Source organism: Pseudomonas sp. URMO17WK12:I9 (assembly GCF_900230165.1).
Taxonomy (GTDB): domain Bacteria; phylum Pseudomonadota; class Gammaproteobacteria; order Pseudomonadales; family Pseudomonadaceae; genus Aquipseudomonas; species Aquipseudomonas fulva.
Genome location: NZ_OCMQ01000002.1, coordinates 284,840 through 341,851 on the forward strand (window position 1 = coordinate 284,840; position 57,012 = coordinate 341,851).

The 57,012-nt window shown below is 61.5% G+C and carries 53 protein-coding genes and 1 other RNA gene (1 of these 54 running past the window's edge); 16 read left to right on the top strand and 38 right to left on the bottom strand.

What is annotated here, in order from left to right; genetic code table 11:
• Positions 1-26: 26 nt before the first annotated feature.
• The 10 genes from CRP40_RS05950 to CRP40_RS05995 form a co-directional block, all read right to left on the bottom strand.
• Entirely contained in the window at positions 27-857 is an 831-nt protein-coding gene (locus CRP40_RS05950; RefSeq protein ID WP_027913449.1) for a sigma 54-interacting transcriptional regulator, read from the bottom strand.
• 61 nt (positions 858-918) lie between these two features.
• Positions 919-1,500, bottom strand: coding sequence for an alpha/beta hydrolase (locus CRP40_RS05955; RefSeq protein WP_027913448.1), 582 nt, complete (start codon positions 1,498-1,500; stop codon positions 919-921).
• A gap of 156 nt (positions 1,501-1,656) precedes the next feature.
• On the bottom strand, positions 1,657-2,646 hold the full coding sequence (locus CRP40_RS05960; protein ID WP_027913447.1) for a sulfate ABC transporter ATP-binding protein: 990 nt from the start codon (positions 2,644-2,646) through the stop codon (positions 1,657-1,659).
• 3 nt (positions 2,647-2,649) lie between these two features.
• Entirely contained in the window at positions 2,650-3,522 is an 873-nt protein-coding gene (gene cysW, locus CRP40_RS05965) for a sulfate ABC transporter permease subunit CysW (protein ID WP_023532630.1), read from the bottom strand.
• A gap of 11 nt (positions 3,523-3,533) precedes the next feature.
• A complete protein-coding gene (gene cysT / locus CRP40_RS05970) occupies positions 3,534-4,352 on the bottom strand; it encodes a sulfate ABC transporter permease subunit CysT (protein ID WP_023532644.1) in 819 nt (272 codons plus the stop codon).
• An 83-nt stretch (positions 4,353-4,435) separates the two neighbouring features.
• Positions 4,436-5,443 (bottom strand): sulfate ABC transporter substrate-binding protein, encoded by a 1,008-nt coding sequence (locus tag CRP40_RS05975; RefSeq protein WP_027913446.1) that lies wholly within the window; start codon positions 5,441-5,443, stop codon positions 4,436-4,438.
• 49 nt (positions 5,444-5,492) lie between these two features.
• Entirely contained in the window at positions 5,493-5,675 is a 183-nt protein-coding gene (gene oscA / locus CRP40_RS05980; protein WP_003248957.1) for a sulfur starvation response protein OscA, read from the bottom strand.
• A 380-nt stretch (positions 5,676-6,055) separates the two neighbouring features.
• Positions 6,056-9,109, bottom strand: coding sequence for an efflux RND transporter permease subunit (locus CRP40_RS05985; RefSeq protein ID WP_027913445.1), 3,054 nt, complete (start codon positions 9,107-9,109; stop codon positions 6,056-6,058).
• A complete protein-coding gene (locus CRP40_RS05990) occupies positions 9,106-10,173 on the bottom strand; it encodes an efflux RND transporter periplasmic adaptor subunit (protein WP_027913444.1) in 1,068 nt (355 codons plus the stop codon). The genes CRP40_RS05985 and CRP40_RS05990 overlap by 4 nt, the downstream gene beginning before the upstream one ends.
• Positions 10,170-11,258: an efflux RND transporter periplasmic adaptor subunit gene (locus CRP40_RS05995; RefSeq protein ID WP_027913443.1), complete on the bottom strand. Its 1,089-nt coding sequence runs from the start codon at positions 11,256-11,258 to the stop codon at positions 10,170-10,172. Before CRP40_RS05995 ends, CRP40_RS05990 begins: the two co-directional genes overlap by 4 nt.
• Positions 11,259-11,688: 430 nt before the next feature.
• Here CRP40_RS05995 and CRP40_RS06000 point away from each other — a divergent pair, with 430 nt between their 5' ends.
• Positions 11,689-12,522 (top strand): RHS repeat-associated core domain-containing protein, encoded by an 834-nt coding sequence (locus CRP40_RS06000; protein ID WP_176505835.1) that lies wholly within the window; start codon positions 11,689-11,691, stop codon positions 12,520-12,522.
• 127 nt (positions 12,523-12,649) lie between these two features.
• On the opposite strand, the gene CRP40_RS06005 is transcribed toward CRP40_RS06000, so the two are convergent.
• The 7 genes from CRP40_RS06005 to CRP40_RS06035 form a co-directional block, all read right to left on the bottom strand.
• On the bottom strand, positions 12,650-13,540 hold the full coding sequence (locus tag CRP40_RS06005; protein ID WP_023532426.1) for an ABC transporter permease subunit: 891 nt from the start codon (positions 13,538-13,540) through the stop codon (positions 12,650-12,652).
• Complete coding sequence (locus CRP40_RS06010; protein WP_027913442.1) at positions 13,537-14,457, bottom strand: ABC transporter permease subunit; 921 nt, start codon at positions 14,455-14,457, stop codon at positions 13,537-13,539. Before CRP40_RS06010 ends, CRP40_RS06005 begins: the two co-directional genes overlap by 4 nt.
• On the bottom strand, positions 14,454-15,596 hold the full coding sequence (potA, locus tag CRP40_RS06015; protein WP_027913441.1) for a polyamine ABC transporter ATP-binding protein: 1,143 nt from the start codon (positions 15,594-15,596) through the stop codon (positions 14,454-14,456). Before potA ends, CRP40_RS06010 begins: the two co-directional genes overlap by 4 nt.
• Before the next feature lie 68 nt (positions 15,597-15,664).
• Entirely contained in the window at positions 15,665-16,759 is a 1,095-nt protein-coding gene (locus CRP40_RS06020; RefSeq protein WP_027913440.1) for a polyamine ABC transporter substrate-binding protein, read from the bottom strand.
• A 158-nt stretch (positions 16,760-16,917) separates the two neighbouring features.
• Complete coding sequence (locus CRP40_RS06025) at positions 16,918-18,015, bottom strand: polyamine ABC transporter substrate-binding protein (protein WP_027913439.1); 1,098 nt, start codon at positions 18,013-18,015, stop codon at positions 16,918-16,920.
• A 160-nt stretch (positions 18,016-18,175) separates the two neighbouring features.
• Positions 18,176-19,537, bottom strand: coding sequence for an aspartate aminotransferase family protein (locus tag CRP40_RS06030; protein WP_027913438.1), 1,362 nt, complete (start codon positions 19,535-19,537; stop codon positions 18,176-18,178).
• 48 nt (positions 19,538-19,585) lie between these two features.
• Positions 19,586-20,944 carry a glutamine synthetase family protein gene (locus tag CRP40_RS06035; protein WP_023532328.1) on the bottom strand — a complete coding sequence of 453 codons (1,359 nt, stop codon included), beginning with the start codon at positions 20,942-20,944 and terminating at the stop codon, positions 19,586-19,588.
• A 573-nt stretch (positions 20,945-21,517) separates the two neighbouring features.
• Here CRP40_RS06035 and CRP40_RS06045 point away from each other — a divergent pair.
• Positions 21,518-22,894: a glutamine synthetase family protein gene (locus tag CRP40_RS06045; RefSeq protein ID WP_023532636.1), complete on the top strand. Its 1,377-nt coding sequence runs from the start codon at positions 21,518-21,520 to the stop codon at positions 22,892-22,894.
• A 59-nt stretch (positions 22,895-22,953) separates the two neighbouring features.
• On the opposite strand, the gene argA is transcribed toward CRP40_RS06045, so the two are convergent.
• Positions 22,954-24,255: an amino-acid N-acetyltransferase gene (gene argA / locus CRP40_RS06050; protein WP_027913437.1), complete on the bottom strand. Its 1,302-nt coding sequence runs from the start codon at positions 24,253-24,255 to the stop codon at positions 22,954-22,956.
• 123 nt (positions 24,256-24,378) lie between these two features.
• Positions 24,379-25,521 (bottom strand): acetylornithine deacetylase, encoded by a 1,143-nt coding sequence (argE, locus tag CRP40_RS06055; protein WP_027913436.1) that lies wholly within the window; start codon positions 25,519-25,521, stop codon positions 24,379-24,381.
• 114 nt (positions 25,522-25,635) lie between these two features.
• On the opposite strand from argE, the gene CRP40_RS06060 reads away from it, so the two are divergent.
• The gene (locus tag CRP40_RS06060; RefSeq protein ID WP_027913435.1) at positions 25,636-27,003 is read left to right on the top strand and encodes a CYTH domain-containing protein; all 1,368 of its coding nucleotides are present in this window, start codon (positions 25,636-25,638) and stop codon (positions 27,001-27,003) included.
• 5 nt (positions 27,004-27,008) lie between these two features.
• On the opposite strand, the gene CRP40_RS06065 is transcribed toward CRP40_RS06060, so the two are convergent.
• Positions 27,009-27,479 carry an Lrp/AsnC family transcriptional regulator gene (locus tag CRP40_RS06065; protein ID WP_027913434.1) on the bottom strand — a complete coding sequence of 157 codons (471 nt, stop codon included), beginning with the start codon at positions 27,477-27,479 and terminating at the stop codon, positions 27,009-27,011.
• Between the two features lie 125 nt (positions 27,480-27,604).
• Here CRP40_RS06065 and CRP40_RS06070 point away from each other — a divergent pair, with 125 nt between their 5' ends.
• From CRP40_RS06070 to CRP40_RS06080, 3 genes are all read left to right on the top strand, one after another.
• Positions 27,605-27,916 (top strand): hypothetical protein, encoded by a 312-nt coding sequence (locus tag CRP40_RS06070; protein WP_027913433.1) that lies wholly within the window; start codon positions 27,605-27,607, stop codon positions 27,914-27,916.
• Between the two features lie 132 nt (positions 27,917-28,048).
• Positions 28,049-29,722, top strand: a complete 1,674-nt coding sequence (locus tag CRP40_RS06075) for a GspE/PulE family protein (RefSeq protein WP_027913432.1) — start codon at positions 28,049-28,051, stop codon at positions 29,720-29,722.
• 84 nt (positions 29,723-29,806) lie between these two features.
• A complete protein-coding gene (locus CRP40_RS06080) occupies positions 29,807-30,121 on the top strand; it encodes a DUF2388 domain-containing protein (protein ID WP_027913431.1) in 315 nt (104 codons plus the stop codon).
• A gap of 93 nt (positions 30,122-30,214) precedes the next feature.
• Here CRP40_RS06080 and gcvH read toward each other — a convergent pair whose 3' ends face one another.
• The 9 genes from gcvH to CRP40_RS06125 all read right to left on the bottom strand — a co-directional run bounded on the left by gcvH (position 30,215) and on the right by CRP40_RS06125 (position 39,519).
• Complete coding sequence (gene gcvH / locus CRP40_RS06085) at positions 30,215-30,598, bottom strand: glycine cleavage system protein GcvH (RefSeq protein ID WP_027913430.1); 384 nt, start codon at positions 30,596-30,598, stop codon at positions 30,215-30,217.
• Between the two features lie 51 nt (positions 30,599-30,649).
• Positions 30,650-31,732 carry a glycine cleavage system aminomethyltransferase GcvT gene (gene gcvT, locus CRP40_RS06090; RefSeq protein WP_027913429.1) on the bottom strand — a complete coding sequence of 361 codons (1,083 nt, stop codon included), beginning with the start codon at positions 31,730-31,732 and terminating at the stop codon, positions 30,650-30,652.
• Between the two features lie 135 nt (positions 31,733-31,867).
• Positions 31,868-33,490, bottom strand: a complete 1,623-nt coding sequence (locus CRP40_RS06095) for an iron ABC transporter permease (protein WP_027913428.1) — start codon at positions 33,488-33,490, stop codon at positions 31,868-31,870.
• 74 nt (positions 33,491-33,564) lie between these two features.
• On the bottom strand, positions 33,565-34,566 hold the full coding sequence (locus CRP40_RS06100; RefSeq protein WP_027913427.1) for an extracellular solute-binding protein: 1,002 nt from the start codon (positions 34,564-34,566) through the stop codon (positions 33,565-33,567).
• A 142-nt stretch (positions 34,567-34,708) separates the two neighbouring features.
• The gene (locus CRP40_RS06105) at positions 34,709-35,932 is read right to left on the bottom strand and encodes a 2-octaprenyl-3-methyl-6-methoxy-1,4-benzoquinol hydroxylase (RefSeq protein ID WP_027913426.1); all 1,224 of its coding nucleotides are present in this window, start codon (positions 35,930-35,932) and stop codon (positions 34,709-34,711) included.
• Positions 35,933-35,935: 3 nt separating this feature from the next.
• The gene (locus CRP40_RS06110) at positions 35,936-36,418 is read right to left on the bottom strand and encodes a DUF4442 domain-containing protein (protein ID WP_027913425.1); all 483 of its coding nucleotides are present in this window, start codon (positions 36,416-36,418) and stop codon (positions 35,936-35,938) included.
• Positions 36,415-37,614: a 2-octaprenyl-6-methoxyphenyl hydroxylase gene (ubiH, locus tag CRP40_RS06115; RefSeq protein ID WP_027913424.1), complete on the bottom strand. Its 1,200-nt coding sequence runs from the start codon at positions 37,612-37,614 to the stop codon at positions 36,415-36,417. The genes CRP40_RS06110 and ubiH overlap by 4 nt, the downstream gene beginning before the upstream one ends.
• Entirely contained in the window at positions 37,611-38,945 is a 1,335-nt protein-coding gene (pepP, locus tag CRP40_RS06120) for a Xaa-Pro aminopeptidase (protein WP_027913423.1), read from the bottom strand. Before pepP ends, ubiH begins: the two co-directional genes overlap by 4 nt.
• A 19-nt stretch (positions 38,946-38,964) precedes the next feature.
• On the bottom strand, positions 38,965-39,519 hold the full coding sequence (locus CRP40_RS06125) for a YecA family protein (RefSeq protein ID WP_027913422.1): 555 nt from the start codon (positions 39,517-39,519) through the stop codon (positions 38,965-38,967).
• Positions 39,520-39,700: 181 nt separating this feature from the next.
• Between CRP40_RS06125 and CRP40_RS06130 the strand changes: the two genes are divergently transcribed.
• The 4 genes from CRP40_RS06130 (at position 39,701) to CRP40_RS06145 (ending at position 41,084) form a co-directional block, all read left to right on the top strand.
• Entirely contained in the window at positions 39,701-39,883 is a 183-nt protein-coding gene (locus tag CRP40_RS06130; RefSeq protein ID WP_033693939.1) for a TIGR02449 family protein, read from the top strand.
• On the top strand, positions 39,880-40,200 hold the full coding sequence (locus CRP40_RS06135) for a cell division protein ZapA (RefSeq protein WP_023532287.1): 321 nt from the start codon (positions 39,880-39,882) through the stop codon (positions 40,198-40,200). The genes CRP40_RS06130 and CRP40_RS06135 overlap by 4 nt, the downstream gene beginning before the upstream one ends.
• A gap of 17 nt (positions 40,201-40,217) precedes the next feature.
• Positions 40,218-40,397: non-coding RNA, 6S RNA (gene ssrS / locus CRP40_RS06140), on the top strand.
• Between the two features lie 78 nt (positions 40,398-40,475).
• Positions 40,476-41,084, top strand: a complete 609-nt coding sequence (locus CRP40_RS06145) for a 5-formyltetrahydrofolate cyclo-ligase (RefSeq protein ID WP_027913421.1) — start codon at positions 40,476-40,478, stop codon at positions 41,082-41,084.
• A gap of 15 nt (positions 41,085-41,099) precedes the next feature.
• Here CRP40_RS06145 and CRP40_RS21910 read toward each other — a convergent pair whose 3' ends face one another.
• On the bottom strand, positions 41,100-41,252 hold the full coding sequence (locus tag CRP40_RS21910; RefSeq protein ID WP_023532702.1) for a hypothetical protein: 153 nt from the start codon (positions 41,250-41,252) through the stop codon (positions 41,100-41,102).
• Positions 41,253-41,430: 178 nt separating this feature from the next.
• On the opposite strand from CRP40_RS21910, the gene CRP40_RS06150 reads away from it, so the two are divergent.
• On the top strand, positions 41,431-41,880 hold the full coding sequence (locus tag CRP40_RS06150; protein WP_027913420.1) for an EVE domain-containing protein: 450 nt from the start codon (positions 41,431-41,433) through the stop codon (positions 41,878-41,880).
• A gap of 71 nt (positions 41,881-41,951) precedes the next feature.
• Here CRP40_RS06150 and CRP40_RS06155 read toward each other — a convergent pair whose 3' ends face one another.
• Positions 41,952-42,356: a flagellar basal body-associated protein FliL gene (locus CRP40_RS06155; RefSeq protein WP_027913419.1), complete on the bottom strand. Its 405-nt coding sequence runs from the start codon at positions 42,354-42,356 to the stop codon at positions 41,952-41,954.
• A gap of 158 nt (positions 42,357-42,514) precedes the next feature.
• Between CRP40_RS06155 and CRP40_RS06160 the strand changes: the two genes are divergently transcribed.
• On the top strand, positions 42,515-43,498 hold the full coding sequence (locus CRP40_RS06160; RefSeq protein ID WP_027913418.1) for an NADPH:quinone oxidoreductase family protein: 984 nt from the start codon (positions 42,515-42,517) through the stop codon (positions 43,496-43,498).
• On the opposite strand, the gene CRP40_RS06165 is transcribed toward CRP40_RS06160, so the two are convergent.
• The 5 genes from CRP40_RS06165 to trxA form a co-directional block, all read right to left on the bottom strand.
• Positions 43,499-44,149, bottom strand: coding sequence for a gamma-glutamylcyclotransferase (locus CRP40_RS06165; RefSeq protein ID WP_027913417.1), 651 nt, complete (start codon positions 44,147-44,149; stop codon positions 43,499-43,501). It abuts the gene before it with no gap.
• Positions 44,150-44,415: 266 nt separating this feature from the next.
• Positions 44,416-45,384, bottom strand: a complete 969-nt coding sequence (locus tag CRP40_RS06170; RefSeq protein WP_027913416.1) for a CDP-6-deoxy-delta-3,4-glucoseen reductase — start codon at positions 45,382-45,384, stop codon at positions 44,416-44,418.
• Positions 45,384-46,850 (bottom strand): 4-hydroxy-3-polyprenylbenzoate decarboxylase, encoded by a 1,467-nt coding sequence (gene ubiD, locus CRP40_RS06175; protein WP_027913415.1) that lies wholly within the window; start codon positions 46,848-46,850, stop codon positions 45,384-45,386. The genes CRP40_RS06170 and ubiD overlap by 1 nt, the downstream gene beginning before the upstream one ends.
• 231 nt (positions 46,851-47,081) lie before the next feature.
• The gene (gene rho / locus CRP40_RS06180; protein ID WP_023532437.1) at positions 47,082-48,341 is read right to left on the bottom strand and encodes a transcription termination factor Rho; all 1,260 of its coding nucleotides are present in this window, start codon (positions 48,339-48,341) and stop codon (positions 47,082-47,084) included.
• Between the two features lie 225 nt (positions 48,342-48,566).
• Positions 48,567-48,893: a thioredoxin TrxA gene (gene trxA, locus CRP40_RS06185; protein ID WP_023532641.1), complete on the bottom strand. Its 327-nt coding sequence runs from the start codon at positions 48,891-48,893 to the stop codon at positions 48,567-48,569.
• A gap of 256 nt (positions 48,894-49,149) precedes the next feature.
• Between trxA and ppx the strand changes: the two genes are divergently transcribed.
• Complete coding sequence (gene ppx / locus CRP40_RS06190; RefSeq protein WP_027913414.1) at positions 49,150-50,652, top strand: exopolyphosphatase; 1,503 nt, start codon at positions 49,150-49,152, stop codon at positions 50,650-50,652.
• Here ppx and ppk1 read toward each other — a convergent pair.
• Positions 50,639-52,882, bottom strand: coding sequence for a polyphosphate kinase 1 (gene ppk1, locus CRP40_RS06195; RefSeq protein ID WP_027913413.1), 2,244 nt, complete (start codon positions 52,880-52,882; stop codon positions 50,639-50,641). The genes ppx and ppk1 overlap by 14 nt on opposite strands.
• A gap of 213 nt (positions 52,883-53,095) precedes the next feature.
• On the opposite strand from ppk1, the gene CRP40_RS06200 reads away from it, so the two are divergent.
• Complete coding sequence (locus CRP40_RS06200; RefSeq protein ID WP_023532679.1) at positions 53,096-53,680, top strand: DedA family protein; 585 nt, start codon at positions 53,096-53,098, stop codon at positions 53,678-53,680.
• A gap of 101 nt (positions 53,681-53,781) precedes the next feature.
• Complete coding sequence (elbB, locus tag CRP40_RS06205) at positions 53,782-54,441, top strand: isoprenoid biosynthesis glyoxalase ElbB (protein ID WP_027913412.1); 660 nt, start codon at positions 53,782-53,784, stop codon at positions 54,439-54,441.
• A 54-nt stretch (positions 54,442-54,495) separates the two neighbouring features.
• Here the strand turns inward: elbB and CRP40_RS06210 are convergent, their stop codons facing one another.
• Complete coding sequence (locus tag CRP40_RS06210; RefSeq protein WP_027913411.1) at positions 54,496-54,948, bottom strand: YaiI/YqxD family protein; 453 nt, start codon at positions 54,946-54,948, stop codon at positions 54,496-54,498.
• A 153-nt stretch (positions 54,949-55,101) separates the two neighbouring features.
• Between CRP40_RS06210 and CRP40_RS06215 the strand changes: the two genes are divergently transcribed.
• Positions 55,102-57,012, top strand: partial view of a class I adenylate cyclase gene (locus CRP40_RS06215; protein WP_027913410.1) — the 5' portion only. The gene runs 945 nt beyond the window's last position; 1,911 of the gene's 2,856 nt are visible here — the first part of the coding sequence; the start codon lies at positions 55,102-55,104; the stop codon falls past the right edge of the window.

Sequence of the window (57,012 nt, forward strand, 5' to 3'; positions counted from 1 at the left end):
CCAGCGTGTTTGCTTATGAGCTGCCTCTAGCGTGGAACGTCGGGCAGGTCCAGGTCTTCGGGCAGGATTTCCGGCCCATCACTGACCAGCAGGGCGAAGTGGATGACGTTTTCCAGCTCACGGGTATTGCCGGTCCAAGGATGCTGCTCGAGCAGGCTCTGTGCAGCCTCGCTTATCAACGGCACGGGCCGCTGCAAACGCCCGCTGTAGATGCCAACGAAGTATTCCGCCAACGCAAGGATGTCCCCCGGCCGCTCGCGCAGCGGCGGCAATTCAAGGGCGCCCTCGCGCAAATATTGATACAACCGCTCGCTGAAGCGCCCTGCCTTCACCACCCGCGCCAGGTCAATGCTCGTGGCCGCCACCAGTCGTACATCCACCGGCTGCGCCTGGTGTGCGCCTACGCGGGTGACTTCGCGGTTTTCCAGTGCTGCCAGCAGCTTGGCCTGAATGGCCTGTGGCAAGTCGGCGATCTCGTCCAGGTAAAGCGTGCCGCCGTTGGCCGATCCGAACCAGCCAGCGCGGCTGCTGGCAGTGCCGCCATGGCTACCGGCGCTATAACCGAACAGCTCTGCATCGGCATAGGTTGGGCTGATGGCGGCGCAGTTGACCGACACGAACAGGCCGGTGCGGTCGCTGGCGCGGTGAATCTGGCGGGCCAGCAACTCCTTGCCGGTGCCGGTTTCGCCTCGGATCAGCACCGGCAGCGGCAGCGGCGCCAGGTGCTCCAGCTCCGTGCGCAATCGCTGGGAACGCGGGTCGATGAAGACCAGCGCCTTGGCGCGAATGCTCAGCGGGCTCTTGTCGAGTTCGGGGAATGTCAGCAATGGCTGGCCGAAGGGGTTCTGATACGTCATGACGAGCTCCCGCCCCTGGCCTGCGGCGGCCGGGCGTGTGACGGATGGAAACGGACGCCGTTCAGGCGCGGCGCAGCGCGCGTTGTTCGATGCGGCCTTGCAGGCGATACAGGTAGGCGAACCCCTGCTCCCAGCATTCATGGCCGGATTTCACGTTGATGTGGCCGGCGCCGGTCAGAAGCCCTGCTTCTGCACCCCACTGCTGGGCCATGTGCAAGGCGCGCGGGACGCTGACAGCGGGATCGTTGTCCGAGCTGACCACCTGACTCGGAAAGGGAAGCGGCGCCTGCGGGATGGGCGAAAAATTGCGCAGCGCCGGCGCGCACCCTGGTCGCTCGACATCCGCCGGCGCCACCAACAAGGCGCCACGCACGCGACCGAGCAGAGCGGCAGCGGCCTGTTCGGCCCAATGCGCCACCGTGATGCAGCCCAGGCTATGGGCAATCAGGATCACCGGGCCGGGCTCGGCGGCGATGGCGGTATCCAGCGCCTTCACCCAGTCCTGGCAGAGCGGTGTCAGCCAATCGCGCTGCTCCACGCGTGCGCTGTTGGGCAGCGTACGCTGCCAGTGGCTTTGCCAATGATTGTCCGGCGATCCCTGCCAGCCTGGGATGATCAGGTAGCGAACTGATTCGTTACGCATGAAGTGGGTCTCCAGTAGCTTGCGTGCTTGGAAACCCAGTATAAGGCGGCCTATATATACTTAAAGGAATAAAAAGAAATTTGTTTATAACCTTTAAGTAAATAACCAGCCGACGTGACCTTGCGACGCCGCGTTATTCCCATCAACCGTACTGCCTCAAATGGCTGGCAGTTTCTGCCAGACCTTCGGCCGGAAGAACAACGTTTCGCCCCTTGCCAGCCCTGTCAGACTGTCGTGGTCCTTGACCACCTCAGCTTCGATCAGCTCGCTTTGGCCCTCGACTTTCAAGGTCACCCGCGTGGTGGCACCCAACGGGCGAATATCCCGAACTTCGGCGGCATGGTGGCCCTCGGTTTCATGACGCGACAACGACACTTCATGGGGCCGGAACAGCACATGCTGACCCTCGCTCAAGGCCAGGCGGTTGGAATCCCCCAGGAAGTGGTAGACGAAATCATTGGCGGGTTGTTCGTACACTTCGCCCGGCGAGCCGATCTGCTCGATCACGCCCTTGTTCATGACCACGATCCGGTCAGCCACTTCCATGGCCTCTTCCTGGTCATGGGTCACGAATACCGAGGTCAGGTTGATATCTTCGTGCAAGCGGGCCAGCCAGCGGCGCAGCTCCTTTCGCACCTTGGCGTCCAGTGCGCCGAAGGGTTCGTCCAGCAGCAGCACCTTGGGCTCCACGGCCAGCGCGCGGGCAAGGGCGATACGCTGACGCTGACCACCGGACAATTGCTCCGGGTAGCGATCGGACAGCCAGTCGAGCTGCACCATGTTCAGCAGCTCGTGCACTTTATGGGCAATGCTGCTTTCGCTCGGGCGCTCACTCTTGGGCTTCATGCGCAGGCCGAAGGCGACGTTGTCGAATACGGTCATGTGCCTGAACAGCGCGTAGTGCTGGAATACGAATCCGACGTTGCGATCACGAACGTCATGGCCAGATACGTCCTCGCCATGGAATACGATATTGCCCTGATCAGGTGTTTCCAGGCCGGCGATGATGCGCAGCAGCGTGGTCTTGCCGCAGCCGGATGGGCCCAGCAGCGCTACCAGCTCACCGCTGTTGATGTCCAGGTTGATACCATCGAGCGCCTGGAAACTGTTGAAACGCTTGCTGACGTTACGAACTTCGATCGACATGAATCATTCCTCCGCAGCGCTATGGCGCAGACGGTTAATACGGTTCTCGCTCCACTGCTTGAGCAGCAGGATGAAGAGCGCCAGGATCAGCAACAGGCTGGCCACGCTGAAGGCCGCCACGTGGTTGTACTCGTTGTAGAGAATTTCCACGTGTAGCGGCAGCGTGTTGGTCACGCCACGAATATGGCCGGAAACGACCGACACCGCGCCGAATTCGCCCATCGCCCGCGCTGTACACAACACCACGCCATAGATAAGGCCCCACTTGATGTTCGGCAGCGTCACATGCCAGAACATCTGCCAGCCATTGGCACCGAGCAACCGGGCAGCTTCTTCTTCCTGGGTGCCTTGTTCCTGCATCAGCGGAATCAGCTCGCGGGCTACGAACGGGACCGTGACGAAGATGGTGGCCAGGACGATGCCCGGCAGGGCGAAGACGATCTGGATGTCGTGATCCTGCAGCCACGGCCCGAACAGGCCCTGGGCACCGAACATGAGCACGTAGACCAGGCCGGCGATCACGGGCGACACCGAGAACGGCAGGTCAATCAGGGTGACCAGAATACTTTTGCCGCGGAAGCTGTACTTGCTCACGCACCATGCCGCACTGACCCCGAACACCAGGTTCAGCGGCACCGAAATGGCAACGGCGAGCAGGGTGAGTTTCAGGGCCGACAACGCGTCGGGTTCGAAGATGGCTTCGAAGAAAGTGCCGAACCCATTCTTCAGGGCCTGGGAAACCACGATGACCAGCGGCAACAGCAGAAACAGTGCAAACACCAGCCAGCCAAGGCCGATGAGTAACCGCCGCGATGTGGCGCTGCCGCGGCGGGCGGCGTTGGCGGCGGCGGTTGCATTCAGGGAAGAACTGGACATGCCGACCTCCTTCAAGGGGTTTCGATGCGGCGCTGCAACAGGTTGATCAGCAGCAGCAGAATGAAGGAAACCACCAGCATCAACACGCCAATGGCGGTAGCGCCGGTGTAGTCGTACTGGTCGAGCTTGACCATGATCAGCAGGGGCAGGATCTCGGTTTTCATCGGCATGTTGCCGGCGATGAAAATGACCGAACCGTACTCACCCACGCCACGGGCGAACGCCAGGGCAAAGCCGGTGAGCCAGGCCGGTAGCAAGGCCGGGGCCAGGATGTGGCGAAACACCTGCAGCGGTCTGGCGCCCAGGCAGGCAGCGGCTTCTTCGACCTCGCGCGGGATGTCTGCCAGCACTGGTTGTACCGTGCGCACCACGAACGGCAGGGTGACGAACGTCAGCGCCAGGGTGATGCCCAAGGGGGTATAGGCGATCTTGAAACCCAGGTCGGTCGCGAACTGGCCGACCCAGCCCGCCGGCGCGTACAGCGCGGTGAGCGCGATGCCGGCCACTGCCGTTGGAAGGGCGAAAGGTAAATCGATCATCGCGTCGATGATCTTGCGCCCGGGGAAGGTATAGCGCACCAGCACCCAGGCCAGCAGCGTCCCGATCACACCGTTGATGATCGCGGCAAACAGGGCGGTGCCAAAGCTCAGCTTCAGCGCAGCGATGACCCGCGGCGCGCTGATGATGGTCCAGAACTGTTCGAAGGTCAGCTGCGAGGCATGGATGAACATGGCCGCCAGCGGTATCAGCACAATCAGGCTGAGGTACACCAAGGTGTATCCCAGCGTCAGCCCGAAGCCGGGTATGACGGGGGAAATGCGACGTGACATAGAGATCCCTGGTTGAATGCACGTGGCCCGGGAACCATCCCGGGCCGTGGTAGGCGTCCGAATTGTGTGTTGTTCCTTGGCCCTTACTGTGCCTGATAGATCTGGTCGAACACACCGCCATCATTGAAGAATTTTGGCTGGGCGATCTTCCAGCCGCCGAAGTCCTTGTCGATGGTCACCAGGTCCAGCTTGGGGAACTGCTTGCCAAATTCAGCCGCCACCTTCTCGTCACGCGGGCGGTAGAAGTTCTCGGCGGCGATCTTCTGTCCGGCCGGGCTGTAGAGGTGTTTCAGGTACTCGGTAGCGATTTCGGTATTGCCCTTTTTCTCGGCGTTCTTATCGACCACCGCCACGGGCGGCTCGGCCAGGATCGACAGCGACGGCACGACGATGTCGAACTTGTCAGCCCCACCGTCTTCCTTCAACGCCAGGAAGGCTTCGTTCTCCCAGGCCAGCAGCACATCGCCCTGACCGTTGTTGACGAAGGTGATGGTCGATCCGCGGGCGCCGGTGTCCAGGACTGGCACGTGCTTGAACAGTTCCTGCACGTAGGCTTTTGCCTTGTCCTCGCTACCGCCGGTTTTCAGGCCATAGGCCCAGGCGGCGAGGAAGTTCCAGCGCGCGCCCCCGGAAGTCTTGGGGTTCGGGGTAATGACCGACACATCCTTCTTGATCAGGTCGCCCCAGTCCTTGATGCCTTTGGGGTTGCCCTTGCGTACCAGGAATACGATGGTCGAGGTGTAGGGGGTGCTGGCGTCCGGCAAACGCGTCTGCCAGTTTTCCGGCAGGGTCTTGCCGAGCTTGGCGATTTCGTCGATGTCGCCGGCCAAGGCCAGGGTCACCACGTCGGCGCGCAGACCGTCAATCACCGCACGGCCCTGTTTGCCCGAGCCGCCATGGGACTGCTGGATCTTCACCTTATCGCCTGGATGGGCCTGCTGCCAGTGCTTGATGAACTCGGCGTTGTACTGCTGGTACAGCTCACGGGTCGGGTCGTAGGACACGTTCAGCAGTTCGTAATCCTTGGCGATGGCGGAACCGGCAAAAATAGCACTGGCCAGAGCGGCAAGCGCATAACGACGGATGGACATGGTGAAGCTCCCGATTGGCATTTTTCTAGTTCTGGAAGGTGGGGCGTGTTCAGCCGGGCTTGTTGCCAGGCTGCTGCAGGCGGAACTTCTCCTTGCGCTCGATCTGCACCACCTGGGCGTTGTGCACGGTGATTTCCACAGCGCCAAAGCGCAGATCGCGCAGCGCGCTCTGGATCTCACGCAAGATGGTGGCTTCGTCCTGACCGTCGATACTGCGCAGCGATGCACTCATGCTCGTTCTCCTTGGAGTGAGATTGCCGGGCAGAGGTTTGAATGAGGGTTTGCGCCTGGCGTGAGGGCAATAGTAGTGGGGGCGGGTTATTCTTAAAAATACTGTTTGGGCATTTTTATATAACCATTTACACGATTGTCTGGATGCGCTTCCTCAATGGACGTATTAGCGCAGGCCATGCGCTGGTTGACGTGTTTGCGCGTAGAGTCCATCGCCGAAAAGTCGGCTTTTACGCGCAGGGTCGCTGGCTTCCAGGTCGTGGCTTAGGTGTGCAGTTGAGGGGTGCAGGTTCGCCTCGTAGGCGCGGCGTCTGCGGGGCGCCAAAGCGGCCATGATGGGCCGCAGAACGGCCCCGCATGGCAAGCGGCGCGATAGGCGCCTCAACCTTCCTGATGCGGCTCGCGGATCTTGTAGGACGCTACGTAGAGCGCTGGCAAGAACAGCAAGGTGAGCAAGGTTGCCACAATGATGCCGCCAATCATGGCGTACGCCATTGGCCCCCAGAATACTTCGCGAGCAATCGGAATCATGCCCAGGCTGGCAGCCGCAGCTGTCAGCAGGATTGGCCGGCGACGATGGTTGGTGGCCTCGACCACGGCATCCCATGGTGAATACCCCTGGCCTTCGAATTCATCGATCTGGGTGACCAGAATGACCGAGTTACGAATGATGATGCCCGCCAGCGCCAGGATGCCCAGGATCGCCACGAAGCCCATCGGCGTACCCGTCGGCACCAGCGCCAACACCACACCGATCAGGCCCAACGGCGCGACGCTGATCACCAGGAACAGCTTCTTCACGCTGTGCAACTGGATCATCAGGAACGTGGCCATCAGGAACAGCATCAGCGGGATCACTTTAGCGATGGGCCCCTGTGCCTTGCCGCTCTCCTCCACGGTGCCGCCGGTGGCCACTTCGTAGCCGGTAGGCAACTCGCTGGCGAACTTTTCGATGTCTGGCTTGAGCTGAGCCACCAGGTCCGTAGGCTGAATATCCCCGTTGACCGACGCTTTGAGGGTGATCGTAGGCTTGCGATCGCGCCGCCACACAAGAGGCTGCTCCTGCTCGTAGCGCACCGTGGCGAATGACAGCAAGGGTATCGAAGTGCCGTTGGGTGTAAGGATCTGCAGGTTCTGCAGCGTATCGGGCGAGCCCCGCTCGCTATCCACGGCGCGGGCCACCACGTCGATCAGGTAGATATCATCGTTGACCTGGGTAACGGGCACGCCGGTGACGATGCTGTTCATTACATTGGCCACATCTTCCGAAGAAAGCCCCAACTGGCGGGCCTTGTCCTGGGCAATATCGATGCGCAGCACTTTACCCGGCTCGTTCCAGTCGTAAATCATTTCGCCGATGTTGGGGTTCTTGTCCAACAGGGTCGCCAGCTCGATGGCATGCTTGCGCACCTGCTCGATGTCCTTGCCGCTGACGCGGTACTGGATCGGTCGCCCCACAGGTGGCCCCATCTCCAGCGACTGAACGTTCGAACCGATACCGACGAAGTCCTCTCGCAGGCGTTTCTGCAGGCGAGTGATGAGCTCACCGCGCTCTTCCAGGCCTTTGCTGACGATGACCAATTGGGCGTAGTACGGGTTCTGCAGTTGCTGGTCCAGCGGCAGGTAGAAGCGCACCGCACCTTGACCGATATAGGTGCTCCAGTGATCGATGTCTTCGTCATCCTTGAGCGTGGCCTCCAGCTGGTCGACCACCTTGCGAGTTTCCTGGATCGACGCGTTCTGTGGCAGGTTCAGATCGACCAGGATTTCCGGGCGGTCCGAAGCAGGGAAGAACTGGTTCTGCACGAAGCGCATGCAGAACACGGCCAGGGCGAACAGCACCACGGTGCCGATGATGGTCATCCAACGGTGGCGCATGCTCCACAGCAGGCCATGCTCGAAGACCCGGGCTACCCTGCCCGGCTTGTCATCATGGGACTTCACTTTGCGGGCGTTGAGAATGTGCACGCCAAGCACGGGGGCGAAGAACACGGCCACCACCCATGACACCAACAGCGCAACGGCAATGACCGCGAACAAGGTGAAGGTGTATTCACCTGCCGAACTTGCGTTGAGGCCAATCGGTACGAAACCTGCGACAGTCACCAGCGTACCGGTGAGCATTGGGAATGCCGTGGAGGTGTAAGCGAAAGTAGCAGCGTCTTCCTTGCTCTCGCCCATTTCCAGGCGCGTGACCATCACCTCCACGGTGATCATGGCGTCATCCACCAGCAGCCCCAGCGCAATGATCAGTGCACCTAGCGAGATACGCTGCATGGTGATGCCGCTGTATTCCATGAATACGAACACCATGGCCAGTACCAGTGGGATCGAGCACGCCACCACCAGGCCTGCACGCACACCCAAGCTGACGAAGCTCACGGCCAGAACAATGATCACCGCTTCGAACAATGCACTGGTGAAGCCACCGACGGCCTTCTCCACCACCGTCGCCTGGTTGGACACCGTGTGCACATCGACGCCTACCGGAAGCTCGTTGGTGATGCGCTGCATGGTTTGCTTGAGCGCCTTGCCAAACTCCTGGATGTTGCCGCCCTTCTGCATGCCGATGGCAAGGCCCAGGGCCGTCTTGCCGTTGTAGCGGAACATCGGCGCAGGCGGGTTGGTGTAGCCGCGTTCGACCTCGGCGATGTCTGCCAAGCGGAAGAAGCGATCGTTGATGCGCAGGTTGACGTTCTCAAGGTCCTTTTCCGAGGCGAACTGCCCACTTGTCCGTACGGAGATGCGCTCCGGCCCGGCCTCGATCACGCCCGCTGGCGTCACGCTGTTCTGCGCCTGCAGAGCCTGCATCACCTGGCGCTGGTCGATACCCAAGGCGGCGAGCTTGCGGGTGGAGAAGTTCAGGTAGAGCACTTCGTCCTGGATACCGACCATTTCGATCTTGCCGATATTGGGTACTTCGCGGACCTCGGCCCGCGCCTGCTCCACATAATCACGCAGCTGGCGCAGGCTCAGCCCGTCGGCGGTGAAGGCGTAGATGGAACCGAACACATCGCCGAATTCATCGTTGAAGCCGGGGCCCTGCAAGCCCTCGGGGAAATCGCCGCGAATGTCCTGGATCTTCTTGCGGACCTGATACCAGATCTGCGGTATGTCGTCTGCCTTGGTAGTGTCGCGCAGGTAGACGAACACCGTTGATTCACCAGGCCGGGTATAGCTCTTGGTGTAATCGAGCGAATCGAGCTCCTCGAGCTTCTTCTCGATCCGGTCGGTGACCTGCAGCAGCGTTTCTTCCTGGGTAGCGCCAGGCCAGCGGGTCTGGATCACCATGGTCTTGATGGTGAAGGACGGATCCTCCTCACGACCCAGGTTGAAGTACGAAAAGATGCCCATGAGCAAACCGACGAACATCAGGTACCACACGAACGACTGATGCTTGAGCGCCCATTCGGACAGGTTGAAGCTTCCTTTCATTGCGCATCCTCGTCGAAGGTGACCTGCTGGCCAGGCTTGAGGCTATTGACGCCGGCGATCACCACCCGCTCCCCAGGCTGTACGCCTGATGAGACGACGATGCGGTCCTCGTTTCGGTCGATCAGGGTCACGTCGCGCAAGGCGACGGTTTTCTGCTGGGGGTCGACGACCCATACCTGTGTCTTGCCATCGCGCTCCAGCAGCGCGCTGACCGGCAGCTCGCTGCGAGGAGAAACCTGCGAGCTGAGAGTGACGCTGACGGCAGTTCCCAGATGGAACGTTTCAGGGGTGCTGGCCAAGGTCAGCCGCGCACGCCGCGTGCGGGTGGTGGCATCGGCCTTGGGCTCGAGCTCGCGCAGGGTGGCGGTGGTGTTGACGGCGGGGTTGAGCTGCGAGGCGACAGTGAAGGTCAGGTCCGGTGTCAACTGCTCGGCAATGCCGATGGGCAGGTCAATCACCGCTTCCTTCACGTCCGGCCTGGCGAGCGTGACCACAGCCTGCCCAGCGGTGACGGTTTGCCCGGCTTCGGCCTGCCAGTCAGTAATCACCGCCGCATGATCGCTGCGCAGCGTGGTATAGCCCAGCTGGTCACGGGCCTGACTGACCGAGGAACGAGCCTGCTCCAGCGTGGCGCCGGCTGTTTTCAGGTTGGTCTGGGCGATGTCCAACTGGGCCTGAGCACCCACGCCGCGGTCGTACAACTGTTGTTGCCGGCGGGCGTCGGACTGCGCGTTGATCCACTGCGCCTGCACCCTGGCCAGATCGCCTTCGGCAGCGCGCAGCTGATTTTGCTGGTCGGTCGGATCCAGCGTGGCCAACGTATCGCCCGCTTTGACCTGGGCCCCGACGTCCAGCCAGCGGCGAGCGATGCGCCCGCCCACACGAAAGCCCAGGGTACTTTCGTAACGCGCTTCGATCACGCCTGCAAAGCGGCCCAAGCGGGCCTGCAACTGAGGTTGCACCACTACCGACAGCACTGGACGAACCGGCTCCGGCGGCTGCTCTTCCTTGCCGCACCCGACAAGCAAAACACCGGCACACATCAACGTCAGCCAAGGCTTCATAGCGGGCTCTCCGGCGCTTTGGCGGGTACTTTTTCAACTTTCATACCGGGGTGCAGCAGCTGCCCGCCGGTTACCACGACGACTTCGCCACCGTCGAGACCTTTGCCGATGACCACAGTGCCGGTCAGGTAGCGGCTTACTTCGACTTCCCGCAACTGCACCTTGTCCCCCTCGCCCACGATCCACACGGCGGGTTTCTTCAAGCCTTTGGTCAGTGCCGACCAGGGCAGCTCGACACTCGGCTTGCCCCGCCCTTGGGTCGTCACGGTGACGGGCGCGCCCAACTGCATCGCAGGCGGAACGTCCTGCAATCCGACCTTGACCTGCACCGTGCCGCTTTGAGCCGAGACAGTGGGGGTAATTTCACGCACCGCTCCACGGGCCTGCACCTTCGGATCGTCCAACAGGCTGACCACGACGCTGGCATCACTGGGCGTGCCCGCCAGAAGCGACTCGTACACGTTGAACACCGCATCACGCTCGCCGTCACGGGCCAGGCTGAAGATGGGCATGGTCGCTTGCACCACTTGCCCTACCTCGGCCTGACGCTCGGTGATCACCCCGTCGGCTTCGGAGACCAGCGCGGTATAACTCAATTGCTCGTTTGCGTTGGCCAGTTGAGCTTGCGCAGCCTTCAGCGCGCTTTTATTGCTGCGCAACGAGGCCTGGGCAGCATCATATTCGCTTTGACTGGTATAGCCCTTGGGCAACAGCTTCTGCTGACGAACGAAGGCAGCTTGGGTCTGGGTCACCCGTGCCTGCGCCGCGAACACTTCGGCCTTGGCCGAAGCCACGTTGTTCTGCAAGTCTTTAGGGTCGAGCCGGGCCAGTACCTGCTTGGCCTTTACGTGATCGCCTACATCTACACTGCGCGAAATGATCTTGCCGCCTACGCGGAATGAGAGGTCCGTCTGCACCCGCGCCTGGATGTCGCCAGTCAGCGTCACCCGGGCTGCGAAATCGGCGGACTGGACATTCTGTACCCCTACACGGGGCAGCGTTTCAGGCAGCTCTTCCTTGCTGCAGCCGGTGAGCATGCCCAGCAGCCCCAAGCCCGTGACCAGTAGCGCACGCGACAACGTCATGGAGGCTCCTTTCTTGCGCGCAAAAGATTCATGCATGCGATTCGCCAAGCAGGCCAGGGTTCCATAATTCTTGCTGTAGACGCCAGACGCCCTGCCGCCTCCAGCCTCGTGGGTGGCTTCGTCAGGCCAGGTGTTGGCAAACCCTGGCAATTCTGTCAGTAGCCCACGCTTTCAAGATCACGATACTGTCGCCTGACGCGAAACTTCCAACCTACCACTGCTTGCAGACGGTCGGTCTTATTCATCCGGGGATGTTGGTATGGACAAATCTGGCAGGGTCCACGCGTTCTATCAAGCCGGCCAACTCGTCACGGAACTGGGTGACGACGTCAAACGCTCGGTGTTCCGAGGTCAGGCACGCTTTCTAGGCCATCTTGCAGGCGATAAGCGGACGCCTTCAGTAAGCGCGGTAGACAGGGGCAACACCGTAATGGCCGAGCCCCACACCAACTGCCTGGCTCGCTTTTCCTACACGCCTTACGGCCAAAGGGCCCGTTTGAATGAACCGGACACGCCATGGGCGTATCACGGTGAGCGACTGGATGCACTATTGGATGGGTATCCACTGGGCAACGGCTATCGACTGTATAGACCGGCACTCATGCGGTTTGGCGCCCCTGACAACCTGAGCCCTTTTGGACAGGGGATGCTCAATGCGTATGCCTACTGCCTGGCTGACCCTGTCAATCAAAGTGATCCATCAGGCCACTTCGCGGTGAGAAGCCTGATCAAGTATGCAAGCTGGATCACAGCCGCTGCGTCCTTAACAGCAGGCACAGCCCTTGCTGTCGTCGGTGCTTCGAAAAATGACGATAACCTTATCGGAGTGGCGATCGGCGTTTATATTGGTGGGTCATCGCTTGTCGCCGCTTTATTCGTCCGGGAAAAATATATGAGTACGCTCAGAGCCGACTCGTCATATGGAGAACGGTTCTCGACTACAGTGGGAGGCAGCGACCGACGAAACGTGCATGACCCTGTACAGAGCTTTTCATCAGCGGATGTGACCTTGGTACCTCCAAGTGTCCATACGAATAGAAGATTTGGTGGCTCGCATTTAACAACGCAACCGGTAGTTCCGGCCCCGCCTCCCAGCTATTCGAGTTTAAACCTTCAAGCGCCAGGTCTGGACGAGCTTCCCAGCTATTTGGATCTTTATCCCAACCAGGACTCAACTGGAGGAAGCTTGTCGCACAGGAACAGCCTCCCCCCACATATCGAGCCACAGCGAATTATGAATAGAGTTCGGCGCTTAAGTGTCTAGTGACCTCGCCGTAGCAATTCGTCACAAACGATACGTTTATGCGGCCACATTCAGTTCTCCGCACGGCGCAAGCGCAAGTGTGGAACAGCTGCTCGCTCCAAAAGCGTAACGAGCAGCCATACCTCGATCAGATCGGCGCTACCGGCGCCGGGCGCCGTACCTGAGGCTGCGACGCATTGGCCGCCGCACCTTCTTCAATCGCCTGCTGTATGGCCTTGCGGCGACGCTCTTCGGCACGGCGACTGAAGTACCAGACGAAGAATGTCACCAACGAGACGGACAGCAGAATCAGGCTGGCCACGGCGTTGATCTCAGGTTTCACGCCCAGGCGTACCGCCGAGAACACTTCCATCGGCAACGTGGTCGAGCCTGGCCCGGACACGAAGCTGGCCAATACCAGGTCATCGAGCGACAAGGCGAACGACATCATGCCACCTGCCGCCAGCGAAGGCGCAATCATGGGGATGGTGATCAGGAAGAACACCTTCCAAGGCTTGGCCCCCAGGTCCATGGCCGCCTCTTCGATCGACAGGTCCAGCTCACGCAGCCGGGCCGACACGACGACGGCCACATAGGCCGCGCAGAAGGTGGTGTGGGCAATCCAGATGGTGACAACGCCACGCTCCTGCGGCCAACCGATCAATTGCGCCATGGCCACGAACAGCAGCAGCAGCGACAGACCCGTGATGACTTCAGGCATGACCAAGGGTGCGGTGACCAAGCCACCGAACAAGGTACGCCCGCGGAACCGGGTGACCCTGGTGAGTACGAAAGCCGCCATGGTGCCCAACGCGACAGCCGCTACCGCCGTGTAGCAAGCGATTTCCAGCGAGCGCATCACCGAACCGATCAGCTGAGTGTTGTCCAGCAAGCCGACATACCATTTGACCGACCACCCGCCCCACACCGTCACCAACTTGGAGGCGTTGAACGAGTAGATGACCAGAATCACCATCGGCAAGTAGATGAACAGCAAGCCGAACACCAGCATCAGCTTGGAAAAACCGAAGCGCTTCATGCCCTGCCCTCCATTTCCTTGGCCTGGCTGCGGTTGAACAGCAAAATGGGCACGATCAGGATCGCCAGCATCACCACCGCAAGCGCCGAGGCCACCGGCCAGTCACGGTTGTTGAAGAATTCCTGCCACAACACTTTACCGATCATCAGGGTTTCCGGTCCGCCGAGCAGTTCGGGGATCACGAACTCGCCCACCACGGGGATGAACACCAGCATGCAACCGGCGATGATGCCGTTTTTTGACAGCGGCACGGTGATTTTCCAGAAGCTGTTGAAGGTGCTCGACCCCAGGTCGGATGCCGCTTCGAGCAGGCTTGGGTCATGCTTCACCAGGTTGGCGAACAAGGGCAGGATCATGAACGGCAGGTAGGAATAGACCACGCCGATGTACACCGCCAGGTTGGTGTTGAGTATCTGCAGCGGCTGGTCGATCAGCCCGGTCCACATCAAAAAGCCATTGAGCAAACCGTTGTTGCTCAGAATGCCCATCCAGGCATACACGCGGATCAGGATCGCGGTCCAGGTCGGCATCATGATCAGCAGCAGCAGGACGGTCTGGGTTTCCTTCTTGGCGTTGGCGATGGCATAGGCCATCGGGTAGCCGATCAGCAGGCAGAGCAGCGTGCTGATGAACGCCATCTTCAGCGAACCGAGGTAGGCCGAGATATACAGTTCGTCCTCGGTCAGCAAACCGTAGTTGGCCAGGTTGAGCACCAACTGGATCTTGTCCTCGACGTAGCTGTAGATCTCGGTGTACGGCGGGATCGCCACGTCGGCTTCGGCGAAGCTGATCTTCAGGACGATGAAGAACGGCAGCATGAAGAACAGGAACAGCCACACGAAAGGAACACCGATCACCAGGTGCCGCCCTTCAGGGGTGATGCGCCGGAACGCTCGCTTGAGCTTGCGCAGCTTCATGACCGCAGTACCACGCCGCTGTCGTCTTCCCACCATACGAAGACTTCATCGTCCCACGTAGGGCGCGCGCCTTGGCGTTCGGCGTTGGCGACGAACGACTGCACCACCTTGCCACTGGGTAGCTTCACGTAGAATACCGAATGCCCGCCCAGGTAGGCGATGTCATGGATCTTGCCGCGCGACCAGTTGTACTGGAAATCAGGCTGGACAGTGGTGACCAGCATCTTTTCCGGGCGCAGTGCATAGGTGATGTGCTTGTCCTCCACGGAGGTGGAGACACCGTGCCCGACGTAGATCTTGCGCTCAAGTTCAGGCGAGGCGATCAGGGCGTGGCCTTCGGCATCGTCGATCACCTCGGCATCGAACAGGTTGACGTTGCCGATGAATTCGCAGACCAGGCGGCTGGTCGGGGTTTCGTAAATGTCTACCGGCGAGCCGATCTGAGCGATCCAGCCCAGGTGCATGATGGCAATGCGCTGGGCCATGGTCATGGCTTCTTCCTGGTCGTGGGTCACCATCACGCAGGTCACGCCGACGCGCTCGATGATTTCCACCAGCTCCAGCTGCATCTGCGAACGCAGCTTTTTGTCCAGGGCACCCATCGGCTCGTCCAGCAGCAACAGCTTAGGCCGCTTGGCCAGGGAACGAGCCAAGGCCACGCGCTGGCGCTGGCCACCGGAGAGCTGGTGCGGCTTGCGTTTGGCGTACTGAGTCATGTGCACCAGCTTGAGCATCTCGGCCACGCGGGCGTCGACCTCGGCCTTGGGCAAGCGGTCCTGCTGCAGGCCGAAGGCGATGTTCTGCGCCACGGTCATGTGCGGGAACAGGGCGTAGGACTGGAACATCATGTTGATCGGCCGCTCGTAGGGCGGCATGTCGGTAATGTCCACGCCGTCCAGGAAGATGCGTCCTTCGGTGGGGCGTTCGAAGCCTGCCAGCATGCGCAGCAAGGTCGACTTACCGGAGCCGGAACCCCCAAGCAAGGCGAAGATTTCGCCCTTGCGGATTTCCAGGGACACATCGTCCACCGCTACCGTTTCGTCGAATTTTTTCGTGACCCGGTCGATCTTGACCAGCACCTGCTTGGGTTGCTGGCCACCCTCGAGGGCTTTCTTATAGGCGCCGGAGGCAACTGCCATGAGTGAAACTCCCAACAAGTTTTTTGTGCCCGCGCGGCCTGCCAGGCAGGCCGCGCGGGTGAGGTGGATTACTTGCCCGACTTGACCTTGGTCCAGCTGCGGGTCATCAGGCGCTGCACTTTGGGCGGCAGCTCTGAGTTCACGAACATCTTGTCCAGCACATCCTGCGGTGGATAAACCGCAGCGTCAGTCCTCACGGCCTGGTCCATCAGGTCGCCAGCCTTCGAGTTAGGGTTGGCATAACCGACGTAATCACTGACCTGGGCGATAACCTCAGGTTTCAGCAAATAGTTGATCAAGGCATGCGCCTGCTCCACGTTTTTGGCGTCCTTGGGAATCGCCAGCACGTCGAACCAGAGGTTGCCGCCTTCTTTGGGAATGGCATAAGCCAGGTTCACACCCTTCTTCGCCTCTTCGGCGCGGGCCTTGGCCTGGAACACATCACCCGAGAAACCTGCCGCGACACAGATGTTGCCGTTGGCAAGATCGGTGATGTACTTGGACGAATGGAAATACGTCACGTAGGGGCGTACCGCCAGCAGCTTCTGCTCGGCCTTGGCGTAATCCTTGGGGTTGGTGCTGTTGGGATCCAGGCCCATGTAGTTGAGGACGGCCGGAAGCATTTCGTCCGCCGAGTCGAGGAAGGCCACGCCGCACTTGGACAGCTTCTTCATGTTCTCGGGTTCGAACAGCACTGCCCAGGAGTCGATGGTATCGACGCCAAGCGCCTCTTTGACCTTGTCGACGTTGTACCCGATGCCATTGGTGCCCCACAGGTAAGGCACGGCATACAGGTTACCCGGGTCGTTCTTCTCCAGGCGCTTCATCAACGCAGGTTCAAGGTTCGCGTAATTGGGCAGCAGTGCCTTGTCGAGCTTTTGGAAAGCGCCCGCCTTGATCTGCTTGCCCAGAAAATGGTTGGAGGGCACGACCACGTCGTAGCCGGTCCTGCCGGCCAGCAGCTTGCCTTCCAGGGTTTCGTTGGAATCGAAGACATCCTGCACCGGCTTGATGCCCGTGGCTTTCTCGAAGCCTGCGAGCGTGTCGGGGCCGATATAGTCGGACCAGTTGTAGAAATGCACCGTAGGCGCCGCTTGGACGCTGCATGCCAGCGTCAGGCTCGCTGCAGCCATCACGGCCTTGCGTAATACAGAATTGGACAAGTGGGTGGTCCTCACAATCAGTGTCTGGATAGCGACAATGCTGCCGCACACGCAAAACCGGCGCGCAACTTACCTTCGCAGCTTCGATGCCGCAATGCTCAATTGCCTTTCACTGGTTTCGGACCGGGAATACCCGGTCCGAAAATGCTACATCAGGCTTATTTGCCCGATTTGATCTTGGTCCAGCTGCGGGTAATTACCCGTTGCACTGCTGCTTCAGGGGCGGCAATGGCGTACAGATTCTTTTTCACTTCAGCGGACGGATAGATGCTTGGGTCGCTGGTGATGTCCTTGTCCACAAAGGCGGTCGCGGCCTTGTTGCCGTTGGGGAAGCGCACGGCATTGGTGATTTCGGCCATGACTTGCGGCTGCATCAGGAAGTCCATGAACTTGTAGGCCGCTTCCTTGTGCTCGGCATCCTTGGGCATGGCAACCATGTCATAGAAGGTGCCGGCGCCTTCTTTCGGGATCACGTAGTCCAGCTTGACCTTGTCCCCCGCTTCGTGGGCGCGGGTCTTGGACTGCTCCAGGTCACCCGAGTAGCCGACAGCCAGGCAGATGTTGCCGTTGGCCAGGTCGCCAATGTACTTGGAGGAGTGGAAATAGGTGATCGACGGACGGATCTTGAGGAACAGGTCTTCGGCAGCCTTGAGGTCTTCCTTCTTGGTGCTGTTGGTCGGCAGGCCCAGGTAATGCAGGGCCGCTGGCAGCATTTCGGTTGGGGCATCAAGGAAGCTCACGCCACAGCTCTTGAGCTTGGCGATGTTCTCTGGCTTGAAGACCACGTCCCAGGAATCGATCTTGTCCACGCCCAGCGCTGCCTTGACCTTCTCGGGGTTGTAGCCGATGCCGATCGAGCCCCACATGTAGGGGAAGGCATGCTTGTTTTCCGGGTCGCTGGCATCGCCCACGGCCTTGAGCAGATCCTCGTCGAGGTTCTTCCAGTTGGGCAGCTGGGTGCGATCGAGTTCCTGGTAGACGCCCGCCTTGATCTGCTTGGCCAGGAAGTTGTTGGAAGGCACCACGATGTCATAGCCCGACTTACCGGCCAGCAACTTGGCCTCCAGGGTTTCGTTGCTGTCGAACACGTCGTACTTGACCTTGATGCCCGACTCTTTCTCGAACTTGGCGATGGTGTCCGGAGCAATGTAGTCCGACCAGTTGTAGACGTTCAGTACCTTGTCTTCAGCCTGTACAGCCCCGACCACTGCGCCCATCAGCGCAGCGGCCAACAACGTCTTGCCCATATTCTTCATGCGTCATGCTCCAGAGTGTTCGATTAGCCATCCGTTCAGAAGCCGGGTCCCGCAGTACACGCGTGTGGGCGACTGAAGCAGCCGCTAGTCTGGCAAGTTACAAGGCCCGGTTTCAAGGAAACCTGGCCCTTGTAACGACTTAATGTCACATCGCTAGCTGTCAGCGAATCGCCTCGAGTGTCAGGTCCAGGCATTTGCGTGCCTTTTCCACCAGCTCGTCGATCTGCGCCGGGCTGATGACCAGAGGTGGCGCGATGATCATCGTGTCGCCGACGGCCCGCATGATCAGGCCATTGTCGAAGCAGAAATTACGGCAGATCATGCCAGCACCTTTGCCCTCGAAACGGCTGCGTGTCGCCTTGTCCTTCACCAGCTCGATCGCGCCGAGCAGGCCAACACCGCGCACCTCGCCCACCAGCGGGTGGTCCTGCAACTCACGCAAACGCTTTTGCAAATACGGTGCCGCTTCGGTGCGCGCTTTCTCGACGATCTGTTCGTCGCGCAGGATGCGCAGGTTTTCCAGGCCTACCGCGGCAGCCACCGGATGCCCGGAATAGGTGAAGCCGTGATTGAAATCCCCGCCTTCGCTAAGCACCTTGGCAACCTTGTCACGCACGATCACACCGCCCATGGGGATGTAACCGGAGGTAAGGCCCTTGGCGATGGTCATCAGGTCGGGCTTGAGGTCATAGAAATCCGAGCCGAACCACTGCCCTGTTCGCCCGAAACCGCAAATGACTTCGTCAGCCACAAAGAGGATGTCGTACCGGGCCAGGATTTCCTTGATCTTCGGCCAGTAGGTGTCTGGCGGGATGATCACGCCACCGGCGCCCTGGATAGGCTCGGCGATGAACGCGGCGACGTTGTCCTCGCCGACTTCGAGAATTTTCTTTTCCAGTTGCTCCGCAGCCCAGACCCCGAACGCCTCCGGTGTCATGTCACCGCCCTCGCCATACCAGTACGGCTGAGGGATATGCACCACGCCCGGGATGGGCAAGCCGCCTTGCTCGTGCATGCCACTCATGCCGCCCAGGCTGGCACCGGCCACGGTGGAGCCGTGATAGCCGTTGACCCGACCGATCAGGGTCTGCTTGCTCGGCTTGCCCTTGAGTGCCCAGTAATGGCGAACCATGCGCAGCACGGTGTCGTTGCCCTCGGAGCCTGAACTGGTGAAGAACACATGGCTCATGCCCTCGGGCGCCACTTGGGTGATCGCCTTGGCCAACTCCAGCGCCGGAGGATGGGCGGTCTGGAAGAACAGGTTGTAGTAGGGCAGCTCACGCATCTGCCGCTCTGCCGCCTGAACCAGCTCCTCCCGTCCATACCCCACGGCCACGCACCACAGGCCAGCCATGCCGTCGAGAATCTTGTGCCCCTCGCTGTCCCACAAATGCACGCCTTGCGCCTTGGTGATGATGCGCGGCCCCTTGTCCTTCAGCTGCTTGTAGTCGCTGAAAGGCGCGAGGTGATGCTCGCCACTGAGGGCTTGCCATTCACGGGTTTGCGGGTTGTTCAGGCTCATGTGGTTCTCCGTTGACGGAAGGCCGCGCGTCTGCGGGGCCGAGGTTGATCAAACTGCGAACAGCAGGAATTCACGCTCCCAGGAACTGATGACGCGCTTGAAGTTCTCGTGCTCGGCACGCTTGGTGGCCACGTAACCGGCGATGAATTTCTTGCCCAGGTATTGCTCCAGGGCGCGGCTGATTTCCATGCGTTCCAGGGCGTCTTCGATGGTCAGCGGCAGGCGCAGGTTGCGACGCTCGTAACCCCGGCCCTGGACCGGTGCGCTGGCCTCGATACCTTCGACCATGCCGATGTAGCCACACAGCAGGCTCGCGGCGATGGCCAGATACGGATTGGCATCCGCACCCGGCAGGCGGTTTTCCACCCGGCGGCTTTGCGGGCCGGCGTCCGGGACGCGCAGGCCTACCGTACGGTTTTCCTCGCCCCACTCGACGTTCACTGGCGCCGAGGTATCCGGCAGGAAGCGGCGGAACGAGTTCACGTTGGGCGCAAACAGCGGCAACGCTTCGGGAATGAATTTCTGCAAACCGCCGATGTGGTTCAGGAACAGCGTGCTCATGCTGCCGTCTTCATTGCTGAAGATGTTCTTCCCGGTGGTCACATCGACCACGCTCTGGTGCAGGTGCATCGCACTGCCAGGCTCGCCGGTCATGGGCTTGGCCATGAAGGTGGCTGCCACGTTGTGCTTGAGCGCCGCCTCACGCATGGTGCGCTTGAACACCAGGATCTGGTCGGCCAGGTGCAGGGCATCGCCGTGACGGAAGTTGATTTCCATCTGCGCCGTGCCGTCTTCGTGGATCAGCGTGTCGAGGTCCAACTGCTGCAATTCGCACCAGTCATAGACATCCTCGAACAGCGGGTCGAATTCGTTCGCAGCTTCGATGGAGAAGGACTGGCGCCCGGTTTCAGGCCGGCCCGAACGGCCCACTGGCGGTTGCAGCGGGAAGTCAGGGTCTTCGCTGCGTTTGGTCAGGTAGAACTCCATCTCGGGCGCGACGATGGGCTGCCAGCCCTTGTCGGCGTAAAGCTTGAGCACCTTCTTGAGCACGTTGCGCGGCGACAGCTCTACGGGGTTGCCCTTTTTGTCATAGGTATCGTGGATGACCTGCGCGGTCGGCTCGATGGCCCATGGCACCAGGAACACGGCATTCTCATCGGGCCGGCAGATCATGTCGATGTCTGCAGGGTCCAGCAGCTCGTAATAGATGTCGTCGTCGACATAGTCGCCGGTCACGGTCTGCAGCAACACGCTCTCGGGCAGGCGCATGCCTTTCTCGGCGATGAACTTGTTGGTAGGCGAAATCTTGCCGCGCGTGATGCCGGTCAAGTCGCTGATCAGGCATTCGACTTCGGTGATCTTGTGCTCTTTCAACCAATCGGTGAGCTGGTCGAGGTTGTTACTCATAAATACCTCAGGAGGTAAGGTGGTCCGCGACTTGATTCTGGATGCAGTGGATGGCTAAAGCAAAACCCCCGCGCAGGCGGACGGTGGATACACTGAAATGACGTGTGTCCTAAGCGATTCGTAATGGCAGAAAGAAGCGAAGCGTGGAGATGAGGTGCCATGAAGGCGGGGCCGAGCATGCCAGACGTCAATTATTGCGAGCACTGCCGCCATGGGATTGGCAGGCCAGGCTAACGTGACTGAACAGCCTGATTGCACTGCATTGGCAGCGCTTCCAGGTCGCGGCAGGCGGACCATGAGACCCTCGTATTATTCTGTTTTGGGTTGAATCGGAGCTTAGCGCCGTTCATTTTTTTACACAACACCTGCGTAAAAAATAAACGACGCAGTGCTCGCGATAGCGCTTTTCCAGAGAAATAGCGGATAATGCCGTGCCCCGATATGCAGCAAATCTGCCGTAGACGTGCCATTTCAGGGCATCATGGAGTTGGCTTGACATCAGTATGGCTTTTCGATTGACTGGTCCTGCAAGCCCCCCTTGATTGATATTTTTAACAACAAAGGTGTTGCATCATGTCGGTACCCCCGCGTGCCGTTCAGCTTAACGAAGCGAACGCGTTCCTTAAGGAACATCCTGAGGTTCTCTACGTTGACCTTCTGATTGCAGATATGAATGGTGTGGTGCGTGGCAAGCGCATAGAGCGCACCAGCCTCCACAAGGTTTACGAGAAAGGCATCAACCTGCCGGCCTCCCTGTTTGCACTGGATATCAATGGCTCCACCGTCGAAAGCACCGGGCTGGGCCTGGACATCGGCGATGCAGACCGCATCTGCTATCCGATCCCCGACACCCTCTCCAACGAGCCGTGGCAAAAGCGCCCGACTGCCCAGTTGCTGATGACCATGCACGAGCTCGAGGGCGAACCTTTCTTCGCCGACCCGCGTGAAGTACTGCGCCAGGTGGTGAGCAAGTTCGACGACATGGGCCTGACCATCTGCGCCGCCTTCGAGCTGGAGTTCTACCTGATTGACCAGGAGAACGTGAACGGCCGCCCACAGCCGCCGCGCTCGCCCATTTCCGGCAAGCGTCCGCAATCGACCCAGGTCTACCTGATCGATGACCTGGACGAGTATGCCGACTGCCTGCAGGACATCCTCGAAGGGGCCAAGGAACAGGGCATCCCTGCCGACGCCATCGTCAAGGAAAGCGCCCCGGCTCAGTTCGAAGTCAACCTGCACCATGTGCCGGACCCGCTCAAGGCGTGCGACTACGCCGTGCTGCTCAAGCGCCTGATCAAGAACATCGCCTACGACCATGAAATGGACACCACCTTCATGGCCAAGCCCTACCCAGGGCAGGCAGGCAATGGTCTGCATGTACACATTTCCGTGCTGGACAAAGATGGCAACAACATCTTCACCAGCGAGGATCCCGAGCAGAACGCCGCGCTACGTCATGCTGTCGGCGGTGTGCTCGAGACCCTGCCCGCGTCCATGGCGTTCCTGTGCCCGAACGTCAACTCCTATCGCCGCTTTGGCGCGCAGTTCTATGTGCCCAATGCGCCAAGCTGGGGCCTGGACAACCGCACCGTGGCGTTGCGCGTACCGACCGGATCCCCGGATGCCGTGCGCCTGGAGCACCGCGTGGCGGGTGCTGACGCCAACCCGTACCTGATGATGGCGGCCGTGTTGGCAGGCGTTCACCATGGCCTGACCAACAAGGTCGAGCCGGGCGAGCCTATCGAAGGCAACTCGTACGAGCAGCTGGAACAGAGCCTGCCGAACAACCTGCGTGATGCGCTGCGCGAGTTGGATGACAGCGAAATCCTGAACAAGTACATCGATCCGAAGTACATCGACATCTTCGTCGCGTGCAAGGAAAGCGAGCTGGAGGAGTTCGAACATTCGATATCCGACCTCGAGTACAACTGGTATCTGCACACCGTGTAAACCAGAACGCCGCCCTTGAAGGCGGCGTTTTCATTTCAGGCGCACAGGCGCAGAACGCCTCACCCCAACGGCTTTTCGAAGATTTTCGAATTGCGCTGGAAGTTGTACAGCGAAGCCCGTGCCGCCGGCAGCCGCTCGACACCACTGGGCGAGAAGCCGCGTTCGCGGAACCAGTGCGCCGTGCGTGTAGTGAGCACGAACAGGGTGCTCAACCCCATCTCCCGTGCCCGGCTTTCGATACGCGCCAGCAGCTCGTCCCCGCGCCCGCCATGGCGGTATTCCGGATTCACCGCCAGGCATGCCAGCTCGCCAGCATCGGACTCTGCAATCGGATACAGCGCTGCGCACGCGATGATCATGCCTTCGCGCTCCACCACACTGAACTGCTCGATTTCCCGCTCCAGCACTTCCCGTGAACGGCGCACCAGGATGCCCTGTTCTTCCAGCGGGCTGATCAGGTCGAGCAGGCCGCCGACGTCTTCGATGGTGGCCTCTCGCACGATCTCGAACTGCTCCTGGGACACCAGCGTACCGCCACCGCCCCGGGTGAACAGTTCGGTCAGCAGCGCGCCGTCCTCGGCATAGCTGACGATGTGACTGCGTGCCACGCCGCCTTTGCACGCCTCGGCAGCGGCATCGAGCAGCTCGGCCTGGTAATCACTGCCCAGGCGCTGCAAGTGCGGCGCAACCTGTTGTGGGCGCAGTTCGCGCACCAGGCGGCCATGCTCATCCAACAGACCAGGTGCTGCACCGAACAACACCAACTTCTCTGCACCCAGTTCGATGGCCGCACGGGTGGCCACGTCTTCGCAGGCGAGGTTGAAGATCTCGCCGGTTGGCGAATAGCCCAGCGGCGAGAGCAACACGATGGAGCGTTCGTCGAGCAGGCGGCTGATGCCCTTGCGGTCTACCCGACGCACTTCGCCGGTGTGATGAAAATCCACGCCTTCGAGCACGCCGATCGGCCGCGCGGTGACCAGGTTGCCGGAGGCCACCCGCAGGCGCGAGCCCTGCATGGGCGAGGCGGCGATGTCCATCGACAACCGCGCTTCGATGGCCAGGCGCAACGCGCCGACCGCGTCGATGACGCAATCCAGGGTAGCGGCATCGGTGATACGCAGGCCGTGGTGGTAATGCGCTGCCAGGCCACGTTCAGCCAGGCGGCTCTCGATCTGCGGGCGAGAGCCGTGCACCAGGACCAGGCGTACCCCAAGGCTGTGTAGCAGCACCAGGTCGTGGACGATGTTGCCGAAGTTAGGGTGTTCGACCCCATCGCCGGGAAGCATCACCACGAAGGTGCAGTCGCGGTGGGCGTTGATGTAAGGAGAAGCGTGGCGTAGCCAGTTGACGTAATCGTGCATGACAGGGCCTGTGGATAAGTGGACGGAGAACGGCGTTACAGGGGCGTTCAGGATCATCGTCGGAACAGGCTTGCGGTCACGCGCGGTCTCCTCTAGGCAGAAACGAATGAATGGGGTGGACGTTTAATGCAGACAATAGTGCCCGATCAAGTCACGCAATAGACGCACGGTCGGCTCGATACGTGACATGTCCAGGTATTCGCCAGGCTGGTGTGCGCAGGCGATGTCACCAGGGCCGAGCACGATGGTCTGGCAGCCAAGCTGCTGAAGATAAGGTGCTTCGGTGCCGAATGCCACCGCTTCGGCACGGTGGCCGGTGAGCCGTTCTGCCACCTGGACGAGTTCACTGTCGGCCGCCTGTTCGAACGGCGGCACTTCGGGGAACAGCGGCGCGTAGTCGATACGCACGTCATGGCGCTCGGCCACCGGAACCAGTTTTGCACGGATGGCAGCGCGCAACTGCTCCACGTCCATGCCCGGCAATGGGCGCAGGTCGAACTCCAGGGCGCACTGACCGCAGATCCGGTTGGGGTTGTCGCCACCGTGAATGCAACCGAAGTTCATGGTGGGTGCCGGCACCGTGAACTGCGGGTTGTTATAGGCCTTCTGCCATTGCTGGCGCAGGCCCATCAGTTCGTCCATGACCGCATGCATGGCGTCCATGGCGCTACGGCCCAGGCTTGGGTCCGAGGAATGACCACTGCGCCCCAGGATGTCGATACGATCCATGAGAATGCCCTTGTGCATGCGGATCGGCCGCAGCCCGGTCGGCTCGCCGATGATCGCCGCGCGACCCAGGGGCTGGCCAGCATCGGCCAGGGCACGGGCGCCAGACATCGAGCTTTCCTCGTCGCAGGTGGCCAGAATCAGCAGCGGCTGCTTGAAGTCGTGCTGCAGCAACGGAATGACGGCTTCGATCACCAATGCGAAAAAGCCCTTCATGTCGCAACTGCCAAGCCCCACCCAGCGACCCTCGACTTCGGTCAGCTTCAAAGGGTCGCTGCTCCAGAGCTGCTCGTCATAGGGCACGGTGTCGCTGTGGCCGGCCAGCACCAGGCCGCCCGGGCCGCTGCCGCGGCTGGCCAGCAGGTTGAACTTGCCGGGGGTCACCTGCTGAATGTCGCAGGTGAAGCCCAGATCGCCCAGCCAAGTAGCCAACAGGTCGATGACCTGACGGTTGGACTGGTCGAGCGAGGCCTGGGTGCAACTGACCGAAGGCGCGGCGATCAAGGCGGCAAATTGGTCTTTCAGCGTCGGCAACGGCATGCGTTTACTCCTCGGAAGCATTGCCCATCATAGGACCATCCGCCGTCTGGAATAAACCGTTGACGGCCTACTGCTGTAGACTCTGCATCGACCACGCCCCCTTTCGAGCCTGTGATGCCCAAAGAAACCGAACTCAAGCTGCGCGCCAGCCCCGAGACCCTCGCCGCCTTGCGCGAGCACCCGCTGCTGAAAAAGCGCAACAAGTCTGGCTGGCAGACCCGCGAACTGCTGAACCAGTATTTCGACACGCCTGAGCGCGCGCTGGCCGAGGCACGCGTTGCCCTGCGCCTGCGCCGTGACGGCGATACCGTCATCCAGACCCTCAAGTGCCGCGGAACCAGTGTGGCTGGCCTGTCCGAGCGCAACGAGCACGAATGGCAACTGGACAAGGTCAAGCTGGACCTCAAGAAGCTGGATGACAGCTGCTGGCCGGCGCAACTGGCCGACCTGGACAAGAAGACCATCAAACCGTTGTTCACCACCGATTTCACCCGCGAATATGCCGAAATCGCTTGGGGCCGTGGCAAGGCCAAGGTGGTGATCGAGGCTGCGCTGGACCAAGGCTTCGTAATTGCCGGCAAGCGCAAGGAAGCGATATGCGAGTTGGAACTGGAGCTGCGTGAAGGTGAGCCGGCGGCGCTGCTGGAACTGGCTGCCGAGCTGACCACAAGCGTTGCGCTGATGCCCTGCGATATCAGCAAGGCCGAGCGCGGCTATCGTCTGCTGGAGCCAGAGCGTTTCGAGCTGGATCTGAGCGTCGCCGACCTCGAAGCGGACATGGCCTTGGACGACGCCTATGCTGCGTTGGCCTGGCAACTGCTGGGCAACAGCCAGCGCCTGGCCGAGCAATACCGCCACAGCGGCCACTGGCGGTCGCTGCAGGACTGGGTGCAGAATATCATCGAGCTGCGCGCAATCACCGCCAGCCTGGGCCAGGCCGCCCCCCGCGCGGCTACCCGTGACCTGCGCGCGCGCCTGGATGCCCTGCTCGAAGACTGGCGTCCACTGGTGCAAGCCGGCAACGATGACGAAGACATCCGCCGCGCCGCGCCCGAGCAGTTCGCAGAAGAGCTGGATGATCCTCGCTGGGGCCAGTTCTCCCTGGAAACCTCACGTTGGCTGTTGTCGCGTGCCTGGACTGCCGAACGCAAGGGCCGTGGCGAGCGCCAGGGCAAGGCGCTTCTGGCAAGCTGGCTTGCACACCTGATTGCCGAGGAAGGCCGCGCCCTGAAGTTGTCGCTGTACACCCAGCGCCCCGAGGACCTGGCAGAGCAACTGCCGCGCATCGAGCAATTGATGGCCTGGCTGCACCATGCCCGCCATGTGCTGGACGCACCACAAATGGACCGCCTGTACGGCGACATGAAGAAGTTGCACGAACTGGCTGAGCAACCGATCAGCGATGAGGTACTCGAAGCCCGCATCGAGCAGGCACGTGCCGTCGATCAGAGCCGTGGTTGGAAACATCTGCTCAAAGCGTGATGCCCTTAGCCCGATAGCGGCAGGCTGGTGGTGGACTTGATCTCTGAGAGGGCCACGATCGAGTTCACCTCCTGAATGCCGGGCACGTTCGAGAGCTTTTCGAAGAAGAACCGCTCGTACGCCTCGATGTCCGGGGTGACGATACGCAGCAGGAAGTCCACCGAGCCCATCAACACGTAGCACTCCAGTACTTCCGAAAAACCGCGAATCGCCTCCGTGAACTCGGTGAAGTTCGAACGGCCGTGGGCATTCAATTTTACTTCGGCGAATATTTGGGTGTTCAGCCCGATCTTCTTGCGGTCCAGCAAGGTGACCTGCCCGCGAATCACCCCCTCCTCTTTGAGCCGTTGAATCCGTCGCCAGCACGGCGATTGGGACAAGCCAATGCGTTCGGCGATCTGGGCGCTGGACAGCGAAGCGTCTTCTTGTAGCAACTCGAGGATACGACGGTCGTAAGCATCCAATGCGCTGTGCATGAACAATTCTCCAGATCGACCCGCATCGATAATAGCTATGCAAAAAAAGACTCATTAGGTCGAATCTTAGCGAAAAAATTCCGGCCTAGGCATGCAAAACTTTCTGCATTCAACGAGGATAACGCATGAACTCACTGCCGCGTGCCGATGTATGGGCCAACAACAATGCCCACACCACCGTGCTGTATCGCTTGCAGGCCGAAGCCGAGCCCGACAGCTTGTGCCGGATACTCAATCAGTTCGCCTTGCAAATGCTCACACCGCACAGCATGCAGGTCACTCAACAGGATGACTGGTTGACCATCGACATCGGCATTGGCGGATTGAGCTGGCATCGCGCCGAGGTGATCGCTCAGAAATTGCGCAACATGGTGTGTGTGGCCGATGTGCACATGGCCCCGCAACACCGTGTGGAGCTGTCAGTAGTGCACGCCTAACGGCGCCTGCCAACGCATTGAGGCGCGGAGCAAGCGTCACCCTCAGGCAAAACCCTGAAACCCTTCCGATCCGGCTTGAGCGAAGGCTGAGCTAGCCTTGATCAGGTCTTCTTGATCAGGCACGGACGCCTCATGCATAACCCAGATACCCTGGCACTCGACCTGCACCGGGTGCTCGAAGCCCTGCTTATCGATCAGCGCCTGCATGCCAGCGATAGCGTGCGTGTCCTTGAGCAGGCCGTCGATCACCCCGCTGATCATCCGCTGGAGCAGGTGGCCGCCTGCAACCTTGTCGACCGCCTCCACCCAGGGCAGATACTGGACCTAGATCGGCTTTGCCAATGGCTGGCTGCCAAGGCGGGTCTGCCCTATCTGCGTATCGATCCGCTGCAAATCGACCTGCAGCAGGTGGCTGAGCTGGTGTCGCCGGCCTTTGCGCAAAACCACGGCATTCTCATCGTGGCGGCTGACGCCGCGAGCGTCACCGTGGCCAGCGCACAGCCCTATCAGTGCCGCTGGCAGGCCGATCTTGCCCTGAGCCTTGGACGAACCGTACGGCGGGTGCTCGCAAGCCCTGTGCAACTGCGTCAGGCCGGTGAACCCTTCCAGCGCCTGGCCCAGTCGGTGAAGGGCGCGCATCATCAGCAATCGAACCGCTTTAGCGAGCTTGAGCAGTGGCTGGAGCTGGGCAAACGCCACATGCAGGCCAGTGCGGATGACGCGCACATCGTGCATATCGTCGACTGGCTGCTGCACTACGCGATCGACCAGCGCGCCAGCGACATCCATCTGGAGCCACGCCGCGACCAAGGGCACTTGCGCTATCGCATCGATGGCCTGTTGCACACCGTCTACGTGTTCCCCGGCGCAGTCATGGTGGCCCTGATCAGCCGCCTGAAGCACCTTGGGCGCATGGACGTCGCGGAAAAACGCAGGCCTCAGGATGGCCGACTGCAAAGCCGCCTGCCAAACGGGAGCGAGGTGGAGCTCCGGTTGTCGACCCTGCCCACTGCCTTTGGTGAGAAGCTGGTTTTGCGCCTGTTCGACCCGCAGCAGTTGCACGAGAGCTTTGATCGGCTCGGCCTTCAGGGGCAGCAATTGAGCCATTGGCAAGGCCTGCTGCAACGGCGCCAGGGCATCATCCTGGTCACAGGGCCCACAGGCTCAGGCAAGACCAGCACGCTGTACGCCAGTCTCAAGCTGTTGGCCACCCCGCAGGTGAACCTGTGCACCATCGAGGACCCCATCGAACGGCTCGAACCCGCGTTCAACCAGTTTCAGGTGCAGCCGGCACTGGACCTGGGCTTTGCCAACGGCGTGCGCGCCATGCTGCGCCAGGACCCGGACATCATCATGATTGGCGAAATACGAGACCCCGATACCGCACGGGTGGCCGTGCAGGCCGCCCTTACCGGGCACCTGGTGCTGTCTACCCTGCACACCAACGACGCCTGTGCCGCAATCATCCGCCTGCAAGAACTGGGTGTGGCTGACTACCTGATCAAAGCGACGTTGATCGCGGTGATGGCTCAGCGGCTCGTGCGTACGGTGTGCAGCCAGTGCCAGGGGCGCGAGGCAGCCAGCTGCAGAACGTGCCGCGGCACGGGCTTTCACGGGCGTACAGGTTTGTTCGAATTACTCGAGCCTAGCGACAACCTGCGGGCTCTGATCGGCCCTGATACAGACCTTGCGCAATTGCGACGCCAAGCCCAGGCAGATGGTCTTGTGGACCTGCTCCGCTGCGGCGAAGCCAAGGTTGCGTGTGGGCGAACCCTGGCAGAAGAAGTCCTGCGTACATGCAGCTGATCAGAAGCGGCAAGTCCCGGAACTTGGCAGGCCCGCGAGCATCCAACCGCACATCTTCAACGCTCACCTTCGAGGTGTCTCATCATGCGTCTCAACACTGCCATCGCTGCCGCAGCCCTGCTCGCGCTGCCCATGGGTTCGGCCATGGCCGATTCCTTCTGGCGTAATGTGATCTCCTCCGGGGCAACCACCGGCTCGACCTACCTGACCTCGCGCGACCACAAGTTGGTGATGGCGGCGCAGGATGATGCCGGCAGCTTCGTAGCCAGTGAAGGCGCCATCCGTGGGCCATTCCTGGAGTCGGCAATCAAGCAGGTGCGTGCGGAACATCCAGGCCTTCACGCGTCCGACATGGAACTGGCCAATGCCATTCTGGCCGAGCATGCAGTAGTCGACTGATCGATACAGCGCCGGCCCCATCGCTGGCAAGCTCGCGCCGGGAGGTCTTCACCCCCTGGCTGCGAGTGCTCATGCCAGTGATGGCCGGACGGCTTACTCGCCGATCGCGGCCTTGTAGCCAGCCGCATCCAGCAGTTTATCCAGATCAGCCTGGCTGCTCGGCTTGAGCTTGAAGATCCATGCGTCGTAGGGCTGCTCGTTCAGTTGCTCAGGGCTGTCAGCCAATGCCTCGTTGACGGCGATCACTTCGCCACTGACCGGGGCATAGATGTCGGAAGCGGCCTTGACCGACTCCACGACACCGGCCGCGTCGCCTGCGGTGAACACCTTGCCCACCTCGGCCAGCTCGACGAACACCACGTCACCCAGCGCTTGCTGCGCATGGTCACTGATGCCTACCGTGACGGTACCGTCGGTTTCCAGGCGGGCCCATTCATGGCTTTCGGCAAAACGAAGTTCGGCGGGGATATTGCTCATGTCTTGAATTCCTCGATTGGCTCAGCGGTACGCCCGCCGTTTGATGATGGATCAGATCAGAATCTTGCCATGGCGCACGAAAGTCGGCCTGACCACGCGCACCGGGTACCATTTGCCACGAATTTCCACTTCGGCCCGGTCGCCCGTGGCCATGGGGACGCGTGCCAGGGCAATGGACTTGCTCAGCGTAGGTGAGAAACTACCACTGGTGATCTCCCCTTCGCCAATCCCCGCCACACGGACCACCTGGTGGGCACGCAGTACACCGCGCTCTTCCAGTACCAAACCCACGAGCTTTTCCTGTACGCCCCGCTCGATTTCCGCCAACAATGCCGCGCGCCCGATGAAGTTTCGGCTCGCCGGCTCCCAGGCGATGCTCCAGCCCAGGTTGCAAGACAACGGCGTGTGCTGCTCGTCGATGTCCTGCCCGTAAAGGTGCATGCCGGCTTCGAGCCGTAACGTGTCGCGAGCCCCCAAGCCGCTGGGTGCAATACCGGCGCCGACCAGGTCGTTGAAAAAGGTCACGGCCTGGTCACCCGGAAAGATCATCTCCAAGCCATCTTCGCCGGTGTAGCCGGTGCGCGCGATGAACCACTCCCCGTCCATCACGCCTTCGAAGGGGCGTAGCGTGCGTATCAGCGCGGCCCGCGAGGCACTGACCAAAGCAGCTACCTTCTCGCGCGCGTTCGGGCCCTGAACGGCAAGAATGGCGAGGTCCGGACGAACCTGAACGTCGACGGCAAGCCCGTCACGCTGCTGGTCCAGCCACGCGAGCACCCGGGCTCGGGTAGCTGCGTTGGTGACCAGGCGGTAACCCGTCGCCGTGCGGTAGGCGATCAAGTCGTCGATCACCCCGCCCTGCTCATGCAACATGGGGCTGTAAAGTGCCTTGCCAACCTGATCGAGCCGGGCGACATCGTTAGCCAGCAACCGCTGCATCCAGGCCGTGGCCGCATCGCCCTGAATATCAATGACGGTCATGTGGGAAACGTCGAAGACCCCACAGTCACTGCGCACCTGGTGGTGCTCATCGACCTGCGAGCCATAATGCAGCGGCATGTCCCAGCCACCGAAATCGACCGTCTTGGCGCCAAGCGCCAGATGCAGGTCGTACAAAAGCGTGCGCTGTCCCATGGGTTTCTCCTTCCGGGCGTGGCGAAGCGGCAGCAGTGGAGGGCTCATGGCCTTCAGCTGTGTGAACAGCGTTGTTTTGATTGCCTGCTGCGCGAGTGCCGCGCATTGTAGCGGCAAGGGCGCATGCTGGCACCCTTAGCAGGAATGGCCGGGCCTGCGCGCCGAGCGGCGGATCAGGCCAATGACCGGCAGCAGCCCTACCACCACCAGCGTCAATGCTGGCAGCGACGCCCGCGCCCATTCACCCTCGCTGGTCATCTCGAACACCCGTACCGCCAGCGTATCCCAGCCAAATGGGCGCATCAGCAGGGTTGCCGGCATTTCCTTCAGCACATCGACGAACACCAGCAACGACGCGCTCAGTGCGCCTGGCAACAGCAGCGGCAAGTACACCTTGATGAACAGCCCTACCCCGCCCACACCCAGGCTGCGTGATGCCTGCGGCAGCGAGGGACGAATCCGATCCAGGCTGCTCTCCAGCGGGCCGTAGGCCACGGCGATGAAGCGAATGACATAGGCCAGCAGCAACGCCGCAAGGCTGCCCAGCAGCAATGGCCTGCCAGCGCCTCCCAACCAGCTGGACAGCGGCGCGACGACCTGACTGTCCAGGTAACTGAAGGCCAGCATGATCGACACCGCCAGTACCGAGCCGGGCAAGGCATAGCCCAGGTTGGCAAGCCCTACGCCGATGCGGATACCCGGTGTAGGTGCCTGGCGACGGGCGAAGGCCAGCAGCAGCGCCACGCAGACCGTCACCAGCGCTGCAACGCCGCCCAGGTACAGGGTGTGGAGCACCAGGCCGATGTAGCGATCATCCAGATCATGGCGCCCGCGCTGCCAGAACCACACCAGCAGTTGCAGCAATGGGATGACAAATGCGCAGGCGAAGACCAACAGGCACCAGCCGCTGGCCAGCAGCGCCTTGCCACCCTGCAGTCGGTACAGCGCCTGGCCTCTGGGGCGTTCACTGGCGCTGTGGTTGGCGCCCCGCGCACGGCGCTCACCGTACAGCACCAGCATGACGGCCAGCAGCAGCAAACTGGCCAATTGCGCAGCGCTGGAAAGGCTGAAGAAGCCATACCAGGTCTTGTAGATGGCGGTCGTGAACGTGTCGAAATTGAAGACCGCCACGGCGCCGAAGTCAGCGAGGGTTTCCATCAGGGCCAAGGCGATACCCGCCCCAATGGCAGGCCGCGCCATGGGTAGGGCCACACGCCAGAATGCCTGCCAGGGGGAGAGCCCCAATACCCGGGCGGCCTCCATCAACCCTTTGCCCTGGGCAAGGAACGCTGTGCGTGCCAGCAGGTAAACATAGGGATAGAAGACCAGCACCAGCACGGTGATCACGCCGCCGGTGGAGCGCACCCGTGGCAGGCGCATGGGCCCGAAAGCCTCACGCAGGGCACTCTGCACTGGGCCGGCGAAGTCCAGCAAACCTACGAAGACGAAGGCCAGGACGTACGCCGGAATGGCGAACGGCAACATCAGCGCCCAATCCAGCCAGCGGCGGCCCGGAAACTCGCACAGGCTGGTGAGCCAGGCCAGGCTGACACCGAGCAAGGAGACGCCTAGACCGACCCCCACCACCAAGGTGGCGGTGTTACCCAGCAAGCGCCCCATCTGCGTGTCGAGCAGGTGGGACCAGATCTGCAGGTCGATCGACTGCCACGACAACAGCAGCACGCTCAGGGGCAGCAGCACGAGGCCAGCGATCAGGGTGACGGGGAGGTACCAGCGACGACGGTGGGTGTAGGGCACTTTAGATCTCTATGACGGGCCGCAGCTCGACCCACGAAGAGGCCTTTGCAGGCCTCTCGAGCGGGATGTGGCGCTCAGTTCCAGCCGGCACGGTCCATCAGGCGGATGGCTTCGGCCTGTCGCTTGCCGGCCACTTCCACCGCAATGCTGTCGGCCTTGAAGTCGCCCCACGCGGCGACTTCGTCCGAAGGCTTGACCTGAGGGTTGGCCGGGAATTCCTGATTGAGGTCGGCGAACAACTTCTGCGCCTGTTCACCGGTCATCCATTCCACCAGCTTCGTTGCGGCCTCAGGATGAGGCGCGTGCTTGGTCAGGCCGATGCCGGAGAGGTTCACGTGCACGCCACGGTCTTGCTGGTTGGGCCAGAAAATCTTCACCGGCAGGTTAGGATTCTGCTTGTGCAGCCGGCCGTAGTAGTAAGTATTCACAACACCCACGTCGCACTGACCCGCCTCGACGGCCTGGATCACTGCGTTGTCATCCGAGAACACGTCGGTGGAGAGGTTGTTGACCCAACCCTTGACGATCTGCTCGGCCTTCGCTTCGCCGTGGCTTTCGATCAAGGTGGCGGTCAGGGACTGGTTGTACACCTTCTTCGCCGTGCGCAGGCACAGCCGACCTTCCCACTGCTTGTCTGCCAGGGCTTCATAGGTGCTGAGCTCCGACGGCTTGACCCGTTCGGTGGAGTAGATGATGGTACGCGCCCTCAGGCTCAGGCCGGTCCAGTCGTGGGACGAGGCACGGTACTGAGGCGGGATGTTGCGCTCGATGATGTCGGATCGGATCGGCTGCAGGATGCCCATCTGCTCTGCCTGCCACAGATTGCCTGCATCGACGGTGAGCAGAAGATCCGCCACACCGTGCTCGCCCTCGGCCTTGATGCGCTGCATCAGGGGAGCTTCCTTGTCGGTGATGAACTTGACCTTGACGCCGGTCTCGGCCGTGTAGGCGTCGAACACCGGCTTGATCAGCTCATCGATACGCGAGGAGTAGACCACGACCTCGTCAGCGGCCTGCACGGTACCACCGACAACGCTCAGGGCCAGGGCGGCCAGTAGGGACTTGCGTGGCAACATGGAAGGCGCTCCTCGATCGAATAGAGAGGCGCAGATGGTAGTGAATCCCATTTGAAGGCTCACCCCCATTGCCGTTACTGGATGTTGCAATGTGCCAGGGCCCGCCACGCATCCGCTCTCGCCAACGCGCCGAGAGCAGCCTTTACACCTTGGCCAAATCCGGCAAATCGCCACTCAAGCCCAGTGCCTGTCGCACGAACACAGCCTTGGCCTCTGGCAGCTGCTCAACCAGCTTCAAGCCACTGTTGCGCAGCCAACGCAGCGGCAACTTGTCGGCCTGGAACAACCGCTCGAACCCTTCCATGGCTGCCATCAACGCCAGGTTGTGCGGCATGCGACGACGCTCATAGCGGCTCAGCACCTTGACATCGGCCAGCCTTTCTCCGCGCTTGCAGGCATCCACCAGGACTTCGGCCAGTACCGCCGCGTCAAGGAACCCCAGGTTCACCCCCTGCCCTGCCAGCGGATGAATGGTGTGGGCCGCATCACCGATCAGCGCAAGGCCGGGTTCCACGTAGCGTTTTGCATGTCGCTGGCGCAGCGGTACGCACAGCCGCGGGTCAGCCTGCAGCACCGTCCCGAGGCGGCCTTCGAATGCACGCTCCAGCGCCTTGAGGAAGGCTGGCTCATCCAGCGCCATCAGCCGCTCGGCCTCGGCCGGCGTGGTTGACCACACGATCGAGCACCAGTCCTGTTTGCCGTCGCGGGTCAATGGCAGGAAGGCGAGCGGACCATCGTCGGTGAAACGTTGCCAGGCGGTGGCCTGGTGATCCTGAGCGCAACGCACGCTGGTGACGATGGCATGGTGCAAGTAGTCCCACTCGCGCGTTTCACAACCTGCCAGGCGGCGAACCGCGGAATGAGCACCGTCGGCTGCGACGACCAGCGGCGCACGCAGCTGCCGGCCGTCGTGCAGCGTCATCAGCCAGTCGTCGCCGGAATGGCGCAGCTGTTCCATGCGCGCATTGGGCAACAGGCCAATGTCGCTGTCGTGCAGGCGCTCGAGCAAGGCATCCTGGACCACTTTGTTCTCGACGATATGGCCCAGCACCTGCGCATGCACGCTGGCGGCGGAAAAGTGGATCTGCCCGGTGCCGCTGCCATCCCATACCTGCATATCCGAATAGGGCGTCGCGCGCCGCCGTGCGATGCCTTCCCAAGCCCCCAGGCGGTCGAGAATACGCTGGCTGGCGGCCGACAACGCGCTGACCCGCGGCTCGAACGGCCCCTGGGCGTCGAACGGCCTGACGGCCAGGGGACCGCCATCGAGCAGCAGCACCTGCAAACCGCTATGGCGCAAGGCGAGCGCCAGCGCGCTGCCGACCATACCGGCACCTACGATCAGAACATCTGCGCGTGTTTCCATGCCTTACGCCAGCCTCGCTTGCGGCTTGAGCCGCACGTATAGGGTTTTATCGACCCGCGCCACCAGTTCACCTGCGCCGTCGCGGATATCGACCTGCAAACGGGGCAGGCATTTCTTGCCGGTGGCGGTCTGCTGGCGGATGTCGTCCAGCAGCGCGTCATCGACATGGAACTCGGCATACACCGGGCCCTTGCCAGGGGTGATGAAATCGATGCTGGCGGCCTTGTCCCAGACGATGTAGTCGCGCCCCAGCCGCTCGATGAGCAAGAGCATGTAGAACGGATCGACCATGGCATAGAGGCTGCCACCGAACTGGGTGCCCACGTAATTGCGGTTCCAGCGGGTGAGTTTCATCGCCACCCGGATGCTGCGCATGTCAGGGCTGATGTGCTGCACACGGATACCGGCGCCCAAGTAGGGCGGATACAGGTTCAGCATCCAGCGCAGAACGCGCGCACGCCGGGCCAGTTTGCGCGGGTTGCTCATGCCTTGCCCCGTACATCGGAACGCGTACCCAGGCCCATGGCCTGGCGGGCGAACCAGCTTTTGGCCGGTGGAAGCAGGTCCAGGCCCAGCAAACCCAGGTTACGGCCCGCGGCGAGCAAAGGCTGGCCGCTGCCGAACAACCGTGTTACCTGATCGGAAAACCCGATGGTGAGCGTTTGATCCAGGCGCTGGCGCTTACCGTAAGCCCGCAAGGTCGCAAGGTCGCCTGGCCGCTGCGGTCCTGCAAGCAGCGCCTCGGCAAGGGACTGCACATCCCGCAGCGACAGGTTGAACCCCTGGCCTGCGATGGGGTGCAGGCTGTGTGCGGCGTTGCCCAGCACAACCAGGTGGGGGCGGATCTGCTCCTGCGCCTCGATCAGCGACAGCGGGTACAGGTGCCGCACGCCTACCTGGCGAAGGGTCCCCAGGCGGTAACCGAAGACGCCCTGCAATTCACGCAGGAAATTGCGCTCATCCATGTCGGCCAGGCGCTGCGCATCCATGCCCTGCCGTGTCCAGACCAGCGCGCAGCGGTTTTCCGGTAACGGCAGCAAGGCCATGGGACCGGCTTCGGTGAAGCGCTCGAAGGCCTGGCCGCGGTGAGGCTCGCCGGGGGTGATGTTGGCGATCAATGCACTCTGCTCATAAGGCGTGTGGCAGACGTGAATGCCCAGTTGCTCACGCAGCCCCGAGCGCCCACCATCGGCCAGCACCGCCAGGTCGCAGTCAATGTGCGTGTCGTCATTGAGGCGCAAGCGGTAACCGCCCTCTATGGCCTGCATCGACGTCACTTCGGCCGGGCAGCGCCAGCTGACCACATCGCTGTCCAGGCCCTGCCAGAGGCATTGCCCGAGCCAGGCATTCTCGACCACGTAGCCCAGGGCCGGAACACCTTCCTCCCTCGCGTCCAGGCGGGTGGCACCAAAGCGTCCTCGGTCCGAGACGTGAATCTGTGCGATCGGTTCAGCACGCCGCTCGATGGCAGGCCACAGGCCCAGTCGATCGTAGATCTGGCGGGTCCCGAACGACAGTGCCGAGGACCGCGCATCGTAGCTGGGCTGGAAGCTGTCGCCGGGGGCAAAGGGTTCGATGAGAAGGATTTTCCAACCACGCGCCTTGGCGCCTGCCTGCAGGGTCAGCGCCAGGCTGGCCCCAACCAGCCCGCCGCCGATGATAGCGAGATTCACCTGGGTCATAGGCTGGCCTGACGCGCGTCGTGCATCAACGCCTCGATCTCGGCGAGGGTGCGGGGAACGCCCGATGTCAGGATTTCACAGCCTTGCCTGGTGACCACCACATCATCCTCGATCCGAATGCCGATGCCGCGCCATTTCTTGGCCACGCTTTCATTGTCGGCTGCTATGTAAATGCCGGGCTCGACCGTCAAGGCCATGCCTGGCTCGAGCACCCGCCACTCACCGCCCACCTTGTAATCGCCCACGTCATGCACATCCATGCCCAGCCAGTGGCCGGCACGGTGCATGTAGAACGCCCGGTACGCCTCGCTCTCGATCAACGACTGCACGTCACCCTTGAGCAGGCCCAGCTCAACCAGCCCTTCGGTGATCACCCGCACGGTGGCTTCATGGGCATGGTTCCAGTGCTTGCCCGGGGCGATTTCGGCAAACGCCGCTGCCTGGGCGCTCAGAACAAGCTCATAGATAGCCTTCTGCTCGGATGAAAACCGCCCACTGACGGGAAACGTGCGGGTGATGTCACTGGCATAGCAATCGATTTCGCAGCCCGCGTCGATCAGGACCAGGTCGCCCTCCTTGAGCGGCGCGTCGTTCTGCTGGTAATGCAGGATGCAACCATTGCGCCCTGCGGCGACGATCGACCCATACGCCGGCATCTTTGCCCCGCCCTGGCGAAAGGCGTAATCGAGTTCGGCTTCAAGGCTGTACTCATGAAGGCCCGGGCGGCAAGCCTGCATCGCCCGCACATGGGCCTTGGCAGAAATCTCGGCGGCCGTGCGCATCACTTTCACTTCCGCCGCCGATTTATACAGGCGCATGTCGTGCAGCAGGTGATCCAGGGCAACGAATTCGTTCGGGGGCTGTGCACCGAGGCGGGCCTTGGAGCGAATCACGTTGATCCAGTCCATCAACCTGCGATCGAATTCGGGATTGCTGCCCATGGCGCTGTAGACGCGTTCGCGGCCTTCGATCAGCCCCGGCAGGATCTCGTCGATGTCGGCGATGGGAAACGCATCGTCAGCGCCAAAATCGCGCACCGCACCCTCCTGGCCGGCCCGCAAGCCGTCCCACAGCTCGCGCTCAGGGTTGCGCTCGCGGCAGAACATCACGTATTCGCCATGCTCGCGGCCAGGTATCAACGCAATCACCGCCTCGGGCTCGGGAAAACCACTGAGGTATTGAAAGTCGCTGTCCTGGCGATACACGTGCTCGACATCACGGTTGCGGATGGCAACGGCGGCGGCAGGCAAGATGGCAATGCTGTTGGGGACCATCTGCGCCATCAGCGCCTTGCGCCGGCGGGCATATTCGGCCTTGGGAATGCGGCTCATGGGCAGACTACCCCGTGGTTCAGTGCAGAGAAGGCTTGGGCGCAGGCGCTGCAGGCTTGGCCAGTTCGGAAAACAGCAGCAACGGCGCGACGCGCAGGTATTCCATCACTTCCATGTAGTCGCTTTCGCCGTCTTCGGATTCTTCCAGCGCTTCCTGGACCTGGGAGATGGCCACCAGGTCCTGGAGCACTTCCTTGGCCTCGATGGACAGGTCCTTGCCACCGGCGTTCAGGCCGAAGCCTGTGATGAAGCCCTGGCACCACTGCCCCAGGGCGGTGGCGCGATCGGTCAGCGCAGCGTCGTCGGACGGCAGCAGCAGCACGATGGCCATATCGTCGCTGGTAAGCTCGCCCTTGACCATTTCCTGCAGGCCAATCAGGGCATTACGCACAGCGTCTTGCGGTTCGGTTTCCAGCAACTGGGCCGCATCGGCCAGCCAGCCGTCGGCATCGAAGCCGGCGCCCGCACAGCTGCGGCCGATGAGCAGGCCGTGCAGTTCGGCGGGTGTGACGGGGTGGCCATTGCTGGAAAGCAGCATGGCGAAGGCAACGTAGGGCGATTGAGTATTGGGCATGGGCTGCTAGGCGCCGGAGGGCGCAATGACTAGAATGAAGGCCTTGTATCCTAGCACCGGCAGGCGCGCCAAGACCATCGGCACTGGCAGCCACGGCCCAGGGAGAGGCATCATCGCAAGATGAGTCAATGACGGAGCGAATCGAGTGCAACCCACGCAAGAGAACGACCTGCAGGCCCTGATGAGCCGATTCGAGCTGCTGATCGAGCGTGTCGAGCAACTTAAACGGCAAAATGCACTCCTAGTAGCTCAGGAAAAGTCCTGGCGCGAAGAGCGCGCCCACCTCATCGAAAAGAACGAGATCGCCAGACGCAAGGTCGAGTCGATGATCTTGCGTCTCAAGGCCCTGGAGCAAGACTCATGAGTTCAAGCAATAGCGTCACCGTGCAGATCCTCGACAAGGAATACTCGATCATCTGCCCGCCCGAAGAGCGCAACAACCTGGTCAGTGCAGCTCACTACCTGGACAGCAAGATGCGCGAGATTCGCAGCAGCGGCAAGGTGATCGGTGCCGACCGCATCGCGGTCATGGCGGCGTTGAACATTACCCACGAGATGCTCCATCGCCAGGAAGACCGCAGCGCTGCTCCGGCCGGCGGGGCCACGCGCGAGCAGGTGCGCGATTTGCTGGACCGGGTCGACCAGGCGCTGTCCGACGAGACGGGTACCAAAAAAAACTGAGGTTGTTATACTGGCGCCACTCCCTGGTGGATGCGCCAGTCGGTTATGTCCCTGAGCCGATACGCACAACCACGGGGGTTGCACGCTGGGGCAGGTGTGCATGTCCGCTCGACGGAAAGCCTTAATGTCCCCTGCAATCTCCACCTTGAACTTTCGGGTTCAAGGGCTACACCGATAGCGGTCTTATCGGGGAGCCCGAATTCCTTTGCCCGCCTCCCGGCGGGCAAATCGTTTTGGCCAACAGCAGTGGCCAGCACCCTCGGATCGCCCGTGCCATGACCGACACCGCGACGCTCACCCGCCCTCAACTTCGCAGGCACTTGCGCAATGCGCGCAGGGCGCTCACGCCCGCGCAACAGCGTCAGGCCGCTGCGGGCCTGTACCGTCTGCTGGCACAGCACCCGCTCTTTCGCAAGGCCAGGCATATCGCCTTGTACCTGCCCAACGATGGCGAGATCGACCCTGCATTGCTGCTGCGCGAGGCGCAGCGACGCGGCAAGCGCACCTACTTGCCGGTGCTGCATCCATGGCCACGCACCCGCATGGTGTTTCAGCGATTCGAGAAGGGCGAGAAACTCACGCCCAACCGGTTCCGAATCCCTGAGCCGACCACCGACCGCAGGCGTCAACGCCCCGTATGGGCACTGGACCTGATTCTGCTGCCCCTGGTGGGCTTCGACGACGCGGGAGGGCGACTGGGCATGGGAGGTGGCTTCTATGATCGCAGCCTGGCTTACCTGGCTCGCCGGCAGACCTGGAAAAAACCACGGCTGCTAGGCTTGGCGCATGAGTGCCAGAAGGTCGAACGGCTAGCACAGGCCAGCTGGGACGTGCCTTTGCAGGGAACGGTCTCGGATCGTCACTGGTACGTGGCACCACGCTGAGCGGTGCCGGGAGGGTCAGCGTTGCGCCTGACCGGCTTCGTACGGCATCTGGTAGGCGTTATCCAGCTTGCGCTCCCAGATCCCCTGCGCATAACCGGTGGTAACCACACCCAAGCCAAAGATGAACACCAGGACCCACAGTAGGTCCGGCTTTTTACGTTGATTCATCGACGATTGCCCCCCAGGCAAACTGTTCAGTGCTCGGCGACTTCTGGGTCGTACCTGAGCATCGCACCTCAAACGGGGCGCATTCTCCGACAACCTGAGCCACCACGCAAACGTTGACGTCAACCAGTCGTCGGTTTGATTGAACGAGTTATTTCAAAGCATTTCTGGAGCAAACAACATGGCCTATTGGCTGATGAAGTCCGAGCCCGACGAACTGTCCATCGAAGGTTTGGCTCACCTTGGCGAAGCCCGCTGGGACGGTGTGCGTAACTATCAGGCGCGCAATTTCCTGCGTGCGATGAGCGCGGGGGACATGTTCTTCTTCTACCATTCCAGCTGCCCTCAACCTGGCATCGCCGGCATTGCCAAGGTCATCCGCGCAGCCTATCCGGACCCCACTGCGCTGGACACGCAGAGCCCTTACCACGATGCCAAGGCCACGCCCGACAAGAACCCGTGGAGCGCGGTAGACGTGGCTCACGTGCGGACACTGCCACGCGTGCTTGAGCTGGGCTGGTTGAAACAACTGCCAGCCCTGGCCGAGCTGGCGCTGGTGCAAAAAGGCAGTCGCCTGTCGGTCATGCCGGTAACGACCGAGCAATGGACTGCCATCCTGCCGATGGATTGAGGCACCTGCCCCGCTCCGACATTCCCATGAAACCCAGCCTTCAGTGGCTGACCGAAGACCGGGTTAGCCGCTCACTGGACGATCAGGTTGTTGAACAGCAGGTCCTCGACGATCGGCTTGCCCTCTTCGGTCTCCATCACCTGCTGAACCTGCTTGAGCGCCTCTTGGCGCAAATGCTCCTTGGCCTCCACATTACTCATGCTGTCCACGGTCTGCTGGGTAAACAGTGCGACGAGCTGGTTGCGGATCAGCGGTTCATGGTGCTGTACCGCCTTGGCGGCCTCATCCCCGGTCACTCGCAACGCGACATCGGCCTTGAACACCCGCAACCGCGGACCACCATCGAGCGCATAGTTACCTACGAACGGCGGTGTCAGCGTGATATAGGCCACCTTGGGCGCGCCCTCCTTGGCCTCCTCGGCCACGGCTGCGGCGGGTAACACCAGTGCCAACACCATCAATATCCACGCTTTCACGAAATCGCTCCTCTATTCAGGTGGCGCCAGCTTAACCAGCACATCATTCAAACCCAAGCCTGGGCTTATGCCGGCTCATCAGGACAAGCCATGCTCGTTGACCCGACTGGCGGCCCTCCTACACTTATCGGCCATTACCCGCAAAGGAATAGGCCACGATGAAAGCGCTGCTCTGCAAGCACCTGGGCCCGGCCCGCGACCTGGTCCTGGAAGACGTGCCCAGCCCAACGCCCAAGCCCAACGAAGTGCTGCTGGACGTGCAGGCGGCAGGGGTCAACTTTCCCGATACCCTGATCATAGAAGGCAAATACCAGTTTCAGCCGCCCCTGCCCTTTTCTCCGGGTGGAGAGGCCGCGGGCACGGTCGCAGCCGTTGGCGCCAAGGTGGGCGCCTTCAAGGTGGGTGACCGCGTCATGGCGCTGACCGGCTGGGGTGCTTTCGCCGAGCAAGTGGCAGTGCCCGCCTACAACGTAATGCCCGTGCCAGCCGGCATGGACTTCATTACCGCCGCCGCATTCGGTATGACCTACGGCACCTCGATGCACGCCTTGCGCCAGCGCGGTCGATTGCAAGCCGGCGAAACCTTGCTGGTATTGGGTGCGTCCGGCGGGGTGGGCCTGGCAGCGGTTGAGATCGGCAAGGCCATGGGGGCGCGGGTTATCGCGGCTGCCAGCAGCGCGCAAAAGCTCGCGGTGGCCCGTGCCGCCGGTGCTGATGATCTGATCGACTACAGCCAGGAAAATCTGCGCGAGGCCATCAAGCGCCTGACCGATGGCAAGGGTGTGGATGTGATTTACGATCCGGTCGGCGGCGAGCTGTTCGAGCACGCCGTGAGGGGCCTGGCGTGGAACGGTAGGCTGTTGGTGGTAGGTTTTGCCAGCGGCAGCATTCCCCAATTGGCAGCCAACCTGGTGCTGCTCAAGGGGGCGGCGGTGCTGGGCGTGTTCTGGGGCGCGTTTGCACAGCGCCAACCGGAGGATAACGCAGCCAACTTCAAGCAGCTGTTTGCCTGGCACGCGCAGGGCAAATTGAAGCCGCTCGTCTCACAAACCTACACCCTGGCCGACGCGGGTACGGCCATCGAAACACTGGGCCAGCGCCAGGCGGTCGGCAAGCTGGTGGTGGTGCCGCCCGGCACCTGATCACCGTTCGCGCAGGTCATGACAGCGCCTGAAGCGCGCCTCCAGGTTGCGATCAGGCATGTGATGGCTGCGCAGGGCGTGAAGGGTCTGCTCGACATAATCACGCGTGGTGCCATACCGCCCTTTAGCGCTGGCCAGTATGTGGCTGAGCACGTTATCCGGCAGATTGCCCGCATAGCAAGGCAGATGCCGCTCCAGCACGAAGCCCAGGGCCTGTACCTTGCTGCCATCGTCGAGCCGGCAGTTGAGCCAATGCGGGCGGTAGGCCGGGTAAGGCATTTCGCGCTGCCACAGGGCACGAAGCGACGCATCGAGGGTGGCATCGTCCAGCCTGTAGGCAAAGCCGCTGCACGAGCCGCCTCGATCCAGACCGAACACCAAACCGGGGGTTTCAGGCGTGCCACGGTGCTCGTGCGACCACAGGTACAAGCCCCGGTGGTAACCGTGCACCCGCGCACGTCGACGCTCCACCGCGCTGCACTCGGGCCGCCAGATCAAGGAGCCATAGGCGAACAGCCACACTGGCCCGCCCTGGTGACGGGACATGGCGGCTTGCATGGAGTGATGCAGTTGCTCGTGGGTCAGTTGCTGACCAAAATCGAGCGAAGGGGGGTATGGGACTTGCCAGGATGAACGTTCGAGCGCCGACATAAGCTGCCGCTATGATTCCCTGTGAACAAAGCATGTAACGTGGCCGAGCCTGATGCGTTAGCCACTGGGTCGTTGACCAGAGCCCTCAGGCAAGTCATTTACGGCAGTCGCGCCAGGCGGTGTATAAGCTAAGTCAGGGCAAGGGGCTGAACAAGTGCATGCAGAGCTTTTCACGCCAGGCGCCGACGACCGGCCGTGCAGCGCGTCAAGTGCGTACGGGGTGGCGCGGGCAGCCTGACGGGCGCCGCGCACCGCGAGGGGATGCTTCAGCCGCGAGGCGCGTAAGCGAACACGTCCGCACGCATGCGGTGCGCATCCATGCCGGCGTCCACCAGCGCATCGAGCGTGGCGTAGATCATGTTCGGCGAGCCACTGGCGTACACGTGTACGCCGTTGAGGTCGGCAATGTCCTCGCAAACCGCTTCGTGCAGCATCCCACAACGGCCCTCCCAGCCACACAGGTCGCTGACCACCTGGTGCAGGGACAGGTTGGGCAGACTCAGCCACTGATCCCAATGCTCGATCTGATAGAAGTCTTCCGGGCGTCGTACGCCCCAGTACAAGTGAACAGGGTGTTTGAAGCCCTGAGCGCGGCAGTGTTCCACAAGGCTGTGCATCTGCCCCATGCCGGTACCGGCGGCGATCAGCACCAAGGGGCCGTCGGGCAGTTCGGCCAAGTGGGTATCGCCGAAGGGCATTTCGATACGAGCCAAGCGCTCGCGCTGCAATTGCTCGATCAACTGCACGGCGCTGGGCTCGCGCGCCAGCACGTGCAATTCAAGCTCGCGCCCTGCATGGGGAGCTGAGGCCAGCGAAAAAGCGGCCGGCTTGCCCGCTTCACGTTCGATCATCAAATACTGCCCGGCATGGTAGCGCGGCGGCTTGCCCGCAGGCGCCAACAGGCGCACGCGCCAAACGTCGCCACCCACTTCACGGCATTCACTGACCGTGCAGGTCAGCTTGCGCACCGGCAGCTCGCCCAAGGCCAGCACGCCGTCCCATAGCAGGATGCAATCTTCGAGCGGCTCGGCGATGCAGGTGAACAATTCGCCATGGTCCCGGACTTCTCCGTTCTGGCGCACACTGCCTTCGACCAGCAACGCAGCGCAGACATGACAGTTGCCATTACGGCAGCTGTTGGGGCAGTCATAACCCAGCCGACGCGCACCTTCCAGGATCCGTTCCCCGGGCTCTAGCGTCAGCACTGCTCCGGACGGCTGCAACGTTACCTGCATCAATCTATTCCCAACTGATCCCACAGCTCATCGATACGCCGGGTGACGGCTTCGTCCTTGACGATGACCCGCCCCCACTCGCGTGTAGTCTCGCCCGGCCACTTGTGCGTGGCATCCAGGCCCATTTTCGATCCCAGCCCCGACACTGGAGAGGCAAAGTCCAGGTAGTCGATCGGCGTGTTGTCGATCATCACCGTATCACGCTTGGGGTCCATGCGTGTGGTGATGGCCCAGATCACGTCGTTCCAGTCGCGGGCGTTGATGTCGTCGTCGGTCACGATAACGAACTTGGTGTACATGAACTGTCGCAGGAACGACCACACACCCAGCATCACGCGCTTGGCATGCCCCGGGTACTGCTTCTTCATGGTCACCACCGCCATGCGGTAGGAGCACCCCTCCGGTGGCAGGTAGAAATCGACGATTTCCGGGAACTGTTTCTGCAGGATCGGCACGAACACTTCGTTCAGCGCCACGCCAAGAATCGCCGGTTCATCCGGCGGCCGACCGGTGTAGGTGCTGTGATAGATAGGGTTTTGCCGGTGGGTGATGCGCTCGACGGTGAACACCGGGAAGCTGTCCACTTCGTTGTAGTAACCGGTATGGTCCCCATAGGGGCCTTCAGGCGCCATCTCGCCTGGGTGGATTACCCCTTCGAGGATGATCTCGGCCGTGGCCGGCACCTGCAGATTGCTGCCGCGGCACTTGACCAGCTCAGTGCGATTACCCCGCAACAGGCCCGCGAAGGCGTATTCGGAAAGCGTATCGGGCACTGGGGTCACTGCACCCAGGATAGTGGCAGGGTCTGCCCCCAACGCCACGGCCACTGGGAACGGCTGGCCGGGATTTTTTTCACACCACTCACGGTAGTCCAGGGCGCCGCCACGGTGGCTGAGCCAACGCATGATCACTTTGTTGCGGCCAATCACTTGCTGCCGGTAGATGCCCAGGTTCTGGCGGTCCTTGTTCGGACCGCGCGTGACGGTCAGGCCCCAGGTGATCAGCGGTGCCACATCGCCCGGCCAGCAATGCTGAATCGGCAATGCGCCAAGGTCCACGTCCTCTCCTTCGAGCACCACTTCCTGGCAAACGGCGTCCTTGACCACCTTCGGCGCCATCGATACCACTTTCTTGAAGATCGGCAGCTTGGACCAGGCGTCCTTGAGCCCTTTCGGGGGTTCAGGCTCCTTGAGAAACGCCAGAAGCTTACCGATCTCGCGCAGCTCATTGACCGACTCGGCACCCATGCCCATGGCCACCCGCTCAGGCGTGCCGAACAGGTTGCCCAGCACGGGAATGTCGAAGCCGGTCGGCTTTTCGAACAACAGCGCAGGGCCTTTGGCACGCAGCGTGCGATCGCAGACCTCGGTCATTTCCAGCACTGGGGAGATCGGGACCTGGATGCGCTTGAGCTCGCCGCGCTGTTCCAGGCCACGAATGAAGTCGCGCAAGTCGCGATACTGCATGCATGAGCCTCGTGTTGGCCGTATCGGTCGGGGGTTCAGAGTGTAGCGCCGTTCAGAGCGCAATGGTCAAAACTGATCAGGGCCGCGTCGCGTCCCATCGCAACCGGTCCGACGCCCCGCCAAAGCCGCTCTTACAGGATTACGCTATCCCTGTAGGAACGGCCTTGCAAAGGCATCGGACCAGCCGCGATGGGCTGCGAAGCGGCCCCATTCGATCTAGACCTGAAACGCTTACTTGCGCTTCATCGACAGGAAGAACTCGTCGTTGGTCTTGGTCTGCTTGAGCTTGTCGACCAGGAACTCGATGGCAGCGATTTCGTCCATCGGGTGCAACAGCTTGCGCAGGATCCACATGCGCTGCAGTTCGTCGTCGGCGGTCAGCAGCTCTTCGCGGCGAGTACCCGAACGGTTGATGTTGATGGCAGGGAACACACGCTTTTCAGCGATACGACGGTCCAGGGGCAGTTCCATGTTGCCGGTGCCCTTGAATTCCTCGTAGATCACCTCGTCCATCTTCGAACCGGTTTCGACCAGCGCGGTGGCGATGATGGTCAGCGAACCGCCTTCCTCGATGTTACGGGCGGCACCGAAGAAGCGCTTGGGCTTCTCCAGGGCGTGAGCGTCGACACCACCGGTCAGCACTTTGCCCGAGCTTGGAATGACCGTGTTATAGGCACGTGCCAGACGGGTAATGGAGTCGAGCAGGATGACCACGTCCTTCTTGTGCTCGACCAGGCGCTTGGCCTTCTCGATGACCATTTCGGCCACTTGCACGTGACGGGTTGGCGGCTCGTCGAAGGTGGAGGCAACCACTTCGCCGCGTACGGTACGCTGCATCTCGGTCACTTCTTCCGGGCGCTCGTCGATTAGCAGAACGATCAGGTGGCACTCGGGATTGTTACGCGTGATGTTGGCTGCGATGTTCTGCAGCATGATGGTCTTGCCCGCCTTGGGCGGGGCGACGATCAGGCCACGCTGGCCCTTGCCGATCGGGGCGCACAGGTCGATGACCCGGCCGGTCAGGTCTTCGGTGGAGCCGTTGCCGGCTTCCATCTTCAGGCGCTTGTTGGGGAACAGCGGCGTCAGGTTCTCGAACAGGATCTTGTTCTTGGCGTTTTCCGGCCGGTCGAAGTTGATGGTATCGACCTTCAACAGGGCGAAGTAACGCTCCCCTTCCTTCGGCGGGCGGATCTTGCCAACGATGGTATCGCCGGTACGCAGGTTGAAGCGGCGGATCTGGCTAGGCGAAACGTAGATATCGTCAGGGCCGGCCAGGTAGGACGCATCAGCAGAACGCAGGAAACCGAAACCATCCTGGAGAATCTCCAGCACGCCGTCACCCGAGATCTCTTCGCCGCTTTTCGCATGCTTTTTCAGCAGGGAGAAAATCACGTCCTGTTTGCGCGAACGGGCCATGTTCTCGATGCCCATTTGTTCGGCCATTTCCAAAAGATCGGTAATCGGCTTTTGCTTGAGTTCAGTCAGGTTCATAAGGGGAATGACGTAATCATGTAAGAAGGGAGAATTAAGCTTCTGGCTTAATGAAGCCGCGCCGCTAGATGGCGAAAGGATCGCGTACTGATTCGAATTGGGGATGCTTCGGCGACGGCATGTAGAGGGCACTGAAGAAGCAGTGCGAGGCCGAATGTAACACTTGCTTTTTTGTGCGTCTAGTGCTCTGAAAAAGAAAAGCCCCGCATTTGCGGGGCTTTTTTATCACAGGTGGGCGTCGAGGAACGCTGCCAGCTGCGATTTGGACAAGGCACCGACCTTGGTGGCTTCCACGTTGCCGTTCTTGAACAGCATCAGCGTCGGGATACCACGCACGCCGTGCTTGGCTGGGGTTTCCTGGTTTTCGTCGATGTTCAGCTTGGCGACGACCAGTTTGCCTTCATACGTGGAGGCGATGTCGTCCAGAACCGGAGCGATCATCTTGCATGGGCCGCACCATTCAGCCCAGTAGTCGACCAACACCGGGCCTTGAGCCTGAAGCACTTCAGCATCGAAGGTGGCGTCGGTGACGTGTTTGATTTTGTCGCTCATGGAAATCTCCAAGGTCGTAAGCACGGAAAACGTTGCCCATCATAGCCGCCCCCGCGGTCGACAGGAAGCCGCAGACGATTGAGTGTAACTATAGTTGTGCAAGAGCACTCGAATCAAAACTGTCACATCGTCTTCATAGAATCGAATGGCACATTGCCGTATATCAAGCGCATCGCGCAGGCCAGGTGCCACGCGTTGGCGACCAGCCTGCTATCGTGGCACGATTGCCAGGTTAACGACCGAGAACTTCCAGATCATGCCGCATACCACCGCGAAGAACCTGTCCCTGATAGCCGCCATCGACCTCGGCTCCAACAGCTTCCACATGGTCGTGGCCAAGGCCCACCACACCGAAATCCGCATTCTCGAGCGGCAGGGCGAGAAGGTACAGCTGGCCGCCGGCATCGACGAGGAGCGCAGGCTCAGTGAAGAAGCCATGGAGCGCGGCCTGGAGTGCCTCAAGCGCTTCGCTCAGCTGATCAACGGCATGCCCGCAGGCTCGGTGCGCATCGTCGGCACCAACGCCTTGCGTGAAGCGCGCAACCGCAACATCTTCATCCAGCGTGCCGAAGCCATTCTTGGCCACCCGGTAGAAGTCATCTCAGGCCGCGAAGAAGCCCGCCTGATTTACCTGGGCGTTTCCCATACGCTGGCCGACACCGCGGGCAAGCGCCTGGTGGCGGACATCGGCGGCGGCAGCACCGAATTCATCATTGGCCAGCGCTTCGAGCCGCTGTTGCGCGAGAGCCTGCAGATGGGCTGCGTCAGCTTCACCCAGCGCTATTTCCGTGACGGCAAGATCACCCCTGCGCGCTATGCCCAGGCCTATACGGCCGCCCGGCTTGAGTTGATGAGCATCGAGCATGCCCTGCACCGCCTGACCTGGGATGAAGCCATCGGTTCGTCGGGTACCATTCGCGCCATCGGCGCCGCCATTCGGGGTGCAGGCTTGGGCAATGGCGAGGTAAACGCCGAAGGGCTGGCCTGGGTCAAGCGCAAGCTGTTCAAGCTGGGCGAAGTCGACAGAATCGATTTCGAAGGGGTCAAGCCGGATCGGCGCACCATCTTCCCGGCGGGCATGGCCATCCTCGAAGCGATCTTCGATGCGCTGGAGCTGCAGCGCATGGACCACTGCGACGGTGCGCTGCGTGAAGGTGTGCTGTTCGACCTGCTTGGCCGGCATCATCATGAAGACGTACGCGAGCGTACCCTCAACTCGCTGATGGAGCGTTACCACGTCGATCAGGGCCAGGCCGCCCGGGTCGAGCGCAAGGCACTGCATGCCTTCGACCAGGTGGCCGTAGCCTGGGACCTGCAGGACGGCAATTGGCGCGACCTGCTGGGTTGGGCAGCCAAGGTCCATGAGATCGGCCTGGACATCGCCCACTATCATTACCACAAGCACGGCGCGTACCTGATCGAGCACTCCGACCTGGCAGGCTTTTCGCGCGAGGATCAGCAGATGATGGCCTTGCTGGTGCGCGGCCACCGCCGCAACATCCCCAAGGACCGTTATGCCGAGCTGGGGGATGATGGGGTCAAGCTGCTGCGCCTGTGCGTGCTGCTGCGCTTTGCCATCCTGTTTCATCACATCCGGGGCACGCAGCAGATGCCCAAAGTCGAGCTCAAGGCGGCCGATAACCGCCTGGAAGTGGTATTCCCGGAAGGTTGGCTCGAGCAGAACCAGCTGACCCAGGCCGACTTCGCCAACGAAGCGGAGTGGCTGGCCCGGGTCGGCTTCGTCCTCAGCGTACGTTGAGGACCGGGTTGCTCAGGCGCTCCAGCAAGGTCGCCTGGGCACTGCGGGGGTTCTGGTTACCCGTCGGGCTGCTGCGCACATAGCGCCCGTCTGGCTGAAGGGTCCAGGCGTGAGTGTTGTCGGTCAGGTACGCCTCCAGTTCCTTTTTCACCCGCAGCAAGAGCTTCTTGCCCTCGACCGGGAAGCAGGTCTCGACCCGCTTGTCGAGGTTGCGCTCCATCCAGTCCGCACTGGAGAGGTAGATCTGCTCTTCACCGCCATTGAGGAAGTAGAACACACGGGTGTGTTCCAGGAAGCGGCCGATGATCGAGCGTACCTGGATGTTGTGTGAAACCCCTGGAATACCTGGACGCAGGCAGCACATGCCACGCACGATCAGGTCGATCTTCACCCCCGATTGACTGGCCTTGTACAAGGCCTTGATGACCTTCGCATCGGTCAGCGAGTTGAATTTGGCGATGATGTGCGCCGGCTTGCCGTCCAGGGCGAACTGGGTTTCGCGGGCGATCATGTCCAGCATGCCCTTTTTCAGGGTGAACGGCGCATGCATCAGTTTCTTCATGCGCAGGGTCTTGCCCATGCCGATCAGCTGGCTGAACAGCTTGCCGACGTCCTCGGTAAGCGCATCGTCGGAGGTGAGCAGGCTGTAATCGGTGTACAAGCGGGCATTGCCAGCGTGGTAGTTGCCGGTCCCCAGGTGCGCATAGCGAACGATCTCGCCCTGCTCGCGGCGCAGGATCAACATCATCTTGGCGTGCGTCTTGAAACCGACCACGCCATAGATCACCACCGCGCCTGCCGCTTGCAGGCGGCTTGCCATCTGCAGGTTGGACTCCTCGTCGAAGCGTGCGCGCAGTTCGATCACTGCGGTGACTTCCTTGCCGTTGCGCGCTGCATCGACTAACGCATCGACAATTTCCGAGTTGGCGCCGGAGCGGTAGAGCGTCTGACGTACGGCCAGAACGTGCGGGTCCTTGGCCGCCTGGCGCAACAGGTCGATGACCGGCGTGAACGACTCGAAGGGGTGCATGAGCAGGATGTCCTGCTTGCTGATCACGCTAAAGATGTTGTCGGCGTTCTGCAGCAACTTCGGGATGGCCGGGGTGAACGGTACGTATTGAAGTTCGGGGTGGCTGTCCAGCCCAGTGATGCTGAACAACCGCGTCAGGTTGACCGGCCCATTGACCTGGTAGAGCTCGCTTTCGCTCAGGCTGAACTGCTTGAGCAGGTAGTCCGACAGGTGCTTGGGGCACGTATCGGCGACTTCCAGGCGCACGGCATCGCCGTAGCGGCGCGAGAACAGCTCGCCACGAAGCGCCCGGGCCAAGTCATCGACCTCTTCGGAATCCAGCGCCAGGTCGGCGTTACGGGTCAGGCGGAACTGGTAGCACCCCTTCACCTTCATACCCTGGAACAGGTCGTCGGCGTGGGCGTGGATCATCGACGAAAGGAAGACGTAATTGGCACCAGTGCCACCCACCTCCTCAGGCACGCGAATGACCCGTGGCAGCAGCCGCGGTGCCGGAATGATGGCCAGGCCTGAATCGCGGCCGAACGCATCGACGCCTTCAAGCTCGACGATGAAGTTCAGGCTCTTGTTCACCAGCAATGGGAATGGATGGGTAGGGTCCAGGCCGATCGGGGTGATGATGGGCGCAATCTCGTCGCGGAAGTAGCGACGCACCCATGTCTTGAGCTTGGGTGTCCAGTGACGGCGGCGAATGAATCGAATCTGGTGTTTTTCCAGCTCCGGAAGCAGCACATCGTTGAGAATCGCGTACTGGCGATCGACCTCGATATGCACCAGTTCGCTGATGCGCGTGAGGGCCTGGTGCGGCTGCAAGCCGTCGGCACCGGCCTGCTCGCGGGCGAAGTTGATCTGCTTTTTCAGCCCGGCCACACGAATCTCGAAGAACTCGTCCAGGTTGCTCGAGAAGATCAGCAGGAACTTCAGGCGTTCGAGCAACGGGTAACTTTCATCCAGCGCCTGCTCCAGTACGCGGATGTTGAACTGCAGCTGGGACAGTTCGCGATGAATGTACAGGCTGGTATCGTCCAGGCCAGGCACGACGATGGCCGGGGCGGGAGCCGGCGTGGGCGCCGCTGACTCCGCTGCAGGTTCCACAGCGACCTGGGACGCGGGTGGCAGATCAGGCGGGGTCTGCACCAACTCCTCTGGAAGCTCCTTGGCATCCTTGATCAAGACAGGGGGAAGCACTTCGTTATTCATCTGGCGGTCCTGAGGACGTTAACGCCCTATCATCAATTGAGCGGCAAGATAAGCGCCCATTATGACGCCTGTGTTACACGCCAGGGCAAGCCATGGCACACGGTTGCAGACATTGTGGTAGCGGGCACTGTTCACGTCGAGACACATTTGGACACTTTCCCGAACGCACGCGAAGGGGTAGGCTGCGCGTTCATTTCGCCAGCACCTCAGAAAATGCTCCAACAATTCCTGCAGGATTTCGGCTACTTTGCCCTTTTTCTAGGCACCTTCTTCGAAGGCGAGACCATTCTGGTCCTTGCAGGCTTTCTTGCGTTCCGCGATTACATGGACATCAAGCTGGTATGCCTGGTGGCATTCATGGGCAGCTATGCCGGTGATCAGTTGTGGTATTTCATGGGTCGTCGCCATGGGCGCAAGATCCTGGCGCGCAAGCCTCGCTGGCAGGCAATGGGCGACCGCGCCCTGGGCCACATCCGTCGCCATCCCGATATCTGGGTGCTCAGCTTCCGCTTCGTTTACGGGCTTCGCACGGTAATGCCGGTCGCGATTGGTCTCTCGGGCTATCCGCCGCGGCGCTACCTGCTGCTCAATGGCATCGGGGCCGCGATCTGGGCCATCGCCCTGGGTGCTGCGGCCTATCATTTCGGCGCAATCCTCGAAGGCCTGCTGGGCAATATCAAACGCTACGAATTGTGGGTACTGGGCGCCTTGCTGGTGCTTGGCGTAGGCCTGTGGCTGCACCGGCGCTTTCGCACGCTGCGGGCAGAGCGCCGGGCTGCGCGCGAGTCCCAGGACTGAACACCTGCACCTGTGCACACTCCAACAGACATGGACCATCCCGCACTGCGCCGCGCTGCCAGCCTGACGGGTATCAAGCGCTTCGACCTGGAGTAATGAGCATGACAAAAAAAGTGGCGGTGATTCTTTCCGGCTGTGGCGTTTATGACGGCGCAGAAATTCACGAAAGCGTGATCACCTTGCTGCGCCTGGACCAACGCGGCGCGCAAGTGCAGTGCTTTGCACCGAACATCGCACAGATGCATGTCATCGACCACCTGACAGGCCAAGAAATGCCCGAGTCGCGCAACGTGCTGGTGGAATCTGCCCGTATCGCGCGTGGCGATGTGAAAGACATTCGTGAGGCGCGCGTCGAGGACTTCGACGCCTTGATCGTACCGGGCGGCTTTGGCGCAGCCAAGAACCTCTCGGACTTTGCCGTGAAAGGCGCAGACTGCACTGTCAATCCGGATGTTCTGGGGTTGGCCGAGGCGTTCGCCGCCGCCTGCAAGCCAGTTGGCCTGATCTGTATCTCGCCTGCATTGGCTGCCAAGATCTATGGCCCTGGCGTGGTCTGCACCATCGGCAACGACGCCGACACCGCCGAGGCCGTCGTCAAGATGGGCGGTACCCACGAAGAATGCGACGTGCACGACATCGTCGAGGACCCGCAGCGCAAACTGGTGACCACCCCTGCCTACATGTCGGCAAAGACCATCAGCGAAGCCGCTGGCGGGATCTACAAGCTGGTTGATCGGGTGCTGGAACTGACCCACGAGTAAGCGCCGCTTGCCCGGCTGGAGCGCCTGACCAGGCGATTGGCGCTCCATTGGCTATCAAAGCGCCGACAGCCGAGCGATGATCCGGTCCAACGCATTGGCAAACGCCTGTTTGTCGCGATCCCCATAAGGCCCCTGCCCGCCACCTGACTGGCCTTGTTCACGCAGCTCGGTGAACAGATTGCGCGTAGCCAGGCGCTCGCCCATGTTGCGCTCGTCGAACTCGCGCCCGCGCGGGTCCAGCGCCGCTACGCCCTTTTTCACAAGCCGGTCGGCCAGAGGCACGTCGCTGCAAACGACCAACTCGCCGGGTACGGCATGCTCGACCAGGTAATCGTCGGCCGCATCCATGCCACTGGGTACCACGATCAGTCGTACGATGCCGAATGCTGGCTTTGCCACCGCCTGGCCCGCGACCATGACCACTTCGAACTTGCGCTTGAGGGCGAACTTGACGATCAGGTCCCTGGCAGCCTTGGGGCAAGCGTCGGCATCGATCCAAACACGCATGATTGACCTCACGTTGTCATTTAGCCAGTCATGATGCACTACCCCGACAGGTTGCAGGAACTCGCGCAAATAGCCCCAGAACTGAATGAGCCTGTGTGAGCCGTGCCGTTCAGGCTACACTCGCCCCAGCTTCAGCGGACTGATGAGCGCAAAATGAATTGTCCCGACGAGATCCAACTGGACCTGGACAACGGGATCGACCGTAAGCTGCTGGCCAACTTGCGTGGGCGCTACCTACAGATCAACGCAGGCCGCCTGCAGCGAGCAATGGCCGGTTTGTCCCCCCGCCAGCAGCAGGTCCTGACGGTGCTGCCCGTGCTGTTCCATGTAAATCATCCGCTACTGCCCGGCTATGTTTCGTCGACGACGCCGGCAGGCATCTGCGACTTCGAGCCAAGCGCCGATCAGGTATTCGAAGCTCAGCGCCTGGCACGCGCCTTCAGCTACAAAGCCCGCGACAACACCTCACCACGCCCCATCGACGGGCTGTTTCTAATCGGCAGCCTGGGCACGCTTGCCCAGGCTGAGGACAGCGACATCGATGTATGGGTATGCCATACCAGCGACCTGGAGCGCGAAGCGCTGGAGGCACTACAGCGCAAATGCCAGTTGCTGGAAACCTGGGCCGCGAGCCAGGGCGCCGATACGCACATCTTTCTGATTGACACCCAGGGGTTCGCTCAGGGCCAGCGCACAGGCCAACTCGGCACCGACGATTGCGGCACTACGCAGCATTATCTTCTGTTGGACGAGTTCTACCGCACGACCCTTTGGCTGGCAGGGCGGACGCCGCTGTGGTGGTTGGTGCCGCCCGACCAGGAGAGCGGCTATCCGGCCTACGCCCAAGCCCTGCTGGCAAAGCGTTTCGTACGCCCTGGGGAAGCCCTGGACCTGGGCCACCTGGCGCAGATCCCAGGCCACGAATTCGTCGGCGCCGGGCTTTGGCAGCTGTTCAAGGGCATCGATGCCCCTCACAAGTCCTTGCTCAAGTTGCTGCTGACCGAAGCCTATGCCAGCGAATACCCCGCCGTGCGTTGCCTGAGCCTGGACTACAAGCAAGCGGTCTTCGCCAATCAGCTCGACCTTGACCGTCTCGATCCTTACGTCATGGTCTACCGACGGATCGAGCGCTACCTGATGCAACGCCGTGAGCAGGCTCGGTTGGAACTGGTGCGGCGCAGTTTGTACCTGAAAGTGAACAGCAAGCTCAGCGAACAGGGCCGCGCCGAAGGCTGGCAACGCCGCCTGCTGCGCAGCCTGACCGACGAGTGGGGATGGGGAGGCGCGCAGTTGGCCCTGCTCGATGGTCGCCCTGGCTGGGGCGTGCACCAGGTTACCATGGAGCGCCGAGAACGGGTGGCCGAGCTCAGCCGCAGCTACCGGTTCCTGGTGCAGTTCGCGCGCACACATGACGCGACCAGCCGCGCCGACTTGCGCGAGCTCAACCTGTTGGGACGGCGATTGCAGGCAGCATTCGAGCGCCGTGCGGACAAGGTGGAAATCCTCCAGAGCGACCGTGCCTGCGACCTGGCCGAGCAAACCGTGACGCTGGCCCAGTCACCCAGCCGCAGAGCGCCAGGTGGCCACCCCTGGGCACTCTACAGCGGCAACCTGCATGGCCATGAAATGGAACTCGCCAACCCGATCAAGCGCTGCTGGCACCTTGTGGAGCTGTTGGTCTGGGCCCATTGCAATGGCGTGATAGACAGGCATACACGACTGGCGCTTCATCCGGGTATCAGCGATCTGAAAGAGCCTGAATTGCAGGGCCTGCTCGCGAGCCTGCAGCAGCTCATCGTGTTGCCGCTGCCCGCCGTCAGCGAGGTGAGCCTGTTGCAGCCAAGCGTCGCCGACGATGTGCTGCTGCTGATCAACGTGGGCATTGACCCCCTGCCCCACCACCGTGAGCTGGATATCCTGCTGACCACCGAGCGTACCGACTCGCTCAGCTACGGTGGCCTGCGGGAAAACCTGGTATTGACAGTGGACCAGGTCACGGTCAACTCCTGGAACGAGGTGCTGGTACATCGCTACGACGGCGAGCATGCGCTGATGCGATGCCTG

Coding starts and splice junctions, on each gene's coding strand:
- CRP40_RS05950 (WP_027913449.1), bottom strand. CDS start 857: ATGACGTATCAGAACCCCTTCGGCCAGCCATTGCTGACATTCCCCGAA.
- CRP40_RS05955 (WP_027913448.1), bottom strand. CDS start 1,500: ATGCGTAACGAATCAGTTCGCTACCTGATCATCCCAGGCTGGCAGGGA.
- CRP40_RS05960 (WP_027913447.1), bottom strand. CDS start 2,646: ATGTCGATCGAAGTTCGTAACGTCAGCAAGCGTTTCAACAGTTTCCAG.
- cysW (WP_023532630.1), bottom strand. CDS start 3,522: ATGTCCAGTTCTTCCCTGAATGCAACCGCCGCCGCCAACGCCGCCCGC.
- cysT (WP_023532644.1), bottom strand. CDS start 4,352: ATGTCACGTCGCATTTCCCCCGTCATACCCGGCTTCGGGCTGACGCTG.
- CRP40_RS05975 (WP_027913446.1), bottom strand. CDS start 5,443: ATGTCCATCCGTCGTTATGCGCTTGCCGCTCTGGCCAGTGCTATTTTT.
- oscA (WP_003248957.1), bottom strand. CDS start 5,675: ATGAGTGCATCGCTGCGCAGTATCGACGGTCAGGACGAAGCCACCATC.
- CRP40_RS05985 (WP_027913445.1), bottom strand. CDS start 9,109: ATGAAAGGAAGCTTCAACCTGTCCGAATGGGCGCTCAAGCATCAGTCG.
- CRP40_RS05990 (WP_027913444.1), bottom strand. CDS start 10,173: ATGAAGCCTTGGCTGACGTTGATGTGTGCCGGTGTTTTGCTTGTCGGG.
- CRP40_RS05995 (WP_027913443.1), bottom strand. CDS start 11,258: ATGACGTTGTCGCGTGCGCTACTGGTCACGGGCTTGGGGCTGCTGGGC.
- CRP40_RS06000 (WP_176505835.1), top strand. CDS start 11,689: ATGGCCGAGCCCCACACCAACTGCCTGGCTCGCTTTTCCTACACGCCT.
- CRP40_RS06005 (WP_023532426.1), bottom strand. CDS start 13,540: ATGAAGCGCTTCGGTTTTTCCAAGCTGATGCTGGTGTTCGGCTTGCTG.
- CRP40_RS06010 (WP_027913442.1), bottom strand. CDS start 14,457: ATGAAGCTGCGCAAGCTCAAGCGAGCGTTCCGGCGCATCACCCCTGAA.
- potA (WP_027913441.1), bottom strand. CDS start 15,596: ATGGCAGTTGCCTCCGGCGCCTATAAGAAAGCCCTCGAGGGTGGCCAG.
- CRP40_RS06025 (WP_027913439.1), bottom strand. CDS start 18,015: ATGAAGAATATGGGCAAGACGTTGTTGGCCGCTGCGCTGATGGGCGCA.
- CRP40_RS06030 (WP_027913438.1), bottom strand. CDS start 19,537: ATGAGCCTGAACAACCCGCAAACCCGTGAATGGCAAGCCCTCAGTGGC.
- CRP40_RS06035 (WP_023532328.1), bottom strand. CDS start 20,944: ATGAGTAACAACCTCGACCAGCTCACCGATTGGTTGAAAGAGCACAAG.
- CRP40_RS06045 (WP_023532636.1), top strand. CDS start 21,518: ATGTCGGTACCCCCGCGTGCCGTTCAGCTTAACGAAGCGAACGCGTTC.
- argA (WP_027913437.1), bottom strand. CDS start 24,255: ATGCACGATTACGTCAACTGGCTACGCCACGCTTCTCCTTACATCAAC.
- argE (WP_027913436.1), bottom strand. CDS start 25,521: ATGCCGTTGCCGACGCTGAAAGACCAATTTGCCGCCTTGATCGCCGCG.
- CRP40_RS06060 (WP_027913435.1), top strand. CDS start 25,636: ATGCCCAAAGAAACCGAACTCAAGCTGCGCGCCAGCCCCGAGACCCTC.
- CRP40_RS06065 (WP_027913434.1), bottom strand. CDS start 27,479: ATGCACAGCGCATTGGATGCTTACGACCGTCGTATCCTCGAGTTGCTA.
- CRP40_RS06070 (WP_027913433.1), top strand. CDS start 27,605: ATGAACTCACTGCCGCGTGCCGATGTATGGGCCAACAACAATGCCCAC.
- CRP40_RS06075 (WP_027913432.1), top strand. CDS start 28,049: ATGCATAACCCAGATACCCTGGCACTCGACCTGCACCGGGTGCTCGAA.
- CRP40_RS06080 (WP_027913431.1), top strand. CDS start 29,807: ATGCGTCTCAACACTGCCATCGCTGCCGCAGCCCTGCTCGCGCTGCCC.
- gcvH (WP_027913430.1), bottom strand. CDS start 30,598: ATGAGCAATATCCCCGCCGAACTTCGTTTTGCCGAAAGCCATGAATGG.
- gcvT (WP_027913429.1), bottom strand. CDS start 31,732: ATGGGACAGCGCACGCTTTTGTACGACCTGCATCTGGCGCTTGGCGCC.
- CRP40_RS06100 (WP_027913427.1), bottom strand. CDS start 34,566: ATGTTGCCACGCAAGTCCCTACTGGCCGCCCTGGCCCTGAGCGTTGTC.
- CRP40_RS06105 (WP_027913426.1), bottom strand. CDS start 35,932: ATGGAAACACGCGCAGATGTTCTGATCGTAGGTGCCGGTATGGTCGGC.
- CRP40_RS06110 (WP_027913425.1), bottom strand. CDS start 36,418: ATGAGCAACCCGCGCAAACTGGCCCGGCGTGCGCGCGTTCTGCGCTGG.
- ubiH (WP_027913424.1), bottom strand. CDS start 37,614: ATGACCCAGGTGAATCTCGCTATCATCGGCGGCGGGCTGGTTGGGGCC.
- pepP (WP_027913423.1), bottom strand. CDS start 38,945: ATGAGCCGCATTCCCAAGGCCGAATATGCCCGCCGGCGCAAGGCGCTG.
- CRP40_RS06125 (WP_027913422.1), bottom strand. CDS start 39,519: ATGCCCAATACTCAATCGCCCTACGTTGCCTTCGCCATGCTGCTTTCC.
- CRP40_RS06130 (WP_033693939.1), top strand. CDS start 39,701: ATGAGCCGATTCGAGCTGCTGATCGAGCGTGTCGAGCAACTTAAACGG.
- CRP40_RS06135 (WP_023532287.1), top strand. CDS start 39,880: ATGAGTTCAAGCAATAGCGTCACCGTGCAGATCCTCGACAAGGAATAC.
- CRP40_RS06145 (WP_027913421.1), top strand. CDS start 40,476: ATGACCGACACCGCGACGCTCACCCGCCCTCAACTTCGCAGGCACTTG.
- CRP40_RS21910 (WP_023532702.1), bottom strand. CDS start 41,252: ATGAATCAACGTAAAAAGCCGGACCTACTGTGGGTCCTGGTGTTCATC.
- CRP40_RS06150 (WP_027913420.1), top strand. CDS start 41,431: ATGGCCTATTGGCTGATGAAGTCCGAGCCCGACGAACTGTCCATCGAA.
- CRP40_RS06160 (WP_027913418.1), top strand. CDS start 42,515: ATGAAAGCGCTGCTCTGCAAGCACCTGGGCCCGGCCCGCGACCTGGTC.
- CRP40_RS06165 (WP_027913417.1), bottom strand. CDS start 44,149: ATGTCGGCGCTCGAACGTTCATCCTGGCAAGTCCCATACCCCCCTTCG.
- CRP40_RS06170 (WP_027913416.1), bottom strand. CDS start 45,384: ATGCAGGTAACGTTGCAGCCGTCCGGAGCAGTGCTGACGCTAGAGCCC.
- ubiD (WP_027913415.1), bottom strand. CDS start 46,850: ATGCAGTATCGCGACTTGCGCGACTTCATTCGTGGCCTGGAACAGCGC.
- rho (WP_023532437.1), bottom strand. CDS start 48,341: ATGAACCTGACTGAACTCAAGCAAAAGCCGATTACCGATCTTTTGGAA.
- trxA (WP_023532641.1), bottom strand. CDS start 48,893: ATGAGCGACAAAATCAAACACGTCACCGACGCCACCTTCGATGCTGAA.
- ppx (WP_027913414.1), top strand. CDS start 49,150: ATGCCGCATACCACCGCGAAGAACCTGTCCCTGATAGCCGCCATCGAC.
- ppk1 (WP_027913413.1), bottom strand. CDS start 52,882: ATGAATAACGAAGTGCTTCCCCCTGTCTTGATCAAGGATGCCAAGGAG.
- CRP40_RS06200 (WP_023532679.1), top strand. CDS start 53,096: ATGCTCCAACAATTCCTGCAGGATTTCGGCTACTTTGCCCTTTTTCTA.
- elbB (WP_027913412.1), top strand. CDS start 53,782: ATGACAAAAAAAGTGGCGGTGATTCTTTCCGGCTGTGGCGTTTATGAC.
- CRP40_RS06210 (WP_027913411.1), bottom strand. CDS start 54,948: ATGCGTGTTTGGATCGATGCCGACGCTTGCCCCAAGGCTGCCAGGGAC.